The organism is Hydrotalea sp. (genome assembly GCF_049968455.1).
Lineage (GTDB): Bacteria > Bacteroidota > Bacteroidia > Chitinophagales > Chitinophagaceae > Hydrotalea.
In genome coordinates, this window is sequence record NZ_JBMFQT010000003.1 from 1 (window position 1) to 57671 (window position 57671).

A 57671-nucleotide genomic window follows, 5' to 3' on the forward strand; every position below is an offset into this window, starting at 1 on the left:
ATTTTCTTTGCATGGGTTCCCTTATTGCAAATAGCAAATACTGTTTCAAAAATACGAACATTCATAGGCTATGCATTTTTAAGCATGTTAATTTGGAATGTAGGTACCACTTGGTGGATATGGAATTCTACAGATGTAGGTAGCATTGCCGCCATGATTGCCAATTCCATTTTAATGTGCATTCCACTTTGGGGTTATTACAAATTAAAAAATGTAGGCAACAAATTTTATAGCAATTTGGGCTTCATTGTTTATTGGATGTTGTTTGAATGGATTCACTTAAACTGGCAATTAAGTTGGCCATGGTTAACATTAGGAAATGTTTTTGCTAACCATCCCAACTGGATACAATGGTATTCTATTACAGGCGTAAGCGGGGGTACGTTATGGGTTTTGATAGTAAACCTGCTTTTCTTTAAATTACTACAGGAATTTCTGGAAGTTAAAAAAGTACCTTTTAAAAAATTACTTTCTGCTTTCATTGTTCTCATTTTCCCAATTCTTATCAGTTATTTTTCAATTCCAAACATACATAACAACAACAATAGTAGCAATGTAGTAATTGTTCAGCCAAATATAGATCCTTACCAAAAATTTGAAAGTCTTTCAACACAAGCACAACTACAACGGTTAATTGGCCTTAGTGATTCGGCCATCAATAATGAAACCAATTTGGTAATATGGCCCGAAACAGCTTTACCTGAACCTGTAGCACAGAGCCAATTATCCGGTGCTGGAATATATCAACCGGTATTCAAATTTTTACAACAACATTCTAATATTACATTACTTACAGGTGTAGAAAGTTATGTAACCTATGGTAATGAAAAAGCAACACCTACAGCACATGCAATGCCTAATGGTACTTATTTTGATGCATTTAATAGTGCAGTAGCACTGCATATTGGCCAGCCCAACCAATTTTACAACAAAAGCAAATTAGTGCCGGGGGTAGAATCGTTACCCACTTTTTTAAATTTTATGGCTCCCATATTTGAACAATTTGGGGGAACAACCGGCGGCTATGGAAGGGATACCGGTGCGGTAGTATTTTCCGAGCCTGATAATCCTTACAAAATGGCACCCATTATTTGTTACGAAAGTATTTATGGTGGATATGTTGCTGACTATGTTCGTAAAGGTGCCAACTTGTTAACCATTATTACCAACGATGGATGGTGGGGGAATACGCCAGGACATTTACAACATTTGAATTATGCTCGTTTAAGAGCCATAGAAACCCGAAAATTTATTGCACGAAGTGCCAACACAGGTATTAGTGCCGTAATTAGTCCAACCGGACAAATCATAACTTCAACAGAATATAATGAACCTGCTGTAATTCGCTATAACATTCCCACTGAAACCACTACCACTTTCTATGTAAAATGGGGCGATTGGTTATACAAAATAGCAGGCTTTATTGCCTTATTAGTAATTTTATATCAATTGTATCGATGGTTGGCTTTGCGCCTAAGAAAATAATGCATTATGGAAAAAGTTTGTAAGTATAAAAATGGAACCATTGCTTATGGTATGGAAGGAAATGGCCCTGTGGTAATGTTAATTCATGGTTTTGGCGAATATGCTTCCATTTGGAATAATCAAGTGCAATATTTACAATCGAATTATACTGTCATCACACCCTTTATTCCCGGAACGGGCAAATCAACTTTATTACAATCGGAAAATGATAATCCAATTGAAATAAAAGATTATGCAATTGCCTTACATGCCATTGTTGAGGCAGAAAATATTACTTCATTAGTAATGCTTGGGCATAGTTTAGGCGGCTATATTACATTAGCATTTGCAGAAATATACCCTTCCCTATTAAAAGGTTTTGGTTTAGTGCATTCAACCGCTTTTGCAGATAGCGAAGAAAAAAAAGCGAATCGGTTGAAAGGCATTAGAATAATGCAAGACTATGGTGCCTTTGCATTCATTAAAACCACCATTCCTAATTTATTTGGGGCCAATTTTAAAGCAGCATTTCCCGAAAAAGTAGATCTACTAATTGCACAGGCCAATGTGTTCAATACCACAGCCTGCCAACAGTATTATGAAGCTATGCGCATAAGACCCGATAGAACAAATGTTTTAAAAAATGCTGGCTGTCCGGTGTTATTTATTATTGGAACAGAAGACATTGCTGCACCAATGAATGATGTACTACAACAATTGCATTTACCTACTTGTTCCTATGTACACATTTTAGAAAATGTGGGACATATGGGTATGTTAGAATCACCTAATAAAGTGAATGAATATTTTGAAGAATTTTTAAAAACCATATATTCATCATCTTTACAACTTTAATAAATGATTTTTTTTTACAACATAGTATTCAATAAAAAAAATATTTTGATAGCATTGGCTATGTTGTTTGTATTTGCTGCTCATGCAAGGCATGTTGCGGGTGGCGAATTATTTTATAAATACTTAGGCCCCGGTGCTACTCCTGGTACCAATAGCTACCAAGTAACCTTACGTTTGTTTAGAGATTGTGCTTCAACAGGCCCCTTATTACAATCGGAAAATGTTATAGTAGGTTTTTATGATGGAAACACCTTGGTTCAAACACTAGTACTGCCTTTAACGGGAGGTATTTCAACCATACAACTTAATACTGCTTTAATACCTTGTTTAGTAGGCAATGTAAGTGTATGCTATCAAATAGCATTATTTACGAATACCATAGATTTGCCTATTAACCAAAATGGATATACACTTTCGCGTATGGGTTGCTGCCGTATAGATAATATTTCAAACCTAAGTACAAATAATGTTGGCAGTAATTATGTAACTTTTTTACCCGGCACTAACACTTTACCTGTTGGCCACAACAGCAGCCCCGAATATAAAATAAAAGACACAACTTTAGTGTGTGCAAATAAAAAATTCAACTTAGATTTTAGTGCAGTTGATCCTGATAATGATTCTTTGAGTTATACTTTTTGTGAAGCTTATACTGCACCTAATACAGGCCAAAATCAAGCCCCACCCCAAATACTTTCACTTACATCGGTACCCTATGGCGGAGCTTATAGCGGTACTATGCCTTTAGGCCCTGATGTTAGTATTGATCCTGTTACCGGCATTATTAGTGGCACGGCACCCCCGGCGGGACAATATGTGGTTAATGTTTGCATAGCGGAATTTAGAAATGGTAAGCAAATTGGTTATCACAGGAAAGATTTTATTTTAAAAGTACAATCATGTGATATTATTGAAGCAGATCTACCATCAAGCATCGTAAACTGCAAAGACTATACGGTTTATTTTGAAAATCAATCAACTTCTTCGTCCATTTTATCTTATCAATGGACTGTTGGTGATCCTGCGAATCCTACCTTTTCTGCAAATACTCCTACTTTACAATACACTTACCTAGACACCGGCCGATTTGTTGCACATTTAACTGTAACCGGCCCCAATTCATGTATAGGAACTGATAGTACCATTGTGATGGTTTATCCGGGATACAAGGCGGCTTTTAGTGTGCAGGGCGATTGCTACTTACGTCCTTTTCAATTTACAGATCAAAGCAATGCAAAATACGGCACCGTTACTAAATGGCAATGGAACTTTGGTGACCCTAATTCAAATGCAGCTTTTTCAAAACAACAAAACCCTTCTTATACCTATTCGGCACCCGGAACTGTTTTAGTTACACTAATTTCTCAAAGTGATAAAGGTTGCGTTGATACGGCCAAACAATCTGTTATAATATATAGCAATCCACCGCTTAATCTTCCATTCCGCGATACGCTTATTTGTAGTATAGATACCCTACAATTGCAATCAACAAGTAATGGCTCCTATAATTGGTCGCCCAGTTATAATATTATAAACGAAAACACAGCTACACCGCTCGTTTATCCAAAAACAACCACTACCTACCAAGTTACTGTAAACAATAATGGCTGTATTAGCAAAGACACCGTTAGAGTGAGGGTATTAGATTCTATAACTGTTAAAGTGGTTGCAGATACTACGGTTTGTTTAACCGATACTTTTCGGTTATATCCTATAAGTGAAGCTTTGGGTTATGAATGGTCGCCGGCAACAGGTATTGATAATCCAAAAATTAAAAGCCCCTTGTTTAAACCAAGTGCATCAACTAATTATCGGTTAATTGCCAACTTAGGTAAATGCCGTGATACAGCTTATACCCGTATAATTGCCGACCCTTATCCTAGCGCTAATGCAGGAACCGACGTAGGTATATGTTTTGGCAGCAGAACACAATTAAATGCATCTACCAATGCGTCTATATTTTCATGGAGCCCTAACAGCAACATGCTAAATAGTAATACTTTACAACCAACGGTTGCCCCAGGTAGTACCACACCTTACTTACTAACAGTAAGATATGATACCGGATGTATTAAACCCATAATTGATACAATTGTAGTAACTGTTTACAAACCAGTTAAAGTGAATGCAGGAAATGATACTGCTGTGGTGGTTAACCAACCCTTACAATTATTTGCAAAAAGCAATTATGATAGTGATAGTACGGGTATAACTGTACAATATTTGTGGACACCTTCCTCTTTTTTAAACAACGCTAATATTCCAAACCCAATCGCTACATTTAATGGGTTAAATGACTCTATACAATACACTGTAACTGCAACCACTAGTGCAGGATGTACAGGCAATAATAAATTATGGGTTAGAATTTTTAAAACCGGTCCTGATATATTTATTCCTTCAGCATTTACACCCAATAATGATAACAAAAATGACATACTAAAACCCATACCCGTTGGTATAACTTCTTTACTTTATTTTAACATTTATAATAGATGGGGGCAACTTATTTTTACCTCACACCAATTTGGTGAAGGTTGGGATGGAACATATAACGGCACCATGCAACCATCTGGTGCTTATGTTTATACAGTGGAGGGGATTGATTTTACAGGAAAAAAAGTATTTAAAAAAGGTACTGTTGTTTTAATTCGATGAGTAGCAAATATTAGCCTCCAATTATCTTTGAATACAATGGTTTTGTACATTTACTATTCACCTTACTTGATACCCTTTAAAAAAACATGCGGAAAATTTTATTTGTTATACTAATATTACATGCATTCATATTCAAAAGTTTTGCAGTACATATTGCCGCAGGTGAACTAAGTTATTTGTACCAGGGGCCGGGAGCTTCTCCAAACACAGCGCGCTATTTAATTACCATGCGCTTGTTTAGAGAATGTAATGCCCCATCTACCTCAGCACAACTAAATGGTGAAAATGTTACCATTGGCATTTACGATAAATCAACAGGTAATTATATTTCGCAACTAAAACTGGCACAACAGTTTGTAGGTAATCCACCCAGTATACAAAACACGCCGGGCATTAATCCGTGTTTAACAGGTAATCCTATTGCTTGTTACCAAGTAGGTACTTACAGTAGTACAATTGATTTACCCATTACGCCCAATGGCTATACCCTTTCATGGGTGCGATATTCAAGAGCAGTGGTACAAAATGTTGCCGGCAGTAGTGTAGGTGCAACTTTTACAGCAGAAATTCCCGGCACTCAACAATTACCTACCGGTTTCAATAGCAGTCCGGTTTTTACTATTAGCGACACAACCATTGTTTGCAAAAACACCGGCTTTACTTTTAACTACTCTGCATCGGATCCCGATGGTGATTCGTTAGCTTATAAATTTACACCTGCTTATGATGGTACACCAGGAAATTACGTTGGAACGAGTACACCTGATCCCGACCCATCACTAATACCTCTTCTACAACCCGTGCCAGTAAATTATATAGCCCCATATTCCGGTTTACAACCATTAGGAAGTGGTGTAACAATTAATGTGAATACAGGCTTAATTAGTGGTATTGCTCCACCCGCAGGTAAATATATTGTTTGTGTTGTAGTGGAAGAATGGCGTAATGGCATTTTATTAGATAGGCATCGAAAAGATTTTATCTTAACCATTGGTGATTGTTCTGTGAATGGAGCTGATCTGAATCCCAAATACATTAATTGTAACAATTTTACATTTAATTTTTCTAATGAAAGTACTAACCCTAACATTATTGCATATGCCTGGAAATTTGGCGATACTAAAAATTCAAATTTCGACACCTCCAGTAAACCAACACCTACATATACTTATTCCGACACCGGTACTTACACCATGAAGTTGAAAGTTACTGCAACCGGTGGTTGTACTGATTCCACAAGTGCACGAGTATCCGTTTTTCCGGGTTTTAAAGCAAATTTTTCAGTGAATGGCAGTTGCATATTAAACCCCTATCAATTTAAAGATATAAGTGTTGCACAATATGGTGTAATTAATAGCTGGCAATGGAATTTTGGTGATGCTAATACTTCTTCTGATACTTCATCGCAACAAAATCCTTCCTACACTTATGGTTCAACTGGTAGTAAAACAGTGTTTTTAACTGTAACCAGTAACAAAGGGTGTGTAGATACTTTATCGAAAGTAATTAACGTTCCCGATAAACCCTATTTATTCCTACCCTTTCACGACACCCTTATTTGTAGTATTGATACACTTCCGTTAATAGCCAACAGCCCGGGTAGTACCTTTCAATGGAGCAGTATACAATCGCCCAATAGCATTATTAATGCTACTTCAGCTAATCCAATGGTACATCCTAAAGACACTGCAGTATATGTAGTTACAGTAAATAACAATGGTTGCTTAAATAAAGATTCCATACAGATAAATGTACTGCAATTCATTACCGTTAATGCTGGGCCAGATACTAGTATATGCCAAACTGATACAATACAATTTAACACAGTAAGCTATGCGTTAAGTTATCAGTGGAAGGGGTCTAATGGTGTACCCATTGCACAGGTTAAATATCCAAAGGTGGCACCACTAACCAATACAACGTATTATGTTCAAGCTAATTTGGGAAAATGTCCTGCTTATGACACTGTAAACGTAAAGGTTTTCCCATATCCCACTGTTACTGCGAGTGGAAATGCTAATATTTGTTTTGGCAATACAACGCAACTTAGTGGTACTACCAATGCAGAAAATTTTAGTTGGTCGCCAAGTAATACTTTACTAAATGCCAACACACTTAATCCAACAGCCGGCCCCAATAAAACCACTTACTATGTTTTAACAGGTAAAAATAACAGTGGATGCATAAAAGCCGTATCCGATAGCGTTTTAGTAAAAGTTATACAACCCATTACCATTGACGTAGGTGCCGACACTTCAGTAGTCCTTAATCAACCTTTACAACTAAAAGCGATATTAGCTGATAGTAGCAATTTCGCTTATACTTGGACACCCAGTGAATATTTAAATAATCCATCCATTTCTCATCCAATTGCCATTATTAATACACCTGTAACCGATGTAACTTTCACAGTAAAAGCAACTGAATTAACTGCGGGATGTACTGGCCAAAATAGTATTTTAGTGAAAGTATATAATACCGGACCTGATATTCTTGTTCCCAAAGCCTTTACACCAAATGGAGATGGTAAAAATGATATTATGCGTCCCATTTTATTAGGGATTAGTCGATTAGATTATTTTAGTATATACAACCGTTGGGGACAACTCATTTATTCAACTGCACAACCGAATGCTGGATGGGATGGTACACTAAACGGCACTGCACAACCAAGCGGGGCATATATATTTATGGCAAAAGGGGTTGATTATTTAGGAAATACTATAACAAAAAATGGAACCATAGTGTTAATCAGGTAATTTTGTTTTCAAAATATTCAATGAAATTTCATATGGAAAATATTATACTCATTACAGGAGCAACTTCCGGATTTGGAAAAGCAATAGCAAAAATTTTTGCACAAAATAAATGGAACTTAATTGTTACAGGTAGAAGAGAAAATCGCTTAAACGAATTATGTTCAGAATTAGAAAAAATGGGCATAAATGTTCTCCCACTAGTATTTGATGTACAGAAAAAAGATGCTGTATTTAACGCCATAAATAATTTACCATCTGAATGGAAAAAGATTGATATACTGGTAAATAATGCCGGATTAGCATTAGGTAGAGAACCATTTGACAAGGCCAATTTAGAAGATTGGGAAATAATGTTGAATACTAATGTTAAAGGTTTAATGTATGTTACTAAAGCAGTATTACCCTATATGATTCCACACAAGAAGGGACACATAATAAATATTGGTTCAATTGCGGGGAAAGAAGTTTATTTGAATGGCAATGGTTATTGTGCCAGCAAACATGCGGTAGATGCTTTAAGTAAAGCTATGCGTATAGATTTATTACCACATAAAATAAAGGTTACAGCCATACATCCCGGAGCGGCAGAAACAGAATTTTCAATTGTACGATTTAAAGGAAATGAAGCCACTGCCAAGTCAGTTTATGAAGGCTATACGCCTTTATATGCCAGTGATATAGCAAACATTGCTTATTACTGTGCCACTTTACCCGAACATGTTTGTATTAATGAACTAATTGTAACGAGCACAGCTCAAGCTAATTCAAACCTATTTTACAAAGAATAACTCTATTGTTTGTTTTTTGAATTGATAATTAGGTGCTGCAAAGTACTACCATCTCTAATTTCTTCATTAACTGTTTGCACTAAAGTATCACCGGGTAAAATATTACCAAATATTTCTACTCGAGTACTATCTTCATTACCACGTTGAATAGGTACCCAGTTCACTTTATTTTCATGAACTGCCAAAACAAAAGTACCGGTAGTAGAATATAAAATTGCCGATTTGGGTACTACCAAATGAGGCTCTTTTGTAAAGAGTGGAATATTTACTTCAGCTATCATACCGGGCAATAATCGTTTATCAGTATTATATACATCCATTTCAATACGTTGTGAACGTAATTTTGAATCCAATGCACCTGCCATTCGATTAATAGATGCTGTAAAATCAACATCAGGATATGCTTTCACTTTAAAATGAATTTTACTGTCCGGCGTTAAATAACGCGAATATTGTTCAGGAATTAAAACAACTAATCTTAATCTATCGCGTTGTTGTAACACAAACATGGGAACATCTTGCCCTTTACCAGATGGACCTACATACGCACCCGGATTGACGTTACGCAAAGTAATCATTCCGGTAAAAGGGGCTTGAATGGTTAAATATTTCTTTGTATCCAATATTTCTTTATAAGCTGCTTTTGCTGCTTGCCATTGTGCAAAATCAGATTTCTGTTTAGCCAATGCCAAATCTAAATCATTGGGGGATATAGTACCCGGAGTTTTACTGGTATTTAAAAGTCGTTTATAAGCAGCATCACTTGCAATATAGGTAGCTTCTAATGATTTTAATTTTGATTCTGCAGCAGATAGTTGTGCATTAATTTCAGGAGCTTCTGTAGTTGCTAATAATTGACCTTGGTGTACCTGACTGCCCACATCTACTAAAACATCTTTTACAAAACTATTTACTTTAGCATAAATATTCACTTCCTGATAAGCTATTAACTCACCGGGCAATTTTAAATTACCCTGTAAATTTTCTTTTTGCACCACAAATACCGGAGTACTAACCTTAGTTGTACTATCTGTTGTATTTTTTTTATTATCCTTCGTATTATTACAACCAAATGCCATTACTAAAAAAGGCACAATTAAAAAATAAAGCCAGGGTTTAAAGTTCGTTTTCATGTTTAGTATTATCTAATTCAGGTATATAAAATTTACTATGTTTATCATGTGGATCTAATGAAACAGATTGTGTTGAAGTTTTTTGCTGCACCCATGAGAAGAGTAAAGGCAAAATTAACAATACCACAATAGTTGATGCTAACAATCCACCAATCACTGCCCTTCCTAGTGGAGCAGCTTGAGCACCACCCTCACCCAAGCCCGCTGCCATGGGCAACATACCCATTACCATGGCGGCAGTAGTCATTAAAATTGGGCGTAACCTAATAGCTGCAGCTTCTTTTGCGGAAAGTAATGCATCACCATTTTTTAGTCTTAAGGCTTCAGCATTGGTAATTAACAACACTGTGTTAGATATGGATACTCCGACCGACATAATAATTCCCATATATGATTGTAAATTAAGCGTTGAATGGGTAAGCATCAGCATAATTAATGATCCTAACAAAACTGCCGGAACTGCTGCTAATACAACTAGTGAAACTTTGAACGATTGAAAATTAGCTGCCAGCATTAAAAAGATTACTACAATAGCAGTAATTAATCCTCCTTGCAAACTACTCAATGTTTCTGTTAGCACTTGACTTAATCCTCTGGTTTCAATAAATAAACCTCGTGGTGGTTTTCCAATACTTTTTATTGCATTTTCAACATCGTGTGTTGCTGTGCCTAAATCTTTTTTATAAATGTTAGCGGTTACTGATAAATTAGGAATAGAACCGATATCATCATCTTGTCCATAAACAGAATCCTCCTGTATGATGGCCACATCACCCAACATGGGGCGATTACTTCCGGGTACTAACGGTATCTGATTGATGTCGGAAACAGATGACATTTTAGCTTCGGGAATTTCAACCTGCACCAAATAACTTAATTGTGATTTTGGATCAATCCAAACATTTTTTTCAGTAAATCGCGAAGAAGAAGTAGCTGCTACAAACGAACGAGAGATTTCTGCTACATTGGTTCCCAATTGAGCTGCTCGTACCCTGTCAACATTTACATTAACAGCAGGATAATGTATAGCCTCATCAAGCTGCACATCGCGCAAATAAGGTATTTGCTTTAATTTATCAATTACCTTATCAGCCATTACTTCATTTTCTAACTTATTCTTTCCCATTATTTTAACTTCAATAGGTGTGGGTGAACCTTGGCTTAAAATTTTATCGGTTAATTCAATGGGTTCAAACGATAATTTAATATTAGGTAATACAACTGCCATCCGTTTGCGAATAGCATCTTTCAAAGTATCCATGTCTGTCTTATAATCTTCTTTCAATGCTACTTGTAAAACGGCCTCTTGTGGACCCGCCATAAATAAATAAATGGGATTGGTTGAAAACTGTGAACCATGAATACCAATCATTGAGGATGATATAGCGACATTTTCTTTTCCAACGATATCATATAAAACATTCAAAGTTGTTAATACATCTTGCTCAGTTTTCTCAATTCGGGTACCATCCGCATCTCTAATACGTAATTGGAATTGTCCGGCATTTGTTTTAGGTAATACATCCCGGCCAATAATTGAAAATAAAAAAATAGCAATTATAATTGCACCTACTAAATAAATAACAGTAATTGCTTTTTTATAGGGAACTAGCTTATTCAGCAAGGCAATAAACTTGTATCGGAATCGAGTAAAACTTCCTGCATTTTTCAAATCATCTGCATTAGCATTCAACAACATTTCTTTTTGTTGCCAGGTATTCTCTTCAGAATCGGCTGTAATACCACTTTGCAAAAATTGTTCATGATCAGATGATGTATTATTTTTCCCTTTCCCATGATTATATTCATGTTTCATTAACCAATTCGCCAACACGGGTACCAATGTTTGCGACATGATATATGAGGTAACCATTGAGAAAGTAATTGCCAATGCTAATGGTAAAAATAAAGAACCCGGTATTCCATTCATGGTGAATGCCGGTGCAAAAACCGCGAGTATACAAAAGAGAATTAATAATTTGGGAAAAGCAATTTCACTACAAGCATCCCACACCGCCAATGCTTTTGGCTTTCCCATACTTAGGTGTTGGTGAATATTTTCAATAGTTACCGTTGACTCATCAACCAAAATACCAATTGCAAGTGAAAGACCACTGAGTGTCATGATATTGATTGTTTGATGAAATAAGGAAAGAAATAAAATTCCTGAAATAATGCAGATGGGTATGGTAAGAATTACAATTAAAGCACCACGGGGATCGCCTAAAAAAATTAACACCATTAATCCTGTTAATATTGCACCAATGGCTCCTTCAGTTACTAAATTTTTTACTGCATTAATTACATAGGTAGACTGATCGAATTCATATGATAAATGAACATCTTCAGGCAATAAAGATTGAAAACGAGGAATTGCTTTTCTTAAATTTTGTACAACTTCCCAGGTAGAAGCACTGGCCGATTTTGTTATAGGTAAATACACGGAACGTTTCCCATTTACTAGAACATATCCTACGGTTACATCAGCACCATCTTCAACCGTAGCAACATCTTTTACGTATATATTATTTGCTGAGCCTGTATAAATAGGAATATCTTCAAAATCTTTTACAGTTCTAATAGTAGCATTGATAGGTGTAAAGTAATTCTTATTTCCTATGCGTACATTACCCGATGGTATTGACTGATTATTTACACGAAGTGCAGTTACTAATTGATCGGGTGTAATATTATGTGCACGCATTAAAGCGGGATCGGCTTTAATTACAACGGTACGAGCATTGCCACCAAACGGAGCAGGAGACACTAATCCCGGAATAGAACTAAATCCCGATCGTATATACACATTCGCTAAATCTTGCAATTCATTATTGTTGCGTGTTTCACTACTTAATACTAATTGTCCAACCGGCAATGTAGAAGCATCAAAACGTATAATAAATGGTGGTTGTGTGCCGGGTGGGAAAATAGTTTGTGCTCTATTACTAAATGCTGTTACCTCTGCAGCAGCTTGAGCCATATTTGTTCCTTCATAAAAAGTTAACTTAATTAGCGTTAAGCTTTGAATATTTTTAGTTTCAATACTTTTTACACCTGATACATACAATAATAAATTAACATAATTTTTTCCAAAGTAGGCCTCCATTTGGTCAGGAGTAAAACCACCATAAGGATGTGATATATAAATTACAGGTAAATCAATATTTGGGAAAATATCTATCTTTATATTATTGACAGCTCTAATACCAAAAAAGAACAACCCAGCAACTAAAACCAGAATTGTTATTGGATTCCTTAATGCAGTTCTAATTAAATTCATTACACTAAATATTAATTCTTTTAGTTAATTTGTTGTATTAATAAATTCCAATCTCCAGAAGCTGCAACTTTTAATAGTAAAGCTTGCCAAACATTGATGTAAGCCAACTTAGCAGAAGTTTCAGCACGATTTACCAAATACAAGGCCTGTTGTAAATCAACAATAGTTGCCAAGCCATTCTCATATAGTACTTTTTTCTGTAAAAAAGCATCACTTGCTGCCTTTAATTGCACCGGCACTTCTTTGTAGCTTAGTAATGTATTTTGAATGCGTTGGTCAGCCAAGACTAAGGTATTTTGTAACTGCACAGCTACCTCATCATATTGTTGCTTATAAGCTTCAGTTATTTCCTTTTGCGCCAATACTTGTTGTTTAACTTTAGTAATACTCATAATATTAAATGCAAGCGATAAACCTGCCACATAATTTGAACGCAATGGAGTAATACCATCAAAATAACTTTTTGAATAATCGTTAGGAAATGCTGTGCTGTATTGTGTTCCAAAACCTGAACCACGTGTCTGAAAAATTCCAAATAAGTTTATTCCGGGCAAAATACTTTTCTTGATAGCATTGGTTTGAATTTCACTTTGATGAATTTTATTATTGAAAAATTTTAATTGCGGATTATCAGCAGTATTTGATGAGGTTGTATAATTAGAAGGAAGATGCGTTACAAAAAAAGTATCTACTAAAAAACTTTCAGGACTTTGCCTTAGTAATTGAGCCAGTGCACTCTCAGCTTGTTGTTTATTAGTAATAGCATCAATTAAAACCAATTTAGCATTGGCATATTCAGAATTAGCAATAGATGAATCAACGCCGGGATTTAAACCATTTAAAGTTCTAACTAAAACTACATTTCTAAAAGTATCTGCCCTACTTAAATTAGCTTCTGCCTCAGCCAAAAGTTCACGAGCGGTAATTAAATCAAAATATGCTCCGGCAATTTTTACACCCAGTATAAATTTTTCTTGCTCCACATCAGATGAGTCGGTTTTTACCTGAGCTTGAGCTGCAGCAATAGTTGATTGCTTTCTACCAAACGTAAAGGCCTCCCAGTTAGAAGATATTAAATATAATGATCCGAAAGCTGCATTCCATTGTTGGCTGTTAAAAACGGGTCCTGCAGATGAAATACCTAATGCCCCATAAGGAGCTGCCGGCCCATACAAACCATTGATACTTCCATAGTTTTGCTGCAAACTTGCTACTACATTTGGTAAATACTCATTTTTAGTATTCTGTAACAAATAATTAGAGGCATTCAGAATATGCTCTTTTACTTTTATTGTTTGATAATTATTTAACCCGGTTTGTATGGCTTTACTCAGTAGTAAAGGCTGCTGCGCGTATAAATGGCCATAACAAAATAAAAGAACCAATAGTACAAGCAGAGAATATTTTTTTAATAAACAAAACTTCATGTTATAAAAATTAATGAACATCAACTATTTATGCGGATATATTTCCATTATTTTCATGGTAAGTAATTGCCGATACACATTTCCATGCCTTTTTTGCATCTCTATCAATAATACTTTGCAGCAATTGTTCATGTAATTCCTGCTTTTGAATCAAAAGTTTTGTATCAACAAACACTTCAATGAAATACTTTTTTAGCTGAGCAGCAATAGTTTTATACAAATCACTCAAAATTTTATTATTACAAGCTTCAGCAATTTTTATATGAAAGGCAATATCTGCCTCAACAGCTTTTACAATATTATTTTCATGAGCGGCAGTATTACGATCATGCAAATACTTTTGCATGCATTTTATTTGAGCAGGGGTTCTATGAATAGCAGCCTTCTCAGCAATTTTTAATTCTAATAATTGGCGAACTTCATTCAATTCCTCACCCCTTGCCGATTGTAAACGCTTATACCAAGGAACAGGCGATCCATTTTGCAAAGCAACAAAAGTACCTACCCCCTGCTGCACTTTTAATATACCGGAATAAGATAAAATGCGAATAGCTTCCCGAATAGTAGAACGGCCTACACCAAAATGCTCCATTAATTCAGGTTCGGTAGGTAATTGATCTCCAATTTTAAACTTACCTGATGCAATTAGCTTCTGTAATTTTTCAGCTACCGCATCACTCAATGAGTTTTTTTTAACGGGTTCTGTAAACATACATCATATCATCTGATGTATAAAAGTAGAATGAAAAATGAAACAACTCTTTTTTTTACAAACATCTGATCCAATTTTGAAGGGTTTTAATGAGATTTTAAACTGAAAACATTATTGTGCCAATGAAATTCGTACCAATACCCCTGCCCTTGTTACAATAGTAGGTGCAGAGGTGGAGATATAAGGAGTTACCCTTCGTTGATCAAAGAATAATCGTAAATTAATTCTATTATTATACACATAATCAATTGCTGGTTGAATGATAACAACACGTTGACCACCCGTTCCATAAGCAGTGGACTGGTCAATTCTGCTATTGCTGGTGGCGTCGTTTCTAAAAGATAAATCTAACTTGATAGTTAAATCGTTTTGAAGTTTGGCATTTTGCATACCCGGTAATTTAAATGGCAAACGAAGCCCTCGCTTACGCCAATTGAATCCCGTTGTCCATTGTGTACTATTTGTTTCACTTAACTGATAATCAATTAAACTTAAACTCAACTGCCTGCTTTTTGCATATTCCAATTTCAGGCTTAATTGTTTAATTGTGGTTACCTCAACACCCAATAATGGTGCAAATTGTTCTTGCATTGTTATATTAGGAACCAAATAATAAGGAATATAATTGCCACTCAAAGTATCAATAAAGCCGGGGGCACCATAACGGAAAGGATCTTGATATAATAATGCACTGGCAAAACTATTCATACTTAATGTGGCAGAATAAGCATGTGTTATATTAATGGCCGTAAATATTTTTGCTAAAGCTGGAATTTTACTTAACCCTGTATAGCTTAAACGCCAGTTAGGTCTGGGTAAAATACCACTAAAGGGATTAGAACGAATACCCGAGCCAGATTGCTTCATTAAGGGAAATGAATTCGGATCCTTTTTAGTATACGCAGAAAGGAATGCGGGTATTAATACATCTTGTGAATAACGACCATAACCTGTAGCAAAACCATCAGAAGTAAAAGTGGGGTTTTGTTTCCAGTAAGGGTTTAAATTAGCCACCCGCTTCGATATAACTTGTCGGTTGTTTTCAAATTGAAGGAATGTTGAAGACAATTCATTTGGATTCGTTTTTCGGAATAATGTGCCAAATGCAATATAAGAAACACTAAAGCCACCTGCAGAATATGGATTTAAATGTTGCTGCGGCAATCCAAGCCCCGTTGTATCCTTAAATAATTCACTATAATTTTTTGAAAATCCTTTATTTAAACTTACATCTACCCTAAATTCTCGAATAGGTTCTAATTGTGCGGTAAGCCCAAGTTTCTGTTCAAAATTTTGTTGATATAAATAATTAAAGGTACTATCTCGGGTTATTAAACCTTGTGCAGCTTTTCGATTTAACCAACTGCTATCAGGTTGTCTACCAAATACATAATCTAAACCCGGTTGCATAGTTCGCATATCTTGCCCAAAAGCTGTTGTATTACCCATCCAACCGGGCACACGACTATTATAATTTTCACTATAATTTACAGAAACATTTTTTATCATTGTTATTAAATGACCTACCGCTCTTACAGCACCATTCATTTGCGCAGGTTGATTAGCCTGTTGTAATCGCATTGCAGTTCGATAATCACGCCTTTGTTGCCGCCATTTCCTCAAAGCAATTCTTTTCTTTTTACCGTGCAAACGATTACCGGAAGTATCGGTAATTGCTTCTTCACGTGTTGGTAATGTTATTCCTAACGGATTAGGCTTTGCGCCTGTTGGACTTTGGACAGGTTTACCGGTTTGATTATTAAAAAACTGTTTTGGAGGTGGTGGTGGTCGATAATCTAAATTGCGTAACCATTTCGATTTTGCATACAATCTTGTAAAGTCGAATTGTGTATTGATATTATTTTGCTGGCTATTCTCTAGGGTATTACCTAATGAAATAGCTAATAAACTGGCAGCTATCCAGTTATAGGTTGTGGCATAACTATAACGTGCCGCTATCCAATTGGTAAAGGGAAACTTAGCCAAAGGCAAAGTATAGGTAGCTGCAGCACGTTGCTGGTACAAAGTAGTACGCCCCCCACTAATAAAATTCTGCCAAACCGAATCCTTTTTAGCTTTAGTATTAATCATACCATAAGGTTCATCTACACGTCCAAAACTTGTAGCAGAAAAATCAAGATTCAATGAGCGGGCAAGATCCCATCGAAAATTATAATACTTATCGAAAGTAAAATATTTATTATACGTTGTATCAACTGTTAACACCTTACTTTGTTGTTGATCGGTATTAATAATACGTGGAATATATTGTCCAAACTGCCTATTAATATCGGCTCTAAAACTAAGTAACGAAGGACGTAGGTTAATATTAAAATCACGCAGGAATGCCGTCCATTGGCTGTTTCCTTTAATAATTTTTTTGAAAGGCTCTTTGTATTTCGGTGGCGCATTATAGGTATAACCCAAACCCGCTCGCCATTTGACTAAATTATTTAATAAAGTGGTGGGATTATTTTGCACGGTTTGCGTAAATGAATAGCTTACGTCAAAATTACTCAGGCTCCATAATCGAATTCTCCCTTTCGGCATTATCCGCACATTGGTAAAATTGATTGTTTTAATGGTCGTTTGATCAATAGCTGCATTTTTAATGGAATCGCGTTTGGCTTTGGTTTGCGCTACACTTAGTTTTTGAGAAAGTGTAATGTCCAAATCAAATGGATCATATTTTGGAGAACTTACTGTTCTATCGAAACTAGCAAATACCGGTATTGATAATCGGGCATTAGAAGGCAAAAGTTTCCCTGCATCAATTGCCATTGATGCATCGAACTGTGTAAAATTATCTAACGCTCGTTGACCTATGTGTGATTCTAATGAACCCCAACCAGCCGTATGCATACTTCCCGAAATAGACATTTTACCTAAATCTGCTAACCCAATATCTACTCTACCCGTTGCTGCATAAGCCCCCGTTTCATTAATATTTGACAGTCGTAATTCATCAACCCAAACCTCAGCACTTAACGGTGTAGTATTGGTGCTGGCACTTTCAACACCAATTAAAAAAGCATTTACTCCACCAATGTTTGGATTGCCAAGTACAGAAAAAGTTTTGTTGCCAATAACCTGTCGGTAAATTGTACTCACCGAAGCCCCGGAATTATTTCTTTGCAGTTTTAAATTAATCAGCGTTTGTATATCAAAGTCAAGATTATTTTGTGTTGGCCAAACAACAGTATCTGATGCGGGAGAATAATTTCCCGGTGGTGTAACTTTTAAAGGCACTTTTATTTCATAATAATTATTCAAATAATCTTGCCCAATTCTCACTACCAAGTTTAACTGATTATCTTGCAGTGCAGTATTTGGAGCAGCCTCAACGTGTGCAAACATCAACATTCGTCCGTATAAACGCATATCATAATTCGGCAATGTTTTAAAAACAGCTCTTGCATTACCCGGTGTTAAATGACCTACCTGCAAACTCAACGATTGCTCATTTTGTAAAATATTGATGCCATTGTTACTCAATTGTTGCACCCTTTGAATACCCGGAGGAATAACATAATTTACCGGCGTTCTGCTGCTATTTTCTTCCAAGTTTACGGCTAAAGTATTAAACGTAATTGTACTGGTATCTATTGGAGTGTATGAACCTGTAGTATCTAAATTATAAGTAAACTGGCGCCATTGATTACGTACTAGTTCTAATTTGGCGAAACGCAATACAACCGAATCTTGAAATCCGGTTAAGTACATACGCATGAATTGGATTGATTTAAAATCAGGAATTTGGCCTGTTTTACTGGCATAATCACTTAATGGAACTCGGAACAAATACCAATTTTCTGTTCCGGTTGTACCATCAGCATATGTAACGGGTACTACCCTTTTGTCAGAAATATATTTTGTAACACCCACATCCATTCCTGGTGCAAGGTTAACTTGATATTCAAAATATTCTTCATCTTCATTTAAAGTATTGTCACGATTTAAATCTTCATTATCTGGATATAAAGTTGCAGCAGGCGAGAAAGGCGAGGTGCCGGTTGCAATGGGCGAGTTGCCTTGCGGATTATTAAAGTTTTTATAACGTTCTAAAATACCTGCACCGCTGGCATCAAAACTGGGATCGCGATACCATTTGTAATCATCATTTGAAGGATCTTGAATAGCTCTTTGATAAATAGCTGAACCTGTTCCGAAATTGGCAGCTAATTTCGACAAATAATCTGTACGCTTTCTTCTTTCACCATCATTATCTAATCCATCAAAACCAACATCTTGGTACACCCTGTCTCCAGGATTGTTACTAAATGCGTTGGTAACTTGTATTGGGTTTACCGGTACTCTTCCCCATGTTGTACTACTATCAATAGCTGCGGGTGAGGTAGGTGTATTTAATCCATTTTCATAAAAACGTTTGCCATCTTTTAAAATATCTTCACTTACATTACCAAAATCAATCATTAATTGCCCACCTGTACTATTTGGAATTTTTATGAAAGGATCTTGAATCCAAAATTGAACATACTCAATATTATTCGTTTCAAAATCGGTTTGATCAATAGCACGCATTAAACCACCCCAACGCTTTTGTGGGTTTAATAATTTTCCATCTGAGGTTACTTGTGAAGGATCATTATCATAGTTATAAGGACCAATTTCTGTGGGATAATAGGCTACATCGAAAGTAGAAGTTTGCGTATTAACAATGTTGGTTGTTAGCTGTGGAAATAATTCATTGGTATACACTAACCTTACCCTTGGATCACTTAATGCAGCCAAGTTTCCTCTTAATGGATTGTTGGGACTATTCTTATCTTGTAAATTGGGTTCAATATTATACCAAGCAATTTTAGCACGGTTTTTATTATAATCAACTGAATCCATCAATAATGCTTCCGGGAAATTAGGATTGCCGGCCGGCGTTGAAGCTAATGCCCATGCAGTAGATGGAAAACGCAAGTCGATATTTGAAGTGGTACCTTCAAAATCATCTAAGTAAATAAGACCATTACTTCCTGAACCTATTTGCGGTGGGTGGCCGGGTTTAAAAAAAGCACCTTCGCCATATGCAGCAATAGTACTCATTGTTTTAGTTGAGTAAAATGGTAATTTATTTAAAGCTCTCGTCAATCCGGGCCAGTTAGAATGATAACTAAAATCTACCCCATACATGGTATTTCGAATCGGATCTTCGCCATAATTCATTTTAGTGAAAAAAGGGCGTTCATTTAAACGTTCAATTGTTGCTCCTAAGGCTAATTTTTTACTGGCAGCATAATCTAACCGCAAACCCAAAAATCCGCGTTGCTGAATACCAAATGAAGCATTGTTTTCATAAGAAACACTCACCGGAATGCCTGAATTAATAATGGCCTGATTTAAAATTTTTACTGAACCTAAATTATAATCTATGGTATAGTCAACTCCCTCTGTTAAAGTTTGCCCACCTGCGGTTAACTTAACTGAACCGGGTGGAATATTATATGCACCCAAATAAATATCACTACCGCTTGTTCCCTTTGCCTGTCCTTGCATCACAAAGCGATCTACGTTGGCATAAGTTTGTGCTATGGCTTTAATGGAATCATATAATTGATAATATGCATATTTTTGAATAAGGGCTTGTGATTGACCAGCAAACGCAAGGTTCACCAAATCTTTTCCAAAAGGTTCCAATACCGGGAATATGATTTTCCCTTGCTGTGATAGAATAGTGAATCCTTCTAAGTAATCGAATATTCCATCGGGTTGAGGATCGTTTTGATTATTTAAACGGTCTAAATTTAAAATAGTTAATAATGGTTTCCCTTCAACCGAAGGTGCTGATTCCGGTAAATATCTTTTTAATCCTCCACTAGGCTGATTATATAATACATTCAACTGAAAGCCATCTTTTGAAACACCGGCTAAATCAAGTGAATAGACGTTTTTCATCATTAATCCCCAAATAGGCAAATTAGTTCTTGCAGAAGTAGCTTTCAATAATTTTAAATACAATACTTTTTGTACGCCTTGTGTAGAATCAACAGCTACATCTTGTGAAAATTCACCCACTTGATATACTCTTCCATTATAAGTATATTGATATGCCACCGCCAATACATCATTGGGTTGTAATTGTGCGTTCAATGAAATAAACCCGATTTGCGGATTGAAATAAAATTCTGTGGGAGCTAATTTTCGGGCAAATGTTTTTTCATAATCATTTACTTGTGTTAACCCCTTACTTTGCAAAAATGCACCAACAGTTGAAGGGTCACGATTTTGAACAACGTTACTGTATAAGTTATTTGCAGCATTATCTGGTAAAGGGTTCCCCGTTAGTGACTGTATATTTGAATTATAAGGTTGCGATTCACCTAAGTCCATTAAACCCACTATTGCTCTTGTATCTGTCGTAGCTCCACTTCTATTGGTTACCCAAACTTCTATCCGTTGTATTTGTACTTGGCTATTTACAATAGGCAAGTTGCTCATGGCATTATTGAAATTGCTTCTGAAATATTGCCCTAATAAAAAGTCACGATTTTCATCATAATCATCTAATTTCTTTTGAAAGTTGGTAATGGCTGCGCCCCCTTGCAAAGCTTGTGTTTGTCGTTGCGATTGCTGATTGGCTAATACTGCAGTAACACTTAACTTACCAAACTGTAATTGCGTTTTAATACCAAATAAATTTTGAGCACTTGACATTAAAGTACCCTTGGTTTGGAAAGCAATATTTCCTGCTTCAATACTTCTAATAATTTCATCATCCATTCCTTTATAGTTCAACTTTAACTGATTCAAGTAATTAAAGTTGGCAAGAGTATTATAATTAATAGGTAGCTTTAACTTGTTACCAATATTGGCATTAACGTTTAAGTTGGTGTTTAAGTTAAAATCAAATCCGCCGGTGCGTCTTGCTGCTTCGGGCAAGGTAGGGTTTAAAGTGTTTTGCCCGTTATACCCCATTTGTATATCTACACTTCCTTGGGGTTTAATATCTACTTTTAACCCATCAGGGCCTACACCAAAAATGCGATCAAAAAAAGTGTTATAAACTCGTGCAGGTGGACGTTGAACTTTTTTATTCAAAAAGGTTAAGGCATCAGCACGTTGTTTAAAATAATCATCCTGCTGTTGCTGTGTTCTTAGTTTATAATATTCTTCAAAAGTTAAAGCTGTAGGTTTTCTAAAATAAGAATTACCCACTTTTTCTAAAATGTAATATTGATTGGTTTTTGGATCGTACTCCACTTTCTGCTTAATAAACGAGGTATCATTCAAATCGAAAGGATTACGATTTTGCCAGGACAAAAAATCCCCCCTACGGTCATGAATGGGAAAGCGCAACGAATCGTTTGCCTTCTTTAGGGTATCGGCGGTTTGTGCAAAAATTTTCACAGCCGGTATCCAGCATACCGAAGCAGTTAGTAATAAAACAGTAAGCAGTAAGGTCCCTTTCTTCAAAAAAAGCAGGCTTGATTAGGTAAATTTCTAGGCTATTGTTAAAGATTTTTTAAAGATTGTTTAATAATTTCCTCTAAAGATAATTCAGGATTTGATAATATGTGTTTTTTAACGACATTTTCTGCTGCCGGGCGAGCAATTCCCAACGCCATTAATGCCTGCACGGCATCATCTTCAAGAGATATCGGTTTTGGAGAACTAGCTGTACCGCCTGATTCCAAAACTTTTTTCCCCATTTTATCGCGTAGTTCTAAAATTAGCCGTTCTGCGGTTTTTTTTCCAATACCTTTTACGGTTGATAGTAAGGCAGTATTGCCTTGTGTAATAGCATCGCTAATTTCCCGAGGCTTTAATCCGGACAACATCATTCTTGCTGTGGCAGAACCTATTCCAGACACACCTATCAATAATAAAAACATTTCTTTTTCTGCCATATCGGCAAAGCCAAAAAATGTTTGTCCATTTTCAGTAATATGTAAATATGTGTATAACAAACCATTATCAGCATCTTTAATGGCAGAATAGGTGTTTAAACTAATTTGCATTTCATAACCAATACCATTAGCCTCCATAATGGCTATGGCAGGCAATTTAACCACAAACTTCCCTTTTATATACGCTATCATAATTAACCGGTTCAAAAATAGGGTTTTCATTCAAATTGAAGGGCACAAATAGGCAAATATGATTTCATTCTAAAATAAAAACAGATATTTGCGGTTATTTTTTACCGAATAAAGAATTCATTTTTTATATGAGCAAGATTTCAGCCGCAATTACCGCAGTAGGTGGTTATGTACCGGAAACCAAATTAACCAATTTTGATTTGGAAAAAATGGTAGATACGAATGATGAATGGATTAGAACCCGAACCGGAATTGAAGAACGTAGAATATTAAAAGAACCCGGGAAGGCCAGTAGTGATATGGCTGTTCCTGCTATTCAACAAATTTTACAAAAACGTAATTTACAACCCACTGATATTGATTGCATTATTTGTGCTACCGTTACGCCTGATATGGTTTTTCCGGCAACTGCTAATATTATTGCCGATAAAATTGGCGCCACCAATGCTTGGGGATTTGATTTAAGTGCTGCTTGCAGCGGCTTTTTATATGCTTTAACAACCGGTACCAGTTTTATTGAAAGCGGACGTTATAAAAAGGTAATTGTTGTTGGGGTTGATAAAATGAGTGCTATTATTGATTATACCGACCGTGCTACCTGCATTATTTTTGGCGATGGCGCCGGCGCCGTTTTATTAGAACCAACTACTGAAGAATTGGGTATTAGAGATAGCATTTTGCGTAGTGATGGTTCAGGCGCTAAATACCTGCATATGAAAGCCGGTGGCTCACTAAAACCTGCAACTGTTGAAACCGTATTGGCAAAAGAACACTTTGCCTACCAGGAAGGACAAGCCGTTTTTAAATTTGCGGTTAAAGGAATGGCTGATGTGAGTGCCGAAATTATGGAACGAAATAACCTTACTGCCAATGATATTGCCTGGCTGGTTCCACACCAGGCCAACCTTAGAATTATTGATGCAACCGCCAATAGAATGGGGCTAGACAAGGACAAAGTAATGATTAATATTCAACGTTATGGCAATACCACTGCTGCTACCATCCCCTTGTGTTTATGGGAATGGGAAAATAAACTACACAAAGGCGATAACGTAATTTTATCTGCTTTCGGAGGTGGTTTTACCTGGGGTGCCGTTTGGGTTAAATGGGCTTATTAATTAAAACAATAATTTCAAAAAACTGCTTATTTCAAAGCAATTTTTATGGGTAATCAATGAATCATTGGGCATTGATTACCCTATTTGTTTCTACACCACAAAATAAAATCGGTGCCGGGCAGTTGTATTATACCCAATTGTCGTAACATAGTTACTAACTGCCCTCTATGATAAGTACTATGATTAAACAAATGCATTAATATTTCCCATAAAGGCTGCTCAAAATATTCTTGCTTGGAAGTTTTATAGCCCATCATAGATTGTAATTGTTCCGTTTGCAGGGTGGTTACCCATTCAGTCCACAATTTATCTTGACGCAAAATGCCATCTATGATTGCCTCACAGCTTAAGCCAGCATCCTTTAACGTCCATGCGGTTTGTGGTTCATTGTGCATACGTTGCCACCAAATTGTTTCAGCACTCAATACATGCAATAAAGTACTATATACGCTGGGAAAACTGCTAATAATTTCCTTTTGTTGTTGAGAAGCATCTAATGTTTTAACAACCTTCAAAAGGGCACCATTCGCCCATTGATTGTATGCAGCATAATCTGCAATCATTGTTTGCATAATTTAGATATTTAATGAACACTAAATTAAACATTACAATACTCTTCAAAAAGTTTGATTAACAGGTATTCATCAAAAAAATAGAAACAAGTTATAAATGGTGGTTATTTTTGTTGAATACACCTATAAATAATTTTACAATGAAACCTAATTTTCCATACAGTGGCATCAGCTCATTAGCTTTACATTGCAGCGAACATGAAAATGCGGAATTTGCACACATTACTCCTATTTATGCTACTTCAACATTCACTTTTCCCACGGCAGAAGCAGGTATGGAAAGATTTGCAGGCGATGATAAATCAAGAATATATGGCCGTTGGGGTAATCCTACGTTTACTGCAGCTGAGGAAACCATTGCAGCATTAGAAGCATTTGGTTTAAACAACAGCAATGGCACACCGTTACAATTAAAAGCATTATTACATGCCAGTGGCCAGGCAGCCATGACAACCTTATTTATGAGTACACTTAAAGCCTGCGATGCTGTTCTTTCGCACTACTCACTATATGGTGGAACATATGAACTTATGTTGAAAGTGTTACACAATGCCGGCATTGAAACAATTATTGTTGACTTAAGAAATTTACAACAAGTAGAGGAAGTATTAAAAACCAATCCGCACATACAACTGGTTCATATTGAAACACCTGCTAACCCTACCATTCAGTGTGTTGATATTGCCGCTGTTACACAAATAGCCAAACAATACCATAAAAAAATATCAGTTGACAATACTTTTGCAACACCTTATTTGCAGCAACCATTTAAATACGGTGTCGATTTTGTTTTTCATTCAACTACTAAATTTTTAAATGGCCATGGCACTGCCATTGGTGGTGTATTAATTGGGAAAGATATTGAGTTCATGAATACGCAAGCTTGGAAATGGCAAGTTTTATTAGGAGGCAACAGTAATCCTTTTGATGCATTTTTATTGATGAATGGATTAAAAACCTTAGAACTGAGAATGCAACGCCATTGCAGCAATGCCAAAACAGTTGCTGAATTTTTAGACCAACATCCTGCCATTGAAAAAGTAAATTATGCAGGATTGCCCAGTCATCCGGATTATTCCATTGCCAATAAACAAATGAAACATCCCGGTGCATTAATGAGCTTTGAAGTAAAAGGCGGTTTAGAAGCAGGAAAAAAATTTATTGACAAATTACAAATGTGTGTAAGAGCCATTTCATTGGGAACATTAGATACACTGCTTTCACATCCGGCCAGTATGAGCCATAGAGGTGTTAGTAAAGAAGAAAGATTAAAATTCGGTATTACCGATGGTTTAATACGTTTAAGTGTTGGCATTGAAAATGTAGAAGATATTTTAAAAGATTTTGAACAAGCCTTAAGTTAATATCATGAATATACTGATTAGAAAAGCGGAACGTAAAGATTGTGCCAGATTATTAGAACTTATTCAAGAGTTGGCTCAATTTGAAAAAGCACCGCAAGAAGTAACTGTTACATTATCGCATTTTGAAGAAAGCGGATTTGGGGAAAAGCCTGTATGGTGGGCTTTCGTAGCCGAAGTAGATGGTGTAGTAGAAGCATTTGCGCTTTACTATATTCGTTATAGCACCTGGAAAGGTCAACGTATGTATTTAGAAGATATTTTAGTTACAGAAAAAATGCGTGGTAAGAACATTGGTACCCTGTTATTTAACAGGCTGATTGAAGAAGCTAAAGAAAAAAAACTACATGGCATGGTATGGCAAGTATTAAACTGGAATAAACCTGCTATTGAGTTTTATAAAAAATACAATGCCGACTTTGATGACGAATGGATTAATTGCTCAATAACTTTTTAAAAAAATGGGCATCCGAAATAAATAGCGGATGCCCATTTGTGTTTATTGTTATTTTCTTAACTAATTCCGTCAACTGTTACATTTTTGGCAATTTTTTGAATTAATCCCTGCAAAACCTTTCCGGGTCCCACTTCAGTAAAATGAGTAGCACCGTCGGCTACCATGGCTTCTACACTTTGCGTCCATTTAACAGCACCTGTTAATTGTGCAATTAAATTTTGTTTTATGCTGTTAGCATCATTTACTGCTTGTGCTACAACATTTTGATAAATAGGGCAAATAGGCTCATTAAATTGTGTTGTTTGAATAGCTTGCGCCAGCTCCTGACGGGCAGGCTCCATTAAGGGTGAATGAAAAGCACCGCCAACCGGTAATATTAAAGCACGTTTAGCACCGGCTGCTTTTATTCGCTCACAAGCTATCTCCACACCTTTTAAACTGCCACTAATAACCAACTGTCCGGGACAATTATAATTAGCGGCCACTACAACTTCACCTGTTTCATTTTGCACCTGTGCACAAATAGCCTCTACTTGCTCATCGGGCAATGCCAAAATGGCTGCCATAGTAGATGGATTTTGTTCACAAGCTTTTTGCATGGCATTGGCACGAATAGCTACCAATTTTAGTGCATCTTCAAAACTTAATACCTTGTTAGAAACCAAAGCTGAAAATTCGCCTAAAGAATGGCCTGCTACCATATCGGGATGCGCATCTGTAACGGTAGCATAAGCTATTACTGCATGCAAAAAAACAGCAGGTTGTGTTACATTGGTTTGCTTCAACGCATCATCACTGCCGGTAAACATAATGTCACTAATACGAAAACCCAAAATATCATTGGCATTTTCAAACATTTCTTTTGCTATGGCATGTTGTTCATATAAACTTTTACCCATTCCACTAAACTGAGCTCCTTGGCCGGGAAATACGTAAGCATGTTTCATATTCCTATTTTTTTTATCAATTTATTATAAGTAATGAATGCATTGTGCAATTATTGCAACAATGGCAATGCAAGTATAGGTAAATAAATGTAATAAGTTTGTTTTAACGATTTGAAAAGTTGTTTCAATTCATTATCACAAACATAAAAAAGCCGGTTATTACTAACCGGCCAAGTGCATAAGGGCTTTTCTTGCTTAAACCTTCGTGTGTAATTCTAAATATTTTAAGAACTCGGAACGAGTAGCTTCTTCTTTAAACTTGCCTTCATAAAATGAAGTAACAGTGGTTGATGTGTCGTCTTCAATTCCCCTGCTGGCAACACATAAATGTTTTGCATCAATTACCACAGCAACATCCTGAGTACCTAAAATTTTTTGAAGTGCAGCACCAATTTGCATGGTAAGCCTTTCTTGCACCTGTGGACGTTTGGCAAAATAATTTACAATTCTATTGAGCTTGCTTAAACCAATTACTTTCCCATTACTAATATATGCTACATGTGCACGACCAATGATGGGAACAAAATGGTGCTCACAATTACTGTAAAAAGAAATATTTTTTTCAACCAGCATTTGATTGTAATGGTAACTATTGTTAAACAAAGTTACTTTGGGCATATTCTCAGGATTTAAGCCTTTGAATATTTCCTTAACATACATTTTTGCTACGCGTTTGGGTGTCCCCTTTAAACTATCATCGTTTAAATCTAAACCCAAAACTTCCATAATAGCCCTAAAATGTTTTTCAATGGCTTTTATTTTATCTTCATCTGATAATACAAATGCATCATTGCGCAATGGTGTATCTACCGAAGTTTGCACGTGGTTGTCGCCCATTTCATCTACCAAAACATCTGTTAAGGCAATGTTTTTGCCATTAAGCTGGATACTCGACATAATTTCGCTCGGTTTCATATAAAAATATTTTTAACTCTAAATTTTCGTCCAGCTTATTACGCAGCAACTGATAAATTACCTTTGCTATGTTTTCGGCTGTAGGATTTAATTCTTTGAAATAAACCGTATCTAAATTCAAATTCTTGTGATCAAATCGGTTTAACACTTCTTCTTTGATCATGGTGCTTAACACCTTTGTATCTATAACATAACCCGTATTAGCATCGAGTACGCCCGTTACTTTCACAATCAATTCATAATTGTGACCATGGAAATTTTTGTTATTACATAACCCAAAAATTTCAGCATTTTTTTCATCACTCCAATTGGCATTATGCAAACGGTGTGCTGCATTAAAATGTTCCTTTCTGTAAATGGCCACTTTATTCAAATCCATAATATTCATTCTTCGTTATACCATTTTCTATCAACACACAACGCAAAAGATTGTACTACAATCATATGCAACACTTTTAGCATTGATAAAACACTTTAAGAAAATCAATTTATGAACACTGTATCAGAAGTGTGCTGACCAAGTGGCTCATGATTAAGAAAGCCTGTTTAATTTATTCAATCAAACATCAAAAATAGCTTACTATGTTATACTAACCAATATTTCAGAAAATTGTTTAAACTTTTTTTATTTTTTTTAAACAGAGCAATCAAACTGTAATTTTGTCGCTTTACAGGTTTTGCATGGTATTTGAACTAAGTAAACCCTTATCTTCATTAAAAATATTAGCGCATGGACTTACAAAAAGAATTTGAGCAATATGCCATAAAGCACCGAAAAATTAGCAGTGCCACACTACATAATTTTCGTAATCATTTTAATCCAACAGCATTAACGCCTTACATTATAGAAGAACGTTCATTAAATGTTGCCCAAATGGATGTTTTTAGCCGCTTAATGATGGATAGAATTATTTTTTTAGGCGAACCTATTGATGATTATGTGGCCAATATTGTTACCGCACAATTATTATTTTTAGACAGTACCGATCGTACCCGCGATATACAAATGTATATTAACAGCCCAGGTGGCAGTGTTTATGCCGGAATGGGCATTTACGATACCATGCAGTTTGTAACCCCTGATGTTTCAACTATTTGCACAGGCGTAGCAGCTAGTATGGGTGCTGTATTGTTATGTGCGGGAGTGAATGGAAAACGAACTGCACTTAAACATAGTCGTATCATGTTACATCAGCCCAGCGGTTCAATTGGTGGCCAGGCTACCGATATTGAAATTACTGCCCGTGAAATAAAAAAGCTAAAACAGGAATTGTACGAAGTAATTGCAGAACATACCGGCAAAACAGTTGATGTTGTGGCAAAAGATTGCGACCGTGATTTCTGGATGACTGCTCAGGATGCAAAAGATTATGGATTGGTAGATGAAGTACTAATTCGCAATCCCAAAAAAGATAAAAAAGGTTAAGCTTTTCATTTTTCATTTCAAGTTTACAAACATTAAAAGATTATGATTTACAATAAATATTTAATCAATCCTTATTTAAACAACGAAGAGGGCGACGAGGAAAATACTAAAGAAGAAAAAGAACCCATGAGCCCGCAAATGATGAAGAAAATGGAAAAACTGTTTTTTGAAAAAAGAGCAGTTTACTTATGGGGCCCTGTTGATGATAAAAGTGCTAGAGAATTAGTGAGTAAAATTTTAATATTAGATGCAGATAAACCAGGAGAAGAAATTAAATTGTACATTAATAGTCCCGGAGGTGTTGTAACAAGCGGCATGGTAATTTATGACACCATACAATTAATTCAATCCCCCATCAGCACCATTTGTATGGGTTTAGCGGCCAGCATGGGCTCTATACTTTTAAGTGCAGGAAAAAAAGGAAAACGTTTTATTTATCCGCATGGAGAAGTAATGATACACCAGCCTAGTTTAAGCGGTTATTTTCAAGCTACTTCAGCCGATATAGAAATTCAGGCCGAACAGATGAAAAAAACCAAAGACTTGGGTGCCAAAATTTTAGCTGAAAACTGTGGCAAAACTTTTGATCAAATCATGAAAGATTTTGACCGTGATTATTGGATGGATGCCAATGAAGCAGTAGCTTATGGTATTGTTGATGCAGTACTTACTAAAATATAGTCGAACATCCCTAACAAATAAAATAGCTGTTCATCACTTTTAACGAAACGGCTATTAACTAAATTGTACCTTTGCTTTTCAAATACAACCCTTGAAAAAGGGTTATATTTTTGTTTTAATAGCGAAAATGAAGCCTTTAAAACAAGTAAACTTTGTATTATGGCTAAACAAACACACTTACATTGTTCATTTTGTGGTAGAAGCAGGGCCGAGGTGAAGATTTTAATTGCCGGCCAGGAAGCGCATATATGTGAAAATTGTATTGAACATGCACAGGAAATCATTGCACAGGAATTAAAAGATAATAATACACCACAAACTTTTAATAGCAATAATAAAATTGTCGTTAAGAAACCAACCGAAATAAAAAAGTTTTTAGATGAATATGTAATTGGCCAGGACGAAGCCAAAAAAGTTTTGAGTGTTGCTGTTTATAATCATTATAAACGCATTACACAAAAAACACAACCCGATGATATTGAAATTGATAAAAGCAATATTATCATGATTGGCGAAACCGGTACAGGTAAAACATTGCTGGCAAAAACTATTGCTAAAATGCTAAACGTACCTTTTGCCATTGTTGATGCCACTGTATTTACAGAAGCCGGCTATGTAGGTGAAGATGTTGAAAGTATGCTTACCCGCTTATTACAAAATTGTAATTATGATGTAAATGCTGCCGAAAAAGGAATAGTATATGTTGATGAAATTGATAAAATTGCCCGTAAAGGTGATAACCCTTCCATTACCCGTGATGTAAGTGGCGAAGGGGTACAACAAGGCTTACTAAAAATGTTAGAAGGAACAGAAGTGTTGGTACCTCCACAAGGCGGAAGAAAACACCCTGAACAAAAAATGATTAAAATTGATACTAAGAACATTTTATTCATTTGTGGTGGCGCATTTGATGGTATTGATAAAATAATTGCCAGAAGAATTAATACCAATGCCATCGGCTTTAATGTAGATAAGTTAGACCAAGAACAAAAGAAAAATAACTTATTACAATTTGTTAGCGCACAAGATTTAAAAAGTTTTGGACTAATACCTGAACTACTAGGTCGTTTACCGGTTGTAACGCACTTAGATCCGCTGGATAAAGCTACCCTACGCAACATTTTAACTGAACCGAAAAATGCTTTGGTAAAACAATACAAACGTTTATTTGAATTAGAAAATATAACGCTTACCATTGATGATGAAGTGTATGATTTTATGGTTGAAAAAGCATTGGAATATAAACTCGGTGCCCGGGCTTTAAGAAGTATTTGCGAAAGTATATTAACTGATGCCATGTTTGAATTGCCGGGTAGCAAACAAAAAGAATTTCATGTGGATTTAGCTTATGCAAAACAAATGTTTAGCAAAAGCAAACTGGGCATGTTGAAAGTTGCTTAAAAAGTATAAAAAATATTTTTAATTAAAATAATCATTTATGAATGAACTGATTGAACGTTTGGTAAAAGAAGCAGGCCTAACACCCGAGCAAGCACAAAAAGCCATTGAAACCATTGCAGGATATGTAAAAGAAAAATTCCCCATGTTGGGCGGAGCTGTTAATAACATTTTTAAAAAATAAAAAATCGGAGTTATACTCCGATTTTTTTTATACGCACTTCAATCAATAATACTTAACAGTTATTATCAGAAAAATAGGGCACATCATCACGAGCTACCGATTCTTTTTGTTGCCAATAGGCTAAAGTTACAGTATGCCCATCCGGTGTTCTTAATAATCTACCAAACACAGCATTAATAACATTAAAGGTTACATCTGCCACACCAATGGTGTATAATGATGGTACTTGTGAAGTTTCATTTTCCGTAACCCCTTCAGTTGTTTTAGCAGGTATTGCATTTACTTCAACAACAACGGTATAGCCATTGTATTGCAATAAGTTTTTTAAAAATGTTACCCTGTCAACACTAACATTTCTTTCAACAATAGCACATTTGATACCGTTTAAATCTTCAAATTCATGATTTTTATTAATGGCCATTTCAAAAAATTTAAAATGCAGCAGCAGTAAGTGAATAAATGTAATGATAAATCCAACTACCCACTCCCGTAATCAATATGCCAACTATACAAATAATGAAGCTAAGTTTTATTGGCTGCGGAATAGCAATCGTTGGCGCATCAAATTCAACATTGTTATCGAAAACTACTATTGCAACCCGTAAATAATAATATAAAGAGATAATAAGATTCACAGCAGCTAATGTTATCCATGGAATATAATTAAGATTTTCGCTTCCGGACATTATTAAAAAAAACTTGCCAAAAAAACCGGCTGTTGGTGGAATACCGGCTAAAGAGAACAAACCAATTAAAAGCACCCATGACAAAAATTTGTTCTTTTTATACAACCCTTTAAATTCATTAATATTCTGTTTATCAAAAGCATTTTCAACATAGGTAATTACACCAAAAACAGCCAGATTCGAGAATAAATAAATAACTAAAAAATACACTACAGCAGTAGATGCGTTGTATGCATTACCTAAAAAAGCTACCAGTATAAAACCAACTTGCGTTATAGAAGAAAACGCCATAAATCTCTTAAAATTTTCTTGTCGTAACGCAAATAAGTTGCCAATAACAATGGTTACCAGTAATAATATTAGCATAACAATGTGCCACACAGATTGCAAATGGTGAAATACCTTGAATAATAAATTCAATAAAACAAATAGTACAGATGCTTTTGAAACTACCGATAAAAATGCAGTAACTGATATTGGTGCGCCTTCATATACATCAGCAGTCCATAAATGAAAAGGCACTACGGATACTTTAAATAAAACACCCGCTAAAAACAATAAAAAAGCAACTAAAGAAAATGGATTCAATATAAGTTTTGCTGCTACTGCATTAAAATTTAATGAACCAGAAAGTCCATATAAAAATGAAATACCTAGTAATAGAATGGCAGATGCAAATGCAGCAGACATTATAAATTTAAAAGCAGCTTCTGATGATTGTTTATTATTGAGTTGGAAGTTAACCAACAATGCCAACGGAAGTGTTGACAATTCGAGGCCAATGTAAAAAAATAAAAAATTGGTTGATGAAAGCATACAAAACATACCTAATAAAGAAGATAACACCAATACGTAAAACTCGTAGGTATGCTCAAAACGTTGTAACCAATTATAACCTTGCAAAGAAATGATGTATGCAGCAAAAGCTAATACCGATTTTTCAAAAGCATTTAAGGCTGTTAGTTGATACATATTGCTAAAAGCTGAATTATAGCCTACCGGCCAAAATCCGGCTAACGCAATAATTAACAACAATAAATTTATCCATTGCAAGGTCCATTCTGTATGCTGCTTACCTCCCAATATTTGTGTAAGCAACAAAATGAATATACCCAGCAATAACAATAATTCCTGTTTAAATGGTAAAAGAGTATGTAGTAAGTAATATATCATTGAAGCATATGGTTTTGTTAGCCTTAATTAATTTCAACTTTGCCAATAATGAATGGTTGGTGATATTATTTTTAAAATCAAAAATGGTAACACACCCACAATTAAAATACCAATTCCCAACAAAACACCTGCCCATTTTTCATACCAACGGGCATCTATTGGTGTATCAAAATGATTTGCTTTCGTATTACCCATTAAAATAGTTCCGGCAGCTCTTAATATATACACAGCTGTAACCACTATTGAAGCGGCAGCTATAATTGTGGCTATTCGATATGGCAAAAATGGCAATTGCCATGAGCCAACCAATACAGTTACTTCAGCTACAAATCCACTTAGTCCCGGCAATCCCAAAGATGCTAAACCTGCCAAAATAAAAAGTCCGCCAATAAAAGGTAAATAAGTTAATAAGCCACCCATTTCTTTAATAATTCTGGTATGTGTTCTGCTGTAAATCATACCAATTGCAGCAAAGAAAAGTGCTGTCATTAATCCATGGGAAATCATTTGCAACACTGCACCGGTAATAGCTACAGGGTTTAACATTCCAATACCTAATACAACAAAACCACAATGGCTAACCGATGAATAAGCATTCATGTATTTTAAATCTTTTTGCACCATAGTAGCAAATGCCCCATATAATATTCCAATAACAGCCAATAAAACGATGTAGGGGGAATAAAACTGTGCAGCTGCAGGCATTAACATAGTTACCAACCGTACAAGTCCATATCCCCCCAACTTCATTGATATACCGGCCAGAAACATTGAACCCGCAGTGGGTGCAGCAGAATGTCCATCGGGCACCCAAGTATGAAAAGGAAATAAAGCAGTGAATACTCCAAAACCTATAAATAAAAATGGAAAAAATATTAATTGCAAATGATAGGCCATGCCCGAATCTTTTAAAGTTAACATATTAAAACTGGGCGACCCATTGGATGAAGCATAATAAATACCCAATATTCCCATAAATAAAATGGCAGAAGCCCCTATTAACATTAGCACCAATTTGATAGCACTATATGTTTTGTTACCACTACCCCAATTAAGAATTAATAAAAACTTGGGAATAACCGCCAATTCAAGGAAAAAGAACATTAAAAACAAATCGAATGAAATAAAGAATCCATAGGCCCCTAAAGCCAATAATGTTAATAAAACAAAAAACTCTTTTGTTAAGTATTCTTCTTTCCATGAAACTAGAATGGCTGCAATAACTACCAGAGCTGTTAAAAACAACATGACAATAGAAATGCCATCAACTCCAACAGAATAATGAATGTTCAAAGGGGCAAACCACATTACATTAGTTTGTAACATTACATTACCGGATGTCATGTCCGAATTCAATACATATTGCCACAATACATTAATTACTATTAATAATTGAATAATAGCACCTGTTAAAGCCACTGCCCTAATAACTTGTTGTTTTTGCAAAAACAACATTATAAGGATAGTGAGTATTGGCACGATAATTAAAAAATGGACAATCATATAAACATTCTTATTACGTTCAATGTATTTTACCTTCGTTTAAACTAAAAACAAAACAAACAAGCATAATATACCTACAATAAATATTAACAAATACTGCTGCACTTTTCCTGACTGCAATTTTTTTATGGCTATGGAAAACGAAAAAGTTAAACCTGCACTTACATTCACCAATTTATCAATAACCTGTTTATCAATCCATGCAGAAGCATTCCCAATTCCATTAAAAATTATTTTATGGGTAATAAACTGGTATAATTCGTCAATATAAAATTTATGTTTAACCGTGCTATACACCAACCCAAACGAATTTTCCAAACTGGCAGGCATATTACTTTCTTTAAAATATAAAATAGCAGCATATACAATCCCTAATAAAGCAAGTAAAACCGGTATTACTGAAAACCCGATATGCATAGGTAACAATAAAGGTTTACCATTAGCACTTACAAAGTTTCCAAATGGAATAAAACCCGTAACAATTACTAAAGCAATCAAAATAAGAAGCGGCAATTTTATAAGCCAGTTACCTTCATGTGCATGTTCATTTTTTACCGGCTTATTCCAAAAAATACTGAAATACAAACGAAACATATAAAATGAAGTAATGAAAGCTGTAATTAATGCAACTGCATATAACCATTTGTGTTGTTGATAAGCGGCAAATAATATTGCTTCTTTACTAAAGAACCCGGAAAATGGTGGAACTCCGGCAATAGCCAAACAACCCACTAAAAACCCAATATGGGTAACGGGCAATAATTTACGTAATCCGCCCATTTCAAGCATATTGTTGGTGTGAATAGTATGTATTATGGCACCCGCACACAAGAATAATAACGATTTGAAAAAGGCATGAGTAAATAAATGAAATAGTGCGGCAGTATACCCTAAATGACGATTCAAAATGCTATCATCTACTCCAAGTGCCAACATCATGTATCCTATTTGCGAAATAGTAGAAAATGCTAGTACTCTTTTTATATCGGTTTGGGTACATGCAATAATAGCTGCAAAAAAAGCAGTAAATGCTCCCACCATACCTACTATGGCTAAAATAGTTCCATCTAATTGAAAGATGGGAAAAAATCTGGCAATTAAAAAAACACCTGCAACAACCATAGTAGCCGCATGTATCAAAGCTGAAACAGGCGTAGGACCTTCCATGGCATCGGGTAGCCATATGTGCAGCGGAAACATAGCCGACTTGCCGGCAGCACCCATAAACAACAATAAGCAAGCCCAGGTTAAAGCAGACAAACCAATAAATGACATACCTGCACCTTGAGTAAGTGTTTGTTGACTGGTTAAACTACCCACCATTTGAACAATATCAAATTGATTAGACAAAGAGCCTAACAATAATATGCCTATTAAAAAACCAAAATCGGCAAAACGTGTCACAATAAATGCTTTTTTGGCTGCGGCAACGGCTTCGGGCTTTGTGTAGTAAAATCCAATTAATAAATAAGAAGAAATTCCAACTAACTCCCAAAAAATAAATAATTCAAAAATATTTCCGGAAAGCACTAAGCCCAACATAGCAAACGTAAATAAATCCAAATAAGCATAGTAATATCCATACCGATCTTCTCCCTTCATGTAAGCCAAACTGAATATATGTACCATTAACGAAACAATATTCACTACTAATACCATCATTACAGATAAAGCATCCACCAATATGGTGAAATTAATCGATAGGCTATTTGAGAAACTTAACCAGGGCTCATCAATAGGAATAAACAACGCATAAGCACCATTTATCTTCCCATATTCAAAATAATATTGCCACGCCAGCACAACTGAAAGAAGCGTAGTAATAATTAGTATTAACGTAGCCAAATAGCCTGATAACATAGGCCATTTTTTGCCAATAAAAAGCCGATTGACTACAAACGTAACCAATGGTAAAAAAAGTAATAAAATAACCAGTAGTCCTTCATTCATAGCAATAATTTAAAGCATCTAAAAATTCTAATCATACGCTTCATACTTAATAACTAATATTTTAATTCCTCGGTTTCACCCACGTCAATATTTTTATGATAACGATATAAATGAATAATAATAGCAATGGCAACGGCAGCTTCGGCAGCGGCAATAGTTACAATGAACAAGAAAAAGAAAATGCCATCCAATTTTTCAGGATGTAAATACTTATTGAATGCAACGAAATTAATATTCACGCTATTCAACATTAATTCAAGGCTCATTAAAATAGCCAGCATATTACGGCGCGTAAGCATTCCATAAACACCAATAAAAAACAGTGCGGTACTCAACCATAATATTTTTTGTAAAACTTCGGGCATATCATTTAATTATTTTTATTTTCTGTTTTGTGCTTCATGGCAATTAAAATACTTCCTACCATTGCAGCCAAAAGTAATAAGCTCACCAACTCAAACGGAAGCGCATAGCCGTTAGTAAAACTCATTAACTGAGTACCAATTGTATTTACGCTATCATTCAAAGTTTCACTTCTACCAACAAAATAAAACCGACCAATAATAGATGCAATAAATGCAATGCCAAACAAAACTGCAGCCACACTAAAAACGGATTGCTTAGCTGATGTTACAGCCATTTTTTGACCTGCTTGCTGGGTTAAAAAAATAGAAAAGATAATTAGGACAACAATACCACCTACATAGATAATAATTTGTACAGCTGCCACAAAAAACACATTCATCCAAAAATATAAAGCGGCAATACCCATTAACGTAAACAAAAGCCATATGGCAGCACGAAAAATGTGACGGGCCGTTACAGCCAGCAAACCGCTAATAAGTATAAACAATGCAATACAATAAAAAATGATTGAGTCCATAATTATTCTACACCGGCTCTTATTTTAGAACCCGGTTTATTTAAAATTTTAGTTAGTTGTTTACGGTCATACACACTGTGTTCAAAATTTTGCGCCATCGTAATAGCACCTGTCGGACAAGCTTCAACACACAAATTGCACATAGTACACAATTCCAAATGGTAAACAAACGTGTTTAATGCTTTTTTCTTTTTTCCATCAGGTGTAATATCGAACTGAGTAATAATTTTTATGGTACCATTCGGGCAAGCTAATTCGCAGGCGGTACAACCAGTGCAAGCGTGTTCATTATTCTCATCATGCAACATAACTACTTCGCCCTTAAACCTATCTGCCAATTTTAAAGTAGCTCTATTATCCGGATATTGTTGGGTAATAATTTCTTTCGGATGAAAAAAATAATAACCGGTAACGCACATCCCTTTTAGTAGCGTTTTAACAGCATTGAAAATATTTTTTATATATTGTTGTATTGACATATTTTTTTGTTATGGGCATTTGAGCTATGGGCAACTTTTGTTGCGTCGCACACTTGTACTGTTGTACTCATAGCAACATCATTTTGCTTTTATGTAATTACAAATACCATTTTAAAACAACAATTATGGTCATCAATAACAAATTAGCCAGGCTTATGGGCAACAAATATTTCCATTCTAAATTTAATAACTGATCAATGCGTAATCTGGGAAAAGTCCATCGAAACCACATGATTAGGAAAATTAAGCAAAAAGTTTTACCCAAAAACCAAATAGATGATGGAATATAATCCATTATATGATTAAAGCCTTCCCAATTGCCGATATGAAAAGGCATCCATCCACCAAAAAAAACAATGGCAGCAACCGCACAAACAATAAATACATTGATATACTCTGCTAAAAAAAACAGTGCGAACTTCATTCCTGAATATTCTGTATGAAAGCCTGCTGTTAATTCCGATTCAGCTTCCGCTAAATCAAATGGGGCCCTATTCGTTTCAGCAGTTGCAGCAATCATAAAAATAACAAAAGCAATAATGGCAGGTATATGACCTTTAAAAATCCACCAACCGTTTTGTTGTGAAAGAATAATATCCTGAATACTTAAACTTTGGGTTAACATTACCATGGTAATAACGGCTACACCGGCACTTAACTCGTAGCTAATAATTTGTGCGCCACTTCGCATAGCACCTAACAATGCATACTTATTGTTACTTGACCATCCGGCCATTAAAATAGCAATTACTGAAATGGATGCAATAGAAGAAATGTAAAGCACACCAATATTAATATCCCAAATTTGAAAATTGCGTGCAAATGCAATGGGAACCATTATAAGCATTGCAGCAATCATAATTAAAAATGGGGCCAAATTAAATAAAAACTTATCGGCACCATCGGGCGTTAACCCTTCTTTCAACATCAGTTTTAAAGTATCGGCACTGGTTTGTAACCAACCTTTTGGACCAACACGATTAGGACCTAACCTTATTTGCATAACGGCGGACACTTTACGTTCCATAAAAACCAATAATAAACCCAATACAGCAAAAAAAACAATAACCAGTAACCCTATTAAAATACATTCGGCTATAAATGCTAAGTGGGGTCCCCAATGCATATTTAACCATTGTTGCACTGCAGTTTTTATGGCTTCAAAACTGATTGTATTCAACATAAGCAAATTATCTATCAATATCAGGAATTACTAAATCTAATGTACCCATGGTTGCAACTAAGTCACCAATTTTACCCCCTTTAGCCATTTCATTCAATGCCGATAAATTAGAAAAACCGGGTGAACGAAATTTAATTCTATAAGGTGTAGTTCCCCCTTCGCTTACAATATACACACCCAACTCACCACGTGCTGTTTCAACCCGTTGATAAAATTCTCCTTTGGGTAATTTCAAAACTGCTTTTGTTTTGGCCTGATAATCACCTTCTGGAATATTATCAATTAATTGCTCAATTATTCGTACCGATTGCTCCATTTCCCGAATACGAACTAAATAACGGGCAAATGAATCGCCGGCAGTTTCAATAATTTCATCAAATTGTACTTGAGCATACACATCATAAGGATAACGTTTTCTTACATCGCAAGCAACACCACTGGCTCGGGCAACAGGTCCACTGCATCCATACGAGATGGCATCTTCGGTAGATAAATAACCCACCCCCTTCATTCTGTTTTGAAAAATAACATTGCCCGTAAGCAATTCATTATACTCAGCAATTATATTTTTATACCCCGCAATAAATTGTTTTACTTTTTGTTGAAATTGCGGATGAATATCGGCCATTACACCACCCGGCACCATATAATTCATGGTTAAACGTGCTCCACAGGTTTCTTCCATTATTTCATTAATGGTTTCTCTTTCTCTAAATGCATAAAAAAAGGGTGTAAATGCACCAACATCCATTGCCATAGCACCCCACCATAATTCATGTGAAGCAAGACGAGTTAATTCATCCATAATGACCCTTATGTACTGAGCTCGCCTAGGTACTTCAACCTGCAAACCTTTCTCAACACATAAAGCACAGGCGTGGTTGTTAATATGAGCCGATAAATAATCCATACGGCTTGTAACGTATATGAATTGACGGTAAGTGAGGCTTTCGCACATTTTTTCAATAGAACGATGTATATAGCCTAAGTGTGGTTCAATTTTTAGAATGGTTTCACCGTTTAATGTAATTACCAAATGCAGTACACCATGTGTTGCAGGATGCTGAGGTCCTACATTAATGGTGAAAATCCCTTCGGGCGTTGAACTTAACACTTGGTGCATGCAACTAAATTTATTTTGGTTATAATTTTATCATATTTACAGGATCTTCAAAATCTTTTCGCAAAGGCCACCCTTTAAAATCATCAGTTAAAATCAGTCTTCGTAAATCAGGATGATGCAAAAATTCTACACCAAATAATTCGTAAACTTCCCGCTCCAAAAATTCAGCAGTTTTCCATATATCACAAACAGTTTCAATTTGCGGATTTTCTCTGTTTAAAACCGCCTTCACCACCAGGTTGTGTTGCCATTTTAATGAAGTAAGATGGTACACCATGGTTAAATGTGTTTTCCAATCAACACAGGTTAAACAAAACAAATAATTGAAATACAAAGCAGGTTCACCCTGCAAAGTTTTAAGCAAAGGTTTTAATTCGTTATAGGGTACAAAAACATTCACCCACTCACCTCCTTCTTCAAAAGTTAAGTTAGCATTTAAGGGTAATAAAGAGGCTTTTAAAGCTTCATTGTCCATAAGCTATTAATTGGTAACGGTACCGGATTGTTGTTCCTTAGTTAAACCACTTTTAATTTTTTCCTGTAATGTTATTAATGCATGCAACAAAGCCTCAGGCCTAGGTGGGCAACCAGCCACATAAACATCAACCGGAATAATATGGTCAGCACCTTTTACGACGGAATAAGTATTGTAGAAAAAGGGGCCACCACTTACTGCACAAGCACCCATAGCAATAACATACTTAGGTTCGGCCATTTGGTCGTACAAACGTTTTAAAACCGGGGCCATTTTATTAACAATTGTTCCGGCAATTATAATTACGTCAGCTTGTCGAGGTGAAGCACGAGCTACTTCAAATCCAAATCTGGAAAAATCGTATTTGGCAGAAGCAGTTGCCATCATTTCAATGCCACAGCAACTGGTAGCAAAAGTTAATGGCCATAATGAGTTAGCCCTTGCCCAGTTAATAATATCATCTAACTTACTGGTTACAATGGTTCCGCCTGGTGCCTGATGCACCTGACCCGGAAATACACCGGTTATATTTTCTGCGTTTACATCCATTTTAATGCTCCTTTTTTATGTGCATATAAAAAGCCAATAAACAGTACAACTATAAAAGCAAACATTTCAACCAAAGCGCCTACACCAATTTTTTGTACAATTACTGCCCAAGGATACATAAACACTAATTCCACTTCGAACAATAAAAAAACAATGGCATATAAATAATAACCTATATGAAATTGTGACCATGGCGTGCCACTGGTTGGTATTCCACATTCGTAGGGTTGCCCTTTTTGAGGATTATAAACAGATTTAGTGAAAAAACGAGAGGCTAATATTCCTCCGGCAGAAAAAACAATGGCAGCAATCGTTAATATAAATAATGCAACGGTACCCATAACTATGGTTTAGGTTGTTAGTATTACACTAGTAAAATTTAAATTACGAACATTTTTTGATAAGTAATTTTTTGAGCGCATTTATTTTATGAATAAAGTATGACGATTTTAAAGATGGAATGCGTTTGCAAACATTTATACAATAGCAAAGCCCCCAAAAATGGGGGCTAAGTTTATGAGCAAGCAACCAAACCTAACGCTCTTATAAAAACTGTAGAAACAGTTCCTCGTTTAATTGAGTATCTCTCGTGCAATTACAATTTTTTGTATTTCAGAAGTGCCTTCGCCAATAGTACATAGCTTGGCATCTCTATAATATTTTTCAACAGGGAAATCTTTTGTATATCCATAACCACCAAATATCTGTACCGCATCATTTGCAATTTTTACCGCTACCTCGCTGGCATAATACTTGGCCATAGCCGCTTCCCTTGTATAATGACTGCTCGTCATTTTTTTATGACAGGCATTATTAATCAGCATTTCCGAAGCTGCAATTTCAGTAGCCATATCAGACAATTTAAAACTGATGCCTTGAAAATTAGCAATAGGCTGATTAAACTGATGGCGCTCTTTAGCATATTGAACTGCCGCTTTATAAGCTCCTTTGGCAATACCTAAAGAAAGAGCCGCGATAGAAATTCGACCACCATCTAATATTTTCAATGCTTGATGAAAACCGCTTCCTACTTCGCCTAAACGTTGTGCATCTGAAATTCTACAGTTATCAAAAATCATTTCGGCGGTTTCGCTGGCCCGCATACCTAACTTATTTTCTTTTTTTCCTGCACTAAATCCGGGTGTTCCTTTTTCTACAATAAATGCCGTTGCATTGTTTTTTGTTCTTGGTTCACCTGTTCGGCAAACTACTACTGCTACATCGCCCGATTTTCCATGGGTAATCCAACACTTCGTTCCATTAATTATCCAATCATTTCCATCTTTCACGGCAACTGTTTTCATGTTACCCGCATCGCTTCCGGTATTGGGTTCTGTTAAACCCCAAGCACCAATAAAAGTGGCATCTGCTAATTTGGGTAAATATTTTTGCTTTTGTTCCTCATTACCAAAGGTTAAAATATGGTTAGTACACAATGAATTATGTGCCGCCACACTTAAACCTATTGAACCACATACCTGAGCAATTTCCTGTATAATAGCACTGTACTCAAAATATCCTAACCCTGCTCCACCATATTGTTCGGGAACTAAAACGCCCATTAAACCTAATTTCCCCATTTCTTTAAACACTTCAACCGGGAAGTGTTGTTGTTCATCCCACTCCATTACATGCGGTAAAATATATTGACGGGCAAAATCTTTCGCTGTCTGTGCTACTTGCGCTGTTAACTCTGTCTGATTGAATTCCATATCCTATATCTACAATGCTAACTAATGTTAGTTCACAAATGTAGCAGTTTTTTTTATTACAGCAAGAAAATTATTGCACTGTGCAATACTTGTGTATTTGTTCAAAAGTTTCATTGCTTATGAAAGGTATTTTCTTCAAGTCATAGATGGACTGAAATGGCCCTTCTTTTTGGCGCAGAATAAGAATAGCTTTTGCTACATTTTCAGGAATGAATGGGTGATGTAATAAAGCAAATGAAGAAGCACTATTAAGGTTAAGTTTAGGAATATCGGAATTATTAATACTTACATGTGATGAAAGAAGCTGATACAAAGAATCGGTTACTCCCTGTACCTGCTTTAGTTGCTCCGGAAGTACAAATGCTCCAAGCTTTTCCCGATATCGCAGAATAGCATATGCAAGGTAGGCAGGCATACCCGGAACTTGTTTTAACTCTTCAATTGTTGCCGCATTTAGCTCAACAGATACAGTATTGTTATTACTCAAATTTTTAAAACCGTTTTTGGTAAGGGTTATTTCAGGAATTTGAATAAAGGGAATTATAGCATTAGCTTCTTCAATTCGTAAGCCCCATAATTTTTTAAAATCATCCGGTTTGTAAAACTTGCCTCCTTTTTGCCGATAATGTAGTAAGGTCTGAATGAGTTTATTTCGTAAACCCATGTTTACCAATGTAATGGAATCAACAGTATTTGGGTTAAATGCCTGTAACTGTAATGGCGCAGGATTGATGTTATCATTATCGAAAAAAGCCATACTATTTACAGTAGTTGAATCTGGCATTACATCGAGTTTTTCAATAACAACAGCTGCATCAGCACTTTTAAAAAAGTAGGGCAAACAATATAATACAACTATAATAACAATCCCTACCAATATGCCTTTCACCTGGCGGTTAGAGAAAAAAAGATAGTGTTTATGCGGTTGCATCATATACAAATACAGGTTAGCAAAATATTTGAATAAGGACTTGATGCCCCATTTCAAAATTCCATATAAAAATAAAATAATTTTTAAATAACCAATTCCAATCCGTCGTATGCGAGGTGCATATGAGAAGGCAATTGTTTACTAACTTGATGGTGAAGCCCTAACTGATGACTGATATGTGTGAAATAAACTTCGGGTATGTTTAATTCTTGTGCTAATGCTATTGCTTCCTGCAAGCTATAATGTGAAATATGCGGTTCAATTCGAAGCGCATTTAATACTAATACGGATGAACCTTTTATTTTTTCTTTTTCAGCATCATCAATTCTATTAGCATCGGTAATATAAGTGAAGGCGCCAATTCTATAGCCCACTACAGGCATTTTTAAATGCCATACCCAAATGGGTTGAATAGATAAATTATTGATAGAAAATGGCTCATGATTGACTAAATGTAAATCGATGCGAGGAACACCGGGATATGCATTTTCGGCAAAGGCATAATAAAAATCGCGCTGCAAAGCTTCAGCAGTTAAAGTGTTGGCATATACCGGCAAATTACTGTGTTGAAAATAATTGTATGCACGAACATCATCTAACCCTGCTATGTGGTCTTTGTGCGGATGCGTAAACAGCACCGCATCTAACCGTTTATTTTGTATGCGCAACATTTGGTACCTGAAATCGGGTGTAGTATCAATTACTATTTTAGTACCGTCTGTTAATGATTCAATTAATACACTGCTTCTTAATCGTTTATCTTTTGGATTATGAGAAGTACAAACAGCACAATCGCAGCCAATCATGGGTATACCGGTACTGGTGCCGGTGCCTAAAAAAGTTATTTTTAAATGACTGTTGTGCACAATTCAACAAATTATAGTTTCAAATGAAGAAGGATGCAATTCTATTTTTGCATCCTTCTTTACCCAACCTTAAGCGGGATCAATTAAGTTGGCTTTTTTTATGATGTCATCGTATAACAACTGACTTTCATGCGTTAGCTTGTCAATATCAATTGATACTTGAGGTATTAAATCCAACAAAGTATTTATTTTCCCTTCCAAATCAAGGTATTTATTCAGTACCACTACTTTTTTTGATTCGAGCAAACACCAGCCACTCTGAAAATTTCCACGTTCATATCGAACAATATAATCAGATTGGCCTAGAATATCGCTTAATTTATCAAGTGTACCTTGTGTTAATTTCATAGCTCAAAAAAAGTTCTCATTTGTCACAAAAATACAGTCAAACCGCCATTCTAACTATGCCATTTATCCACATTAAAACCGGTAACTAATGGTGGTGTATAATTGCCTGGGGGCAATTGGGGTAATACTATAGTTATCGTGTACTAAATAATTTAATGTGTTAAAAATATTAGACAACTTGCATTGAATAGCCATTTTTTTATAAGTATAACCCAATGACAGGTCAACTGTCGTAAAATCGGACAATGGAATAAGCCTACTTCCGGTAATGGATTGGCCTACCGTATTATTATAACCACCATAACGAGTACCGGTATAAAAGCCAGAAGCCCCCAGTTTTAATCCTTTCAAAACACCTTTACTCAATGTGTAAAACACACTTGCATTGGCAGTATTGCGGGGTGCATTCACCAAAGTTTCTCCCTCTATATTTGAACCTTTAGTACCCGATGTATGCGTAAACCGAATGTAATTATAGGCAAACCCTGTGATAAAATACAAGTTTTTTGAAATATTACCATTCAAACCCAATTCTACCCCATCGCTGGTAGTTTCACCATTTAAGGTTTTAATATTTGAATTGGTATTGGGGGTTACTCCATCCGCCAAGTAAATAGCTTGTTGTGCCAAATTACTATTTACAATATGATAAATACTAATGGTGCTCATTAATTTTCCGTTTGCAAAAGAATTTTTGGCACCCACTTCATATTGATTAACAATAGATGCTTTCAACGGATTACCGTACACATCAACACCAGTGTTCGCGGTAAAGTTATTGGCATAACTGGCATAGAACGACAAATTAGCAGCAGGTTGATAAACCAATCCTAATTTAGGCGAAAAAACATTGTAAGTAGCTGTAGCTGCAGAGCCTTTTACAGTTATTGGCCCACGATTGCTATTTGTAGCACTGTCAATTGTTGTTTGCACATTTGCCTGATAACTGTATCGCAATCCTGCAAATACTTTAATTTGTTGGTTTAAAGTAATTAAATCTTGTAAGTACAAACCGGCTCTATATGAAGGTGAAGTTGTTGTGGCTACCTTTATGGCATTGGGAATATCTGTTCTTTGAACAAACTGAGCAGGGTTCAATAAGTTGATGGTATCATAGGTTTTTAACTGGTTACCATTATTGTTATAAATGGTAAATGCATCGGTTAAAGTAGTAATGCTAGTATAATCAGCACCCACTAAAAAATGATTGGCAATATTTCGAATTGAAAATTTACCCTCTAAGTTCACCTGTGCAGCATAATCGTTCTCAACACTATGTGCTCTTGAAAGAGGTCGTGCAATAATACCGGTTTTACTGGCAGTATTTAAATTACCTACTCCATAAGCATCTACATCGGTAGTTTGATAAGAGCCCATTGCAGTCAACGTGTACCCATTGCTGAAGTTATGTTTAAACGTTGTAGATATGGATCCTTGTTTAACATGATTGTATGCCCATAACACATTTTGGAAACGTGAACGTGGAATTTGATTACTTAAAACACGGCCACTATCTAATGCACCAATACCGGGATCGGGCGTAATTTGCGCATTAAAATATTCGCCATTTACAAGCAAAGATGATTGCTTCCCTATTTTATACAACAATGATGGATTGATATATTGACGAATTGTTTTTACCACATCGCGATAGCTTCTATCATTTTCATAAGTTGCAACCAAACGAAACGCCAAATTTTTAGCTATAGGCCCATACACATCAATAACGGGCTTGTATTGACTATAGCTACCCATTAACATAGATACTTCTCCACCCCATTGAAATTTGGGCTTCTTCGTAATCATATCAATGATTAATCCCCCCGAAGAACTCCCATATAAAAATGCGGAACTCCCTTTGATAATTTCAACACTTTCTAGTGCAGCAGTTTCAGGCATGCCGGCAATGTTATAAGGTAATCCGTTTTTAAAAATACTACCCCCGCCGGCTCCACCGGCAATGCCGATTATATAGCCTCTGGCACCATAAGTTTCATTAACCCCGAAACGAGTTTGTACCAATGAAACACCGGGTACATTTTTTACAACATCGCCCAAACGAATGGCTTGCTGGTCGGCCATAACTTGAGAAGTTACAACACCGGTTGCTAATGGTAAATCTTTATCGGGCACTTGTAGTTTTGCTGCAGCCAATCGGGAACGATTACCATGTACAACAATTTCCTGTAATTGCTTTTCTGAAATTTTTAATTGAAATAATAATGGCGTATTCCATCCCTCAGCTACTTTTATTTGTTGATGAATATCGGCATATCCTATATATGAAATTATTAATTCATAAGTACCTTTAGCAACATTTCTAAACTCGAAATATCCATTTTCATTGGTAATGGAAGTTCGTTTTTTGTGTTCATGTATTAAATGAACAACTACTCCTTCAGCAGGCAAATTATCCGTGGTATAAATGGTTCCATGAACAACAATACCGGCATTCTCATCATCGGCGGCAAAAACAGAGGAATAAACAATTAGAAAACTAAACAAAAGCAGGATTAACTTATTACAATTTCGCATCATAAACATTCAAATTTTTCAGCAAAATTGTATTGCGGCTATTGCAAAGCACTGCCGCATCGGGAAAAGTGATTTATAAAAAAAGGAAAAAAATTGCTTACTGACTACTTACTAACCATTTTAATAATGGGGACAATCATTTCTTCTAAACTTATGCCTCCATGCTGAAAAGTATTTTTGTAATAATTGGCGTAATAATTATAATTGTTTGGATAACACAAATACTCATCTTCCTTAGCAAAAATAAAGGCAGAATTTACGGTAGGAACGGGCAGTCCGGCCTGGCGTGGATCTTTAAACGCCAAAACTTCTTTCGGATTATAGTCTAAATTTCTACCATGTTTATAGCGTAAATTGGTGGTAGTTTGTTTATCGCCAATTACTTTACAAGGCGTTTTTACACGTACACTTCCATGGTCGGTAGACAGAATGAGTTTGATATTTTTTCCTGCAATTTTTTTTAGTGCCTGGTTTAAAGCACTATGTTCAAACCAACTGCGTGTAATGCTTCGGTAACTTGCTTCGTCGGCAGCCAATTCTTTCAGCACTTCCATTTCAGTACGGGCATGGCTAAGCATATCAACAAAATTGTAAACAATGATATTCAAATCATTTTGCAACAAATTATGAATATTGTTGACCAATTGTAACCCATCGGCATAGGTTAGAATTTTGTTGTAGCTAACTTTTAAATCATCTTTTTTTAATCGTTGCAATAAGGCATTCAAAAACACTTCTTCATATAAATTTTTACCTCCCTGTTCATCATCATTCTTCCATTGGTCGGGAAATTTTTTTTCAATATCAACAGGAAGTAATCCGCTAAAAATAGCATTGCGACTATATTGTGTAGCGGTTGGAAGGATGGAATAATAGGTTTCATCTTCCAAAATGCGAAAATTTTCTGCAAATAAAGGTTGTATCGCTTTCCATTGATCAAACCGCAAATTATCAATTAATACAAAAAATAACGGTGTACCCTTTTCTACATGCGGCAACACTTTAAATTGCATTAAATCGTGACTCATAATGGGTGTATCGGCAGCTGCCGGCTTTACCCATTCTGCATATTTTTTTGTAACGAATTTTGAAAATTCCGTATTGGCTTCCTGCTTTTGTGTGGCTAATATTTCGCGCATTTCAGCGCTATCGGTTTTTTCCATTTCTAATTCCCAATACACTAATTTCTTATATATTTCAGCCCAATCCTTATAATCAGGATTATTATTAAAAGCCATAAACAATTCGCGAAATTGCTGCTGGTAGGCTGTAGTAGTTTTTTCGGAAATCAATCTTTTGTTATCGATAATTTTTTTTAAGCAAAGCAACACCTGATTGGGATTTACCGGCTTTAACAAATAATCGGTTATTTGGCTGCCTATGGCTTCATCCATTAAACTTTCAGTTTCATTTTTTGTAATTAAAACCACCGGAATATTGGGATGGCTTGTTTTCAATTTTGTTAGTGTTTCTAAACCGGTAATGCCAGGCATAGATTCATCTAAAAATACTACATCAACTGCATTATCATCTACAAATTGTAAAGCTTCAAAACCACTGGCAAAACTTTTTACCTGATAGCCTTTACTTTCTAAAAATAAAATTTGCGATTGTAAACTTTCTATTTCATCATCAGCCCATAATATGGTAATAGGTTCCATTGGTTTTCAACTTTTAAATTTTCTTTATTGGTAAGTGGTTTTCAACTTTACACAGCAATAAACGTGCAAATACTTCAAATATATTGCATACCGCTACAAATAGTACATTTGCAGGCTGCTTTAACAAACCGGCAACAAACATGAAAACAACCCAAAAAATTATTAACGACCCGGTATATGGCTTCATAACCATAAATAATCCTCTTATTTTCGATATTATCAATCATCCCTATTTTCAACGCCTCAGGCGAATTCATCAAATGGCATTAGCCTACTTAGTGTATCCCGGTGCAGTGCATACCCGTTTACATCATGCTTTAGGAGCATATCATTTAATGTGTAATGCAATTGCAGAATTAAAATCCAAACAAGTGCCTATTACTGAAGAAGAAGAAGTGGCAGTAAAAGCAGCTATTTTATTGCACGACATTGGCCACGGACCTTTTTCACATGCATTAGAAAAATACATTATTAATTCGGTACATCATGAAACTATTGGTATTGCTTTAATGCAAATGATGAACAAAGAACTGGATGGTAAACTGCAAATGGCCATTGATATATTTACAGGAAAATACCCAAAACCTTTTTTACACCAACTCATTAGCAGCCAATTAGATGTTGACAGAATGGATTATTTAACCCGCGATAGTTTTTTTACAGGAGTAAGTGAAGGTGTAATTGGTTACGACAGGATTATTAAAATGCTTACTGTTTGCAATGGCGAATTAATGGTAGAAGAAAAAGGAATCTATAGTATTGAAAAATTTTTAATTGCACGTCGCCAAATGTATTGGCAAGTTTATTTACACAAAACAGTATTAAGTGCCGAAAAAATGTTGATACACATTTTAGAGAGGGCTCGCCATTTAATAGATACTGGAGATACCCAATGCAAAACCGGAGGAACGTTAGACTTTTTTCTTTATTACCAACCTTCAAAAATTAGTGAAGAAGTTTTGCAGCAGTTTTGCAAATTAGATGATGTTGATATTTCTTTTGCCATTAAAAAGTGGGCATCACATCCAGATTTTGTGTTACAAACTTTATGTAATAAATTGTTAAATCGACAGTTGCTTAAAATTAAGTTAGATAGTAAACCGTTTAGCAATGAATTCATAGAAACTCAAACAAAAGCAGCTGCAAAACAGCTAAATATTGATGAACGAGAAGCTGTTCATTTTGTTTTTACCGGCGAAGCAGTTAATACCATGTATAAACCTAACAATGAAAATATTAAAATTCTGTTTAAAAATGGGGAAATAAGAGATATTTCAGCCATTGATAATCCATTAATCCATCAAACTATTTCCTCGCCCATTAAAAAATTTTACATTTGCACATTAACCTAGTTTAGGTGTACCCAAAAAAGTAACACGATTATGCAATTTACTGCTGCTCAAATAGCGTTGCTAATTAATGGACAAGTAGAGGGAGATGCTACTGTAGCTGTAAGCTCATTTGGCAAAATTGAAGAGGCCAAAGCGGGGCAATTATCTTTTTTGGCTAACCTAAAATATGAAGACTTTCTTTATCAAACTCAGGCATCAATTGTTATTATTAACCAAAATCAGGTTTTAAAACAACCCGTAAATGCTACATTAATACGCGTAGAAGATGCCTATGCTGCTTTTGCAGCTTTATTATCCAAATATCAACAATTAGTAAGTGAACAATTAACAGGTATTGAACAACCTTCTTACATAGCTCCTACCGCACAATTGGGTGATAATATTTATATAGCCGCATTTGTATATATTGGCAAGCATGCTAAAATTGGCAATAAGGTAAAATTATTTCCCGGTGTTGTAATAGGTGATAATGTAACAATTGATGATAACACCATTTTACATGCCGGCGTTAAAGTTTACAATAACTGCCAAATTGGTAAAAATGTTACCATACATGCAGGTACTGTAATTGGCGGTGATGGTTTTGGTTTTGCACCTCTAAATGATGGTTCGTACAAAAAAGTACCCCAAATGGGTAATGTTATCATTGAAGACAATGTTGAAATTGGCTCCAATGCAACTATTGACCGGGCAACAATTGGTTCAACCATTATACGGAGTGGGGCTAAATTAGACAACCTAATACAAATTGCTCATAACGTAGAAATTGGTCAGCATACCGTAATTGCAGCACAAGCAGGCGTTAGCGGAAGTACAAAAGTTGGTAATCACGTAATGGTAGGTGGCCAAGCAGGTATAGTTGGACACTTAACCATTGCCGATGGCAGCAAAATAAATGCACAGAGTGGGGTTAGTAAATCCATTAAACAACCCAATAGCATTGTTACCGGCTCCCCTGCTTTTGAATATACCGCAGCACTTCGCAGCCAGGCTGCATCCAGAAAATTACCCATTTTAGAAAAAAGGGTAATGGAATTGGAAAAGCTGGTACAACAATTACTGGCCGAAAGAGTTACTTCCTAGCAAAAAGCTATCTACTTCAAGCATAATCAACTTATTTTTGCAACAAATTAAACGGCATAACCAATTAAAATTCGTACAAGTATTGGTGGCTGAAAGAAAAAAATGATGAAGAATGGATCAAAATTTTAATCCGGATAAACAACATACCCTCGGAAAAAATGTAACCATTAATGGTACGGGATTGCATACCGGCATATTAGTAGAAATGAATTTAAAACCGGCAAATCCGGGTTTTGGTATTCAATTTCAACGTATCGATTTACCCGGACAACCTATTATTAAAGCCGATTGTGATTTAGTAACTGATACATCCAGAGGTACTACCCTGCAAGTTGGCGATGCCAAAGTAAGTACCGTTGAACATATTTTAGCTGCATTAGTTGGAATGGGCATAGATAATGTACTCATTGAAATTAATGGCCCCGAAATCCCTATTATGGATGGCAGCTCTGCACCATTCATTAACTTTATTGAAGAAGCAGGTATTATTGAACAAGATGCGGCAAAAGCCTGGTATAGCATTGATGAAAATATTTATTTGTACGATGAGAAGAAACGTGTTGAAATGGTAGCCATGCCTGCTATTGATTACCAAATAACCACTTTAATTGATTTTAATAGTCCTGTATTAGGTACGCAACATGCTGGCTTAAAATCCATAAAAGATTTTAAAAATGAAATTGCGCCCTGCCGCACATTTGTTTTTTTACACGAACTGGAAATGTTGTTAGAAAACAACTTAATTAAAGGCGGTGATATTAATAATGCTATTGTAGTAGTTGATAAGCCTTTGACTGATGCAGAAATAGACCGCTTAGCAAAAACTTTTAAACGTGAAAAAATTGAAGTAAAAAGCGAAGGCTATTTAAACAATTTAGAATTACGCTTTCCCAATGAACCTGCTCGTCACAAACTATTAGATGTAGTGGGCGATTTGGCTTTAATCGGCTACCCCATTAAAGCAAGGATTATTGCTAACAGGCCTGGCCACAGTACTAATGTTGATTTTGCTAAAAAAATAAAACAGTACATCAAGAAAAACAAACATGTAAAAGATGTTCCGGTATATAACCCTGCAACACCATCTATTTTTAATTTGCAGCGGATTGAAAAAACTTTACCGCATCGTTTCCCATTCTTGCTAGTTGATAAAATTATTGAACTGACCGACACCTATATTGTTGGAATTAAGAATGTAACCTTTAACGAGTGGTTTTTTCAGGGCCATTTCCCCAATAACCCTGTAATGCCTGGAGTTTTACAAATTGAAGCTTTGGCGCAAACTGGGGGTATATTATGTATCAATTCATTGCCGGAAGGCGATTATGATACCTATTTTTTGAAAATAGATAATTGTAAGTTTAAGCAGAAAGTTTTACCTGGCGATACAATGATTTTAAAAATGGAGTTTGTAAGCCCCATTAGAAGAGGCATATGCGAAATGCGCGGTACGGTGTATGTAGGTGGTAAAGTGGCTACGGAGGCAAACCTGGTTGCTCAACTGGTAAAACGTAACTAAACCTTAAACTATCCTTAATATTTTATATTTTACAACGGCCAGTAAACGTTGGCCCATTTTTTAAAGTCTATGTTGCCATGCTGGCAACCATAGAACAAATACCTAAAACAAAGCGGATGACACATCCCTATACTTACATAGATCCTAATGCTAAAATAGCTGCGAATGTAAAAATTGACCCCTTTACCGTTATTCATGGCGATGTGCAAATTGGGGAAGGTACCTGGATAGGTAGTAATGTTACCATTATGGATGGTACCAAAATTGGTAAAAATTGCAGAATTTTTCCGGGAGCTGTAATTGGCGCTATTCCGCAAGATTTAAAATATAATGGTGAAAAAACCACTGTAGAAATTGGCGATCATACCACTATTCGAGAATTTGTAACCATCAATAGGGGTACTTCAGATAAATGGAAAACTGTTGTTGGCAACCATTGCTTAATAATGGCTTACAGCCATATTGCCCACGATTGTATTATTGGTAATAATTGTATTTTAAGTAATAGTGTTCAAGTAGCCGGCCACGTTGTAATGGGCGATTGGGCTTGGATTGCCGGTGTAAGTGCCGTGCACCAATTTGTAAATATTGGACAGCATGCCTACATTGCGGGTGGTAGTTTGGTTAGTAAAGATGTACCCCCTTATATTAAAGCCGTTCGTAACCCACTAAGCTATGGCGGGGTAAATAGTGTAGGTTTGAAAAGAAGAGGATTTGAATTAGAAAAAATCAATCATATTATTGATATCTACCGCATTATTTTCAATAAAGGATTTAATACTTCTCAAGCACTGGCATACATTGAAGAAGAGTTACCTGCCAGCGATGAGCGCGATGAAATTGTAACTTTTATTAGAGAAAGTGGTCGCGGCATTATAAAAAAATATGCTTCAGGCATTCCCGATGAAGATTAATTGTTTACTTTTCGGCAATGTTTTACCCAATGACCATTGAATTACAAAAGGCAGGCAAAAAATTTAATCGTGACTGGATTTTTAGAAACGTAAGTTTTACATTTTCGCCAGCAAAAGCCTATGCTATAACTGGGCCTAATGGCAGCGGCAAAAGCACTTTGCTGCAAGCCATTGCAATGTCTATTCGGGTGAATGAAGGAAAGTGCTTTTGGAATCAGGAAAGCAATAAACCCCTCAACGAAGATGCCGTTCACCAATATTTAGCCATTGTAGCACCTTACTTAGATGTAATTGAAGAAATGACCGCAACGGAATTTTTACAATTTCATGTCCGCTTTAAACCCTTATTACCCAATATTTCCATTGCAGCTATGTTAGAAGAAGTAGGCTTATCTTCAGCAGCTAACAAACAAATTCGCTATTACAGCAGCGGTATGCTACAAAGGGTAAAATTAGCACAAGCTTTTTTTTCAGATGTGCCGGTATTACTACTTGATGAGCCTTGCACCAATTTAGATGCAGAGGGATATGCCCTTTATCATCGCTTAATTGAAAAATATGCCGCCAACAGAACAATTATTGTAAGCAGTAATGATGCAGCAGAAATAGATTTTTGCAAAGAAGTAATTAAACTTACCGACTTTAAATGAGCCATCCATTATCTTCGGCTGGCTATTAATAAATTCAAATCGCTATATTTTAAATTGAATTTCTGACTCAAATAAAAATCAGTTAAAGCACCTTTAAACAAGTAAATACCTTCACGCAAGTTAATACTGTGCCAAACCATTTCTTCCATTCCCCCTTCATCACTAATTTCCAGCAAAAGCGGCATCAATACATTGCTAATAGCCTGGCTGGCAGTTCGAGCAAATCCACTAGGAATATTAGGTACACAGTAATGTATAACGTTATGTTTTAAAAATACCGGTTTTTCGTGTGTAGTTAATTCACTGGTTTCAAAACAACCTCCTCTATCAATAGCCACATCAATTACAATACTCCCCGGCCTCATAGAAGCTACCATTTCCTCTGTTACCACTACCGGAGCACGGCCATAGTCGCTACTTAAAGCTCCAATTGCCACTTCGCAGGTTTTTAATTGCTTTGATAAAATACCCGGTTCTAAAACGCTTGTCCATACTCTATGCCCCAAATTATTTTGAAGTTGCTTTAGTCTATAGACATTATTATCAAATACTTTTACACTTGCACCCAATGCCATAGCATTACGGGTAGCCACCTCACCTACAGTGCCGGCACCAATTATAATTACTTTAGTTGGTGGTATGCCACTCACACCTCCTAATAAAACCCCTTTGCCTTTATTAAAACTACTTAAATATTGACCGGCAATTAACATTAAAGCACCTCCGGCAATTTCACTCATGCTTCGAACAATAGGATAGCTGCCGTGTTCGTCTTTTAAATTTTCAAAACTTAATGCCGTAATTTTTTTTTCCATCATTTTTTCTAAAATTTCAACTTTTAATGCTGAATGATGGATAGGTGAAATAATGGTTTGATGCATTTGCAATAAAGGCAAATCTTCAAGTACAACCGGTGCGCTTTTTAAAAGTAGTGGTGCTTTAAAAACCGCTTCATGGTTGTAAACAATGTTTGCCCCTGCATTTACATAATCGGCATCGGTATAATTACTGCCCTCACCTGCTTTATGTTCAACAATAACTTTATGGCCATTCATTACCATTACCCTAACTGCTTCGGGTGTAAGAGAAATTCGATTTTCCTGAAATGCAGTTTCTTTAGGCAACCCAATTTCAAGTGGAAGTCCTTGCGGCTTTATGTCTAATGTTTCCTCTAATGTTTCATAGCTAAAAGAAGTGGTAATAATGGGCCGTTTTGAAGACATAATTTTACTTTAAAAAAAAGATAAATAAGAGTTATAAAAATACAATAATTCTTACAATTAAATGTCAAGATAAGGTTTTGTAATTATTTTGGTAATCAATCGCCGCGTTTGTGCATCAATTACTAAAATTTCAATAACAAAAGCGGTTTCAGGTAAAATACCAAGTGCTTTTTCTGGCCATTCAATCCAACACAAAGCATCCTGCACCAACTCATCAATTCCCGCATTAATGGCTTCATCTTCATCTTTAATTCTATACCAATCCATATGGTAAATTAGTTTACCATTGGCTGCTTCATATTCATTTACCAATGTATAAGTGGGACTGCTAACCGGATCTATCACACCAAAATATTGTGCCAAAGCATTTATTAAAGTTGTTTTTCCTGCCCCCATTTCCCCCTTAAACAACCAAGTTAAATTGCTTTCGCCTTCTTTTGCTAAAAGAGGAACAATGTGTGTTAATTCATGTAATTGGTAGGTAACATCCATAACACAAAGATATTCCTGCTTAAGTATCTACCGAACTCCTAAAATAAAGTAATTTTACAGTATGGAAAATGTATCGTGGAAAGTAGAAGGAATGAGTTGTACCAATTGTGCCCTAACCATTCATAAATACTTAGAAGAAAAAGGAATGGACAATGTAAAAGTTAATTTTATAGGGGGCGAAGTAAACTTCGATTT

General features: G+C 35.7%; 48 protein-coding genes (1 of these 48 running past the window's edge). 18 read left to right on the forward strand and 30 right to left on the reverse strand.

Annotation, left to right across the window (positions count from 1 at the left end):
- The 5 genes from lnt to ACP5P5_RS02680 all read left to right on the forward strand — a co-directional run.
- A partial coding sequence (gene lnt, locus ACP5P5_RS02660; protein ID WP_428284568.1) for an apolipoprotein N-acyltransferase occupies nt 1-1485 on the forward strand: 1485 nt, incomplete at its 5' end.
- A gap of 6 nt (nt 1486-1491) precedes the next feature.
- Nucleotides 1492-2319 (forward strand): alpha/beta fold hydrolase, encoded by an 828-nt coding sequence (locus ACP5P5_RS02665; RefSeq protein ID WP_428284569.1) that lies wholly within the window; start codon nt 1492-1494, stop codon nt 2317-2319.
- Nucleotides 2320-2364: 45 nt separating this feature from the next.
- Entirely contained in the window at nt 2365-4977 is a 2613-nt protein-coding gene (locus ACP5P5_RS02670) for a PKD domain-containing protein (RefSeq protein ID WP_428284570.1), read from the forward strand.
- Nucleotides 4978-5063: 86 nt separating this feature from the next.
- Nucleotides 5064-7736 (forward strand): PKD domain-containing protein, encoded by a 2673-nt coding sequence (locus tag ACP5P5_RS02675; RefSeq protein WP_428284571.1) that lies wholly within the window; start codon nt 5064-5066, stop codon nt 7734-7736.
- Nucleotides 7737-7756: 20 nt separating this feature from the next.
- Nucleotides 7757-8524: an SDR family NAD(P)-dependent oxidoreductase gene (locus ACP5P5_RS02680; protein WP_428284572.1), complete on the forward strand. Its 768-nt coding sequence runs from the start codon at nt 7757-7759 to the stop codon at nt 8522-8524.
- A gap of 2 nt (nt 8525-8526) precedes the next feature.
- Here the strand turns inward: ACP5P5_RS02680 and ACP5P5_RS02685 are convergent, their stop codons facing one another.
- From ACP5P5_RS02685 to ruvA, 6 genes are all read right to left on the reverse strand, one after another.
- A complete protein-coding gene (locus ACP5P5_RS02685) occupies nt 8527-9657 on the reverse strand; it encodes an efflux RND transporter periplasmic adaptor subunit (protein ID WP_428284573.1) in 1131 nt (376 codons plus the stop codon).
- Nucleotides 9641-12937, reverse strand: coding sequence for an efflux RND transporter permease subunit (locus ACP5P5_RS02690; RefSeq protein ID WP_428284574.1), 3297 nt, complete (start codon nt 12935-12937; stop codon nt 9641-9643). The genes ACP5P5_RS02685 and ACP5P5_RS02690 overlap by 17 nt, the downstream gene beginning before the upstream one ends.
- A gap of 20 nt (nt 12938-12957) precedes the next feature.
- Nucleotides 12958-14364: a TolC family protein gene (locus ACP5P5_RS02695; protein WP_428284575.1), complete on the reverse strand. Its 1407-nt coding sequence runs from the start codon at nt 14362-14364 to the stop codon at nt 12958-12960.
- Between the two features lie 28 nt (nt 14365-14392).
- The gene (locus ACP5P5_RS02700) at nt 14393-15076 is read right to left on the reverse strand and encodes a FadR/GntR family transcriptional regulator (protein WP_428284576.1); all 684 of its coding nucleotides are present in this window, start codon (nt 15074-15076) and stop codon (nt 14393-14395) included.
- Nucleotides 15077-15187: 111 nt separating this feature from the next.
- Nucleotides 15188-22501 (reverse strand): cell surface protein SprA, encoded by a 7314-nt coding sequence (gene sprA / locus ACP5P5_RS02705; protein ID WP_428284577.1) that lies wholly within the window; start codon nt 22499-22501, stop codon nt 15188-15190.
- A 38-nt stretch (nt 22502-22539) separates the two neighbouring features.
- Nucleotides 22540-23127 (reverse strand): Holliday junction branch migration protein RuvA, encoded by a 588-nt coding sequence (gene ruvA, locus ACP5P5_RS02710; RefSeq protein WP_428284578.1) that lies wholly within the window; start codon nt 23125-23127, stop codon nt 22540-22542.
- Between the two features lie 128 nt (nt 23128-23255).
- Here ruvA and ACP5P5_RS02715 point away from each other — a divergent pair, with 128 nt between their 5' ends.
- On the forward strand, nt 23256-24245 hold the full coding sequence (locus ACP5P5_RS02715) for a beta-ketoacyl-ACP synthase III (RefSeq protein ID WP_428284579.1): 990 nt from the start codon (nt 23256-23258) through the stop codon (nt 24243-24245).
- 80 nt (nt 24246-24325) lie between these two features.
- Here the strand turns inward: ACP5P5_RS02715 and ACP5P5_RS02720 are convergent, their stop codons facing one another.
- Nucleotides 24326-24817, reverse strand: a complete 492-nt coding sequence (locus tag ACP5P5_RS02720; protein WP_428284580.1) for a DinB family protein — start codon at nt 24815-24817, stop codon at nt 24326-24328.
- A 140-nt stretch (nt 24818-24957) separates the two neighbouring features.
- Between ACP5P5_RS02720 and ACP5P5_RS02725 the strand changes: the two genes are divergently transcribed.
- Nucleotides 24958-26181: a trans-sulfuration enzyme family protein gene (locus tag ACP5P5_RS02725; protein WP_428284581.1), complete on the forward strand. Its 1224-nt coding sequence runs from the start codon at nt 24958-24960 to the stop codon at nt 26179-26181.
- Between the two features lie 4 nt (nt 26182-26185).
- The gene (locus ACP5P5_RS02730; RefSeq protein WP_428284582.1) at nt 26186-26635 is read left to right on the forward strand and encodes an N-acetyltransferase family protein; all 450 of its coding nucleotides are present in this window, start codon (nt 26186-26188) and stop codon (nt 26633-26635) included.
- Between the two features lie 56 nt (nt 26636-26691).
- On the opposite strand, the gene fabD is transcribed toward ACP5P5_RS02730, so the two are convergent.
- From fabD to ACP5P5_RS02745, 3 genes are all read right to left on the reverse strand, one after another.
- Nucleotides 26692-27582, reverse strand: coding sequence for an ACP S-malonyltransferase (gene fabD / locus ACP5P5_RS02735; protein ID WP_428284583.1), 891 nt, complete (start codon nt 27580-27582; stop codon nt 26692-26694).
- A gap of 195 nt (nt 27583-27777) precedes the next feature.
- Nucleotides 27778-28497, reverse strand: coding sequence for a GTP cyclohydrolase I FolE (folE, locus tag ACP5P5_RS02740; RefSeq protein ID WP_428284584.1), 720 nt, complete (start codon nt 28495-28497; stop codon nt 27778-27780).
- Nucleotides 28460-28876: a 6-pyruvoyl trahydropterin synthase family protein gene (locus ACP5P5_RS02745; protein WP_428284585.1), complete on the reverse strand. Its 417-nt coding sequence runs from the start codon at nt 28874-28876 to the stop codon at nt 28460-28462. Before ACP5P5_RS02745 ends, folE begins: the two co-directional genes overlap by 38 nt.
- A gap of 351 nt (nt 28877-29227) precedes the next feature.
- On the opposite strand from ACP5P5_RS02745, the gene ACP5P5_RS02750 reads away from it, so the two are divergent.
- The 4 genes from ACP5P5_RS02750 to ACP5P5_RS02765 all read left to right on the forward strand — a co-directional run bounded on the left by ACP5P5_RS02750 (nt 29228) and on the right by ACP5P5_RS02765 (nt 32186).
- Entirely contained in the window at nt 29228-29923 is a 696-nt protein-coding gene (locus tag ACP5P5_RS02750) for a ClpP family protease (RefSeq protein WP_428284586.1), read from the forward strand.
- Between the two features lie 42 nt (nt 29924-29965).
- Nucleotides 29966-30604, forward strand: a complete 639-nt coding sequence (locus tag ACP5P5_RS02755; RefSeq protein ID WP_428284587.1) for a ClpP family protease — start codon at nt 29966-29968, stop codon at nt 30602-30604.
- A 159-nt stretch (nt 30605-30763) separates the two neighbouring features.
- Nucleotides 30764-32005, forward strand: a complete 1242-nt coding sequence (clpX, locus tag ACP5P5_RS02760) for an ATP-dependent Clp protease ATP-binding subunit ClpX (protein ID WP_428284588.1) — start codon at nt 30764-30766, stop codon at nt 32003-32005.
- A 37-nt stretch (nt 32006-32042) separates the two neighbouring features.
- Nucleotides 32043-32186 (forward strand): hypothetical protein, encoded by a 144-nt coding sequence (locus ACP5P5_RS02765; RefSeq protein WP_170120448.1) that lies wholly within the window; start codon nt 32043-32045, stop codon nt 32184-32186.
- A gap of 52 nt (nt 32187-32238) precedes the next feature.
- On the opposite strand, the gene ACP5P5_RS02770 is transcribed toward ACP5P5_RS02765, so the two are convergent.
- From ACP5P5_RS02770 to ACP5P5_RS02855, 18 genes are all read right to left on the reverse strand, one after another.
- Entirely contained in the window at nt 32239-32607 is a 369-nt protein-coding gene (locus ACP5P5_RS02770; protein WP_428284589.1) for a hypothetical protein, read from the reverse strand.
- Nucleotides 32608-32617: 10 nt separating this feature from the next.
- Entirely contained in the window at nt 32618-34045 is a 1428-nt protein-coding gene (locus ACP5P5_RS02775; protein WP_428284590.1) for an NADH-quinone oxidoreductase subunit N, read from the reverse strand.
- A 33-nt stretch (nt 34046-34078) separates the two neighbouring features.
- On the reverse strand, nt 34079-35548 hold the full coding sequence (locus ACP5P5_RS02780) for a complex I subunit 4 family protein (protein ID WP_428284591.1): 1470 nt from the start codon (nt 35546-35548) through the stop codon (nt 34079-34081).
- A gap of 39 nt (nt 35549-35587) precedes the next feature.
- Nucleotides 35588-37498: an NADH-quinone oxidoreductase subunit L gene (gene nuoL / locus ACP5P5_RS02785; protein WP_428284592.1), complete on the reverse strand. Its 1911-nt coding sequence runs from the start codon at nt 37496-37498 to the stop codon at nt 35588-35590.
- 53 nt (nt 37499-37551) lie between these two features.
- Complete coding sequence (gene nuoK, locus ACP5P5_RS02790) at nt 37552-37863, reverse strand: NADH-quinone oxidoreductase subunit NuoK (RefSeq protein ID WP_111296466.1); 312 nt, start codon at nt 37861-37863, stop codon at nt 37552-37554.
- A 5-nt stretch (nt 37864-37868) separates the two neighbouring features.
- Nucleotides 37869-38381, reverse strand: a complete 513-nt coding sequence (locus ACP5P5_RS02795) for an NADH-quinone oxidoreductase subunit J family protein (protein ID WP_428284593.1) — start codon at nt 38379-38381, stop codon at nt 37869-37871.
- 2 nt (nt 38382-38383) lie between these two features.
- A complete protein-coding gene (locus tag ACP5P5_RS02800) occupies nt 38384-38860 on the reverse strand; it encodes a 4Fe-4S binding protein (protein WP_428284594.1) in 477 nt (158 codons plus the stop codon).
- A 97-nt stretch (nt 38861-38957) separates the two neighbouring features.
- Entirely contained in the window at nt 38958-40043 is a 1086-nt protein-coding gene (nuoH, locus tag ACP5P5_RS02805; RefSeq protein ID WP_428284595.1) for an NADH-quinone oxidoreductase subunit NuoH, read from the reverse strand.
- 7 nt (nt 40044-40050) lie between these two features.
- Nucleotides 40051-41166 (reverse strand): NADH-quinone oxidoreductase subunit D, encoded by a 1116-nt coding sequence (locus tag ACP5P5_RS02810; protein WP_428284596.1) that lies wholly within the window; start codon nt 41164-41166, stop codon nt 40051-40053.
- Between the two features lie 19 nt (nt 41167-41185).
- On the reverse strand, nt 41186-41641 hold the full coding sequence (locus tag ACP5P5_RS02815; RefSeq protein ID WP_428284597.1) for an NADH-quinone oxidoreductase subunit C: 456 nt from the start codon (nt 41639-41641) through the stop codon (nt 41186-41188).
- A gap of 6 nt (nt 41642-41647) precedes the next feature.
- Nucleotides 41648-42190 (reverse strand): NADH-quinone oxidoreductase subunit B, encoded by a 543-nt coding sequence (locus tag ACP5P5_RS02820; RefSeq protein WP_428284598.1) that lies wholly within the window; start codon nt 42188-42190, stop codon nt 41648-41650.
- Complete coding sequence (locus ACP5P5_RS02825) at nt 42181-42531, reverse strand: NADH-quinone oxidoreductase subunit A (RefSeq protein ID WP_111296454.1); 351 nt, start codon at nt 42529-42531, stop codon at nt 42181-42183. Before ACP5P5_RS02825 ends, ACP5P5_RS02820 begins: the two co-directional genes overlap by 10 nt.
- A gap of 231 nt (nt 42532-42762) precedes the next feature.
- Nucleotides 42763-43902, reverse strand: coding sequence for an acyl-CoA dehydrogenase family protein (locus tag ACP5P5_RS02830; protein WP_428284599.1), 1140 nt, complete (start codon nt 43900-43902; stop codon nt 42763-42765).
- 70 nt (nt 43903-43972) lie between these two features.
- On the reverse strand, nt 43973-44836 hold the full coding sequence (locus ACP5P5_RS02835) for a helix-hairpin-helix domain-containing protein (RefSeq protein ID WP_428284600.1): 864 nt from the start codon (nt 44834-44836) through the stop codon (nt 43973-43975).
- 80 nt (nt 44837-44916) lie between these two features.
- On the reverse strand, nt 44917-45699 hold the full coding sequence (locus tag ACP5P5_RS02840) for an MBL fold metallo-hydrolase (protein ID WP_428284601.1): 783 nt from the start codon (nt 45697-45699) through the stop codon (nt 44917-44919).
- A 69-nt stretch (nt 45700-45768) separates the two neighbouring features.
- Nucleotides 45769-46047, reverse strand: a complete 279-nt coding sequence (locus ACP5P5_RS02845) for a hypothetical protein (RefSeq protein ID WP_111296449.1) — start codon at nt 46045-46047, stop codon at nt 45769-45771.
- Between the two features lie 72 nt (nt 46048-46119).
- Nucleotides 46120-48585 (reverse strand): TonB-dependent siderophore receptor, encoded by a 2466-nt coding sequence (locus ACP5P5_RS02850; protein WP_428284602.1) that lies wholly within the window; start codon nt 48583-48585, stop codon nt 46120-46122.
- A gap of 101 nt (nt 48586-48686) precedes the next feature.
- Nucleotides 48687-50243, reverse strand: coding sequence for a response regulator (locus ACP5P5_RS02855; protein WP_428284603.1), 1557 nt, complete (start codon nt 50241-50243; stop codon nt 48687-48689).
- Nucleotides 50244-50383: 140 nt separating this feature from the next.
- Between ACP5P5_RS02855 and ACP5P5_RS02860 the strand changes: the two genes are divergently transcribed.
- The 5 genes from ACP5P5_RS02860 (at nt 50384) to ACP5P5_RS02880 (ending at nt 55761) form a co-directional block, all read left to right on the forward strand.
- Nucleotides 50384-51595, forward strand: a complete 1212-nt coding sequence (locus ACP5P5_RS02860; protein ID WP_428284604.1) for an HD domain-containing protein — start codon at nt 50384-50386, stop codon at nt 51593-51595.
- A 30-nt stretch (nt 51596-51625) separates the two neighbouring features.
- Entirely contained in the window at nt 51626-52678 is a 1053-nt protein-coding gene (lpxD, locus tag ACP5P5_RS02865; protein WP_428284605.1) for a UDP-3-O-(3-hydroxymyristoyl)glucosamine N-acyltransferase, read from the forward strand.
- Nucleotides 52679-52790: 112 nt separating this feature from the next.
- Nucleotides 52791-54197, forward strand: a complete 1407-nt coding sequence (locus ACP5P5_RS02870; protein ID WP_428284606.1) for a bifunctional UDP-3-O-[3-hydroxymyristoyl] N-acetylglucosamine deacetylase/3-hydroxyacyl-ACP dehydratase — start codon at nt 52791-52793, stop codon at nt 54195-54197.
- A gap of 77 nt (nt 54198-54274) precedes the next feature.
- A complete protein-coding gene (lpxA, locus tag ACP5P5_RS02875) occupies nt 54275-55111 on the forward strand; it encodes an acyl-ACP--UDP-N-acetylglucosamine O-acyltransferase (protein WP_428284607.1) in 837 nt (278 codons plus the stop codon).
- 29 nt (nt 55112-55140) lie between these two features.
- The gene (locus ACP5P5_RS02880; RefSeq protein ID WP_428284608.1) at nt 55141-55761 is read left to right on the forward strand and encodes an ABC transporter ATP-binding protein; all 621 of its coding nucleotides are present in this window, start codon (nt 55141-55143) and stop codon (nt 55759-55761) included.
- An 8-nt stretch (nt 55762-55769) separates the two neighbouring features.
- On the opposite strand, the gene ACP5P5_RS02885 is transcribed toward ACP5P5_RS02880, so the two are convergent.
- Both ACP5P5_RS02885 and tsaE read right to left on the reverse strand, forming a co-directional pair.
- The gene (locus tag ACP5P5_RS02885) at nt 55770-56984 is read right to left on the reverse strand and encodes an alanine dehydrogenase (protein ID WP_428284609.1); all 1215 of its coding nucleotides are present in this window, start codon (nt 56982-56984) and stop codon (nt 55770-55772) included.
- A gap of 57 nt (nt 56985-57041) precedes the next feature.
- The gene (gene tsaE / locus ACP5P5_RS02890) at nt 57042-57476 is read right to left on the reverse strand and encodes a tRNA (adenosine(37)-N6)-threonylcarbamoyltransferase complex ATPase subunit type 1 TsaE (RefSeq protein ID WP_428284610.1); all 435 of its coding nucleotides are present in this window, start codon (nt 57474-57476) and stop codon (nt 57042-57044) included.
- Between the two features lie 61 nt (nt 57477-57537).
- On the opposite strand from tsaE, the gene ACP5P5_RS02895 reads away from it, so the two are divergent.
- Nucleotides 57538-57671: the 5' end (the start) of a heavy metal translocating P-type ATPase gene (locus ACP5P5_RS02895; RefSeq protein WP_428284611.1), read on the forward strand. Its footprint extends 1990 nt past the window's final position; only the first 134 of its 2124 coding nucleotides appear in the window; its start codon is at nt 57538-57540; its stop codon lies beyond the right edge, outside the window.

Excerpts from the sequence above, each read along its gene's own strand:
- ACP5P5_RS02665 (WP_428284569.1), top strand. The coding sequence starts at position 1,492 with ATGGAAAAAGTTTGTAAGTATAAAAATGGAACCATTGCTTATGGTATG.
- ACP5P5_RS02675 (WP_428284571.1), top strand. The coding sequence starts at position 5,064 with ATGCGGAAAATTTTATTTGTTATACTAATATTACATGCATTCATATTC.
- ACP5P5_RS02680 (WP_428284572.1), top strand. The coding sequence starts at position 7,757 with ATGAAATTTCATATGGAAAATATTATACTCATTACAGGAGCAACTTCC.
- ACP5P5_RS02685 (WP_428284573.1), bottom strand. The coding sequence starts at position 9,657 with ATGAAAACGAACTTTAAACCCTGGCTTTATTTTTTAATTGTGCCTTTT.
- ACP5P5_RS02690 (WP_428284574.1), bottom strand. The coding sequence starts at position 12,937 with ATGAATTTAATTAGAACTGCATTAAGGAATCCAATAACAATTCTGGTT.
- ACP5P5_RS02695 (WP_428284575.1), bottom strand. The coding sequence starts at position 14,364 with ATGAAGTTTTGTTTATTAAAAAAATATTCTCTGCTTGTACTATTGGTT.
- ACP5P5_RS02700 (WP_428284576.1), bottom strand. The coding sequence starts at position 15,076 with ATGTTTACAGAACCCGTTAAAAAAAACTCATTGAGTGATGCGGTAGCT.
- ruvA (WP_428284578.1), bottom strand. The coding sequence starts at position 23,127 with ATGATAGCGTATATAAAAGGGAAGTTTGTGGTTAAATTGCCTGCCATA.
- ACP5P5_RS02715 (WP_428284579.1), top strand. The coding sequence starts at position 23,256 with ATGAGCAAGATTTCAGCCGCAATTACCGCAGTAGGTGGTTATGTACCG.
- ACP5P5_RS02720 (WP_428284580.1), bottom strand. The coding sequence starts at position 24,817 with ATGCAAACAATGATTGCAGATTATGCTGCATACAATCAATGGGCGAAT.
- ACP5P5_RS02725 (WP_428284581.1), top strand. The coding sequence starts at position 24,958 with ATGAAACCTAATTTTCCATACAGTGGCATCAGCTCATTAGCTTTACAT.
- ACP5P5_RS02730 (WP_428284582.1), top strand. The coding sequence starts at position 26,186 with ATGAATATACTGATTAGAAAAGCGGAACGTAAAGATTGTGCCAGATTA.
- fabD (WP_428284583.1), bottom strand. The coding sequence starts at position 27,582 with ATGAAACATGCTTACGTATTTCCCGGCCAAGGAGCTCAGTTTAGTGGA.
- folE (WP_428284584.1), bottom strand. The coding sequence starts at position 28,497 with ATGAAACCGAGCGAAATTATGTCGAGTATCCAGCTTAATGGCAAAAAC.
- ACP5P5_RS02745 (WP_428284585.1), bottom strand. The coding sequence starts at position 28,876 with ATGGATTTGAATAAAGTGGCCATTTACAGAAAGGAACATTTTAATGCA.
- ACP5P5_RS02750 (WP_428284586.1), top strand. The coding sequence starts at position 29,228 with ATGGACTTACAAAAAGAATTTGAGCAATATGCCATAAAGCACCGAAAA.
- ACP5P5_RS02755 (WP_428284587.1), top strand. The coding sequence starts at position 29,966 with ATGATTTACAATAAATATTTAATCAATCCTTATTTAAACAACGAAGAG.
- clpX (WP_428284588.1), top strand. The coding sequence starts at position 30,764 with ATGGCTAAACAAACACACTTACATTGTTCATTTTGTGGTAGAAGCAGG.
- ACP5P5_RS02765 (WP_170120448.1), top strand. The coding sequence starts at position 32,043 with ATGAATGAACTGATTGAACGTTTGGTAAAAGAAGCAGGCCTAACACCC.
- ACP5P5_RS02770 (WP_428284589.1), bottom strand. The coding sequence starts at position 32,607 with ATGGCCATTAATAAAAATCATGAATTTGAAGATTTAAACGGTATCAAA.
- ACP5P5_RS02775 (WP_428284590.1), bottom strand. The coding sequence starts at position 34,045 with ATGATATATTACTTACTACATACTCTTTTACCATTTAAACAGGAATTA.
- ACP5P5_RS02780 (WP_428284591.1), bottom strand. The coding sequence starts at position 35,548 with ATGATTGTCCATTTTTTAATTATCGTGCCAATACTCACTATCCTTATA.
- nuoL (WP_428284592.1), bottom strand. The coding sequence starts at position 37,498 with ATGAATGAAGGACTACTGGTTATTTTATTACTTTTTTTACCATTGGTT.
- nuoK (WP_111296466.1), bottom strand. The coding sequence starts at position 37,863 with ATGCCCGAAGTTTTACAAAAAATATTATGGTTGAGTACCGCACTGTTT.
- ACP5P5_RS02795 (WP_428284593.1), bottom strand. The coding sequence starts at position 38,381 with ATGGACTCAATCATTTTTTATTGTATTGCATTGTTTATACTTATTAGC.
- ACP5P5_RS02800 (WP_428284594.1), bottom strand. The coding sequence starts at position 38,860 with ATGTCAATACAACAATATATAAAAAATATTTTCAATGCTGTTAAAACG.
- nuoH (WP_428284595.1), bottom strand. The coding sequence starts at position 40,043 with ATGTTGAATACAATCAGTTTTGAAGCCATAAAAACTGCAGTGCAACAA.
- ACP5P5_RS02810 (WP_428284596.1), bottom strand. The coding sequence starts at position 41,166 with ATGCACCAAGTGTTAAGTTCAACGCCCGAAGGGATTTTCACCATTAAT.
- ACP5P5_RS02815 (WP_428284597.1), bottom strand. The coding sequence starts at position 41,641 with ATGGACAATGAAGCTTTAAAAGCCTCTTTATTACCCTTAAATGCTAAC.
- ACP5P5_RS02820 (WP_428284598.1), bottom strand. The coding sequence starts at position 42,190 with ATGGATGTAAACGCAGAAAATATAACCGGTGTATTTCCGGGTCAGGTG.
- ACP5P5_RS02825 (WP_111296454.1), bottom strand. The coding sequence starts at position 42,531 with ATGGGTACCGTTGCATTATTTATATTAACGATTGCTGCCATTGTTTTT.
- ACP5P5_RS02830 (WP_428284599.1), bottom strand. The coding sequence starts at position 43,902 with ATGGAATTCAATCAGACAGAGTTAACAGCGCAAGTAGCACAGACAGCG.
- ACP5P5_RS02835 (WP_428284600.1), bottom strand. The coding sequence starts at position 44,836 with ATGATGCAACCGCATAAACACTATCTTTTTTTCTCTAACCGCCAGGTG.
- ACP5P5_RS02845 (WP_111296449.1), bottom strand. The coding sequence starts at position 46,047 with ATGAAATTAACACAAGGTACACTTGATAAATTAAGCGATATTCTAGGC.
- ACP5P5_RS02850 (WP_428284602.1), bottom strand. The coding sequence starts at position 48,585 with ATGATGCGAAATTGTAATAAGTTAATCCTGCTTTTGTTTAGTTTTCTA.
- ACP5P5_RS02855 (WP_428284603.1), bottom strand. The coding sequence starts at position 50,243 with ATGGAACCTATTACCATATTATGGGCTGATGATGAAATAGAAAGTTTA.
- ACP5P5_RS02860 (WP_428284604.1), top strand. The coding sequence starts at position 50,384 with ATGAAAACAACCCAAAAAATTATTAACGACCCGGTATATGGCTTCATA.
- lpxD (WP_428284605.1), top strand. The coding sequence starts at position 51,626 with ATGCAATTTACTGCTGCTCAAATAGCGTTGCTAATTAATGGACAAGTA.
- ACP5P5_RS02870 (WP_428284606.1), top strand. The coding sequence starts at position 52,791 with ATGGATCAAAATTTTAATCCGGATAAACAACATACCCTCGGAAAAAAT.
- lpxA (WP_428284607.1), top strand. The coding sequence starts at position 54,275 with ATGCTGGCAACCATAGAACAAATACCTAAAACAAAGCGGATGACACAT.
- ACP5P5_RS02880 (WP_428284608.1), top strand. The coding sequence starts at position 55,141 with ATGACCATTGAATTACAAAAGGCAGGCAAAAAATTTAATCGTGACTGG.
- ACP5P5_RS02885 (WP_428284609.1), bottom strand. The coding sequence starts at position 56,984 with ATGTCTTCAAAACGGCCCATTATTACCACTTCTTTTAGCTATGAAACA.
- tsaE (WP_428284610.1), bottom strand. The coding sequence starts at position 57,476 with ATGGATGTTACCTACCAATTACATGAATTAACACACATTGTTCCTCTT.